At 31.7% G+C, this 57,671-nt stretch carries 50 protein-coding genes and 4 tRNA genes (1 of these 54 running past the window's edge); 26 read left to right on the top strand and 28 right to left on the bottom strand.

From position 1 onward, the window contains the following. The 3 genes from lptC to B3792_RS07685 form a co-directional block, all read left to right on the top strand. A protein-coding gene (lptC, locus tag B3792_RS07695; RefSeq protein WP_286495445.1) for an LPS export ABC transporter periplasmic protein LptC crosses the window boundary here: on the top strand, nt 1–364 show its 3' portion. Its footprint begins 221 nt before the window's first position; the window shows 364 of its 585 coding nt (coding positions 222–585); its start codon lies off the left edge, out of view; it ends in the stop codon at nt 362–364. Nucleotides 365–478: 114 nt separating this feature from the next. Further along, nucleotides 479–2,638 carry a SurA N-terminal domain-containing protein gene (locus B3792_RS07690; protein WP_291069295.1) on the top strand — a complete coding sequence of 720 codons (2,160 nt, stop codon included), beginning with the start codon at nt 479–481 and terminating at the stop codon, nt 2,636–2,638. Between the two features lie 90 nt (nt 2,639–2,728). After that, nucleotides 2,729–3,373 (top strand): DUF4145 domain-containing protein, encoded by a 645-nt coding sequence (locus B3792_RS07685; RefSeq protein ID WP_291069293.1) that lies wholly within the window; start codon nt 2,729–2,731, stop codon nt 3,371–3,373. A gap of 57 nt (nt 3,374–3,430) precedes the next feature. On the opposite strand, the gene purE is transcribed toward B3792_RS07685, so the two are convergent. Continuing rightward, nucleotides 3,431–3,934: a 5-(carboxyamino)imidazole ribonucleotide mutase gene (gene purE / locus B3792_RS07680; RefSeq protein WP_038333183.1), complete on the bottom strand. Its 504-nt coding sequence runs from the start codon at nt 3,932–3,934 to the stop codon at nt 3,431–3,433. Between the two features lie 5 nt (nt 3,935–3,939). Then, nucleotides 3,940–5,070, bottom strand: coding sequence for a 5-(carboxyamino)imidazole ribonucleotide synthase (locus B3792_RS07675; RefSeq protein WP_291046300.1), 1,131 nt, complete (start codon nt 5,068–5,070; stop codon nt 3,940–3,942). Between the two features lie 62 nt (nt 5,071–5,132). On the opposite strand from B3792_RS07675, the gene B3792_RS07670 reads away from it, so the two are divergent. Both B3792_RS07670 and B3792_RS07665 read left to right on the top strand, forming a co-directional pair. Next, nucleotides 5,133–6,074, top strand: a complete 942-nt coding sequence (locus B3792_RS07670; protein WP_291046302.1) for an endonuclease/exonuclease/phosphatase family protein — start codon at nt 5,133–5,135, stop codon at nt 6,072–6,074. A gap of 208 nt (nt 6,075–6,282) precedes the next feature. Then, complete coding sequence (locus tag B3792_RS07665) at nt 6,283–8,430, top strand: TonB-dependent receptor (protein WP_291069291.1); 2,148 nt, start codon at nt 6,283–6,285, stop codon at nt 8,428–8,430. Between the two features lie 34 nt (nt 8,431–8,464). Here B3792_RS07665 and B3792_RS07660 read toward each other — a convergent pair whose 3' ends face one another. After that, the gene (locus tag B3792_RS07660) at nt 8,465–9,310 is read right to left on the bottom strand and encodes an alpha/beta fold hydrolase (RefSeq protein WP_291046307.1); all 846 of its coding nucleotides are present in this window, start codon (nt 9,308–9,310) and stop codon (nt 8,465–8,467) included. A gap of 52 nt (nt 9,311–9,362) precedes the next feature. Between B3792_RS07660 and B3792_RS07655 the strand changes: the two genes are divergently transcribed. Together B3792_RS07655 and B3792_RS07650 are read left to right on the top strand one after the other, a co-directional pair. Further along, nucleotides 9,363–9,809, top strand: coding sequence for a lipocalin family protein (locus B3792_RS07655; RefSeq protein ID WP_291046310.1), 447 nt, complete (start codon nt 9,363–9,365; stop codon nt 9,807–9,809). Between the two features lie 88 nt (nt 9,810–9,897). After that, nucleotides 9,898–10,350 (top strand): lipocalin family protein, encoded by a 453-nt coding sequence (locus tag B3792_RS07650; RefSeq protein WP_291046313.1) that lies wholly within the window; start codon nt 9,898–9,900, stop codon nt 10,348–10,350. 35 nt (nt 10,351–10,385) lie between these two features. Here B3792_RS07650 and nth read toward each other — a convergent pair whose 3' ends face one another. Then, on the bottom strand, nt 10,386–11,006 hold the full coding sequence (gene nth / locus B3792_RS07645; RefSeq protein WP_038333161.1) for an endonuclease III: 621 nt from the start codon (nt 11,004–11,006) through the stop codon (nt 10,386–10,388). A 221-nt stretch (nt 11,007–11,227) separates the two neighbouring features. Between nth and bcp the strand changes: the two genes are divergently transcribed. Both bcp and recA read left to right on the top strand, forming a co-directional pair. Further along, nucleotides 11,228–11,683, top strand: coding sequence for a thioredoxin-dependent thiol peroxidase (gene bcp, locus B3792_RS07640; RefSeq protein WP_291052633.1), 456 nt, complete (start codon nt 11,228–11,230; stop codon nt 11,681–11,683). An 11-nt stretch (nt 11,684–11,694) separates the two neighbouring features. Continuing rightward, nucleotides 11,695–12,756: a recombinase RecA gene (gene recA, locus B3792_RS07635; protein WP_038333157.1), complete on the top strand. Its 1,062-nt coding sequence runs from the start codon at nt 11,695–11,697 to the stop codon at nt 12,754–12,756. A gap of 56 nt (nt 12,757–12,812) precedes the next feature. Here recA and B3792_RS07630 read toward each other — a convergent pair whose 3' ends face one another. The 7 genes from B3792_RS07630 to mutY form a co-directional block, all read right to left on the bottom strand. Further along, entirely contained in the window at nt 12,813–13,238 is a 426-nt protein-coding gene (locus tag B3792_RS07630) for a lipocalin family protein (protein ID WP_286496160.1), read from the bottom strand. A gap of 233 nt (nt 13,239–13,471) precedes the next feature. Then, nucleotides 13,472–13,545: transfer RNA gene (locus tag B3792_RS07625), tRNA-Asn, on the bottom strand. A 58-nt stretch (nt 13,546–13,603) separates the two neighbouring features. Continuing rightward, a tRNA-Asn gene (locus B3792_RS07620) sits at nt 13,604–13,677 on the bottom strand. Nucleotides 13,678–13,742: 65 nt separating this feature from the next. Next, nucleotides 13,743–15,053 carry an RIP metalloprotease RseP gene (rseP, locus tag B3792_RS07615; RefSeq protein WP_221854425.1) on the bottom strand — a complete coding sequence of 437 codons (1,311 nt, stop codon included), beginning with the start codon at nt 15,051–15,053 and terminating at the stop codon, nt 13,743–13,745. A 75-nt stretch (nt 15,054–15,128) separates the two neighbouring features. Further along, the gene (locus B3792_RS07610) at nt 15,129–15,737 is read right to left on the bottom strand and encodes a gliding motility lipoprotein GldD (RefSeq protein WP_260391997.1); all 609 of its coding nucleotides are present in this window, start codon (nt 15,735–15,737) and stop codon (nt 15,129–15,131) included. A gap of 15 nt (nt 15,738–15,752) precedes the next feature. Next, on the bottom strand, nt 15,753–16,205 hold the full coding sequence (locus tag B3792_RS07605) for a single-stranded DNA-binding protein (RefSeq protein ID WP_038334855.1): 453 nt from the start codon (nt 16,203–16,205) through the stop codon (nt 15,753–15,755). 38 nt (nt 16,206–16,243) lie between these two features. Beyond that, nucleotides 16,244–17,284, bottom strand: a complete 1,041-nt coding sequence (mutY, locus tag B3792_RS07600) for an A/G-specific adenine glycosylase (protein WP_291069289.1) — start codon at nt 17,282–17,284, stop codon at nt 16,244–16,246. Nucleotides 17,285–17,367: 83 nt separating this feature from the next. Between mutY and B3792_RS07595 the strand changes: the two genes are divergently transcribed. The 5 genes from B3792_RS07595 to B3792_RS07575 all read left to right on the top strand — a co-directional run bounded on the left by B3792_RS07595 (nt 17,368) and on the right by B3792_RS07575 (nt 20,983). Next, a complete protein-coding gene (locus tag B3792_RS07595) occupies nt 17,368–17,664 on the top strand; it encodes an HU family DNA-binding protein (RefSeq protein ID WP_019975652.1) in 297 nt (98 codons plus the stop codon). 213 nt (nt 17,665–17,877) lie between these two features. Continuing rightward, complete coding sequence (locus B3792_RS07590; RefSeq protein ID WP_221854427.1) at nt 17,878–19,449, top strand: Rne/Rng family ribonuclease; 1,572 nt, start codon at nt 17,878–17,880, stop codon at nt 19,447–19,449. A gap of 57 nt (nt 19,450–19,506) precedes the next feature. Further along, complete coding sequence (locus B3792_RS07585; RefSeq protein ID WP_286496157.1) at nt 19,507–20,181, top strand: TIGR02117 family protein; 675 nt, start codon at nt 19,507–19,509, stop codon at nt 20,179–20,181. Nucleotides 20,182–20,317: 136 nt separating this feature from the next. Further along, nucleotides 20,318–20,391 (top strand) — tRNA-Asn (locus B3792_RS07580). 121 nt (nt 20,392–20,512) lie between these two features. Next, nucleotides 20,513–20,983, top strand: coding sequence for an ecotin family protein (locus B3792_RS07575; protein ID WP_280045405.1), 471 nt, complete (start codon nt 20,513–20,515; stop codon nt 20,981–20,983). A gap of 52 nt (nt 20,984–21,035) precedes the next feature. On the opposite strand, the gene B3792_RS07570 is transcribed toward B3792_RS07575, so the two are convergent. The 3 genes from B3792_RS07570 to era all read right to left on the bottom strand — a co-directional run bounded on the left by B3792_RS07570 (nt 21,036) and on the right by era (nt 24,148). Further along, nucleotides 21,036–22,280: a DUF445 domain-containing protein gene (locus B3792_RS07570; protein WP_286496155.1), complete on the bottom strand. Its 1,245-nt coding sequence runs from the start codon at nt 22,278–22,280 to the stop codon at nt 21,036–21,038. Between the two features lie 83 nt (nt 22,281–22,363). After that, nucleotides 22,364–23,152 (bottom strand): universal stress protein, encoded by a 789-nt coding sequence (locus B3792_RS07565; protein ID WP_125350660.1) that lies wholly within the window; start codon nt 23,150–23,152, stop codon nt 22,364–22,366. 108 nt (nt 23,153–23,260) lie between these two features. Beyond that, complete coding sequence (gene era, locus B3792_RS07560) at nt 23,261–24,148, bottom strand: GTPase Era (protein WP_038334822.1); 888 nt, start codon at nt 24,146–24,148, stop codon at nt 23,261–23,263. 222 nt (nt 24,149–24,370) lie between these two features. Between era and B3792_RS07555 the strand changes: the two genes are divergently transcribed. Beyond that, a complete protein-coding gene (locus B3792_RS07555; protein WP_038334819.1) occupies nt 24,371–24,640 on the top strand; it encodes a hypothetical protein in 270 nt (89 codons plus the stop codon). A gap of 58 nt (nt 24,641–24,698) precedes the next feature. On the opposite strand, the gene B3792_RS07550 is transcribed toward B3792_RS07555, so the two are convergent. Further along, nucleotides 24,699–25,742: a hypothetical protein gene (locus tag B3792_RS07550; RefSeq protein WP_219034248.1), complete on the bottom strand. Its 1,044-nt coding sequence runs from the start codon at nt 25,740–25,742 to the stop codon at nt 24,699–24,701. Nucleotides 25,743–25,915: 173 nt separating this feature from the next. Here B3792_RS07550 and scpA point away from each other — a divergent pair, with 173 nt between their 5' ends. The 3 genes from scpA to B3792_RS07535 all read left to right on the top strand — a co-directional run bounded on the left by scpA (nt 25,916) and on the right by B3792_RS07535 (nt 31,432). Beyond that, on the top strand, nt 25,916–28,048 hold the full coding sequence (scpA, locus tag B3792_RS07545; RefSeq protein WP_125350662.1) for a methylmalonyl-CoA mutase: 2,133 nt from the start codon (nt 25,916–25,918) through the stop codon (nt 28,046–28,048). A 76-nt stretch (nt 28,049–28,124) separates the two neighbouring features. Beyond that, nucleotides 28,125–28,634: a hypothetical protein gene (locus B3792_RS07540; protein WP_038334805.1), complete on the top strand. Its 510-nt coding sequence runs from the start codon at nt 28,125–28,127 to the stop codon at nt 28,632–28,634. Nucleotides 28,635–28,672: 38 nt separating this feature from the next. Then, a complete protein-coding gene (locus B3792_RS07535) occupies nt 28,673–31,432 on the top strand; it encodes an outer membrane beta-barrel protein (protein ID WP_291069286.1) in 2,760 nt (919 codons plus the stop codon). A 243-nt stretch (nt 31,433–31,675) separates the two neighbouring features. Here B3792_RS07535 and B3792_RS07530 read toward each other — a convergent pair whose 3' ends face one another. After that, nucleotides 31,676–33,118 (bottom strand): TonB-dependent receptor, encoded by a 1,443-nt coding sequence (locus tag B3792_RS07530; protein ID WP_219034246.1) that lies wholly within the window; start codon nt 33,116–33,118, stop codon nt 31,676–31,678. A gap of 42 nt (nt 33,119–33,160) precedes the next feature. On the opposite strand from B3792_RS07530, the gene B3792_RS07525 reads away from it, so the two are divergent. The 3 genes from B3792_RS07525 to B3792_RS07515 all read left to right on the top strand — a co-directional run bounded on the left by B3792_RS07525 (nt 33,161) and on the right by B3792_RS07515 (nt 34,550). Continuing rightward, nucleotides 33,161–33,943: an MBL fold metallo-hydrolase gene (locus B3792_RS07525; protein ID WP_291046347.1), complete on the top strand. Its 783-nt coding sequence runs from the start codon at nt 33,161–33,163 to the stop codon at nt 33,941–33,943. A 60-nt stretch (nt 33,944–34,003) separates the two neighbouring features. Beyond that, nucleotides 34,004–34,084 (top strand) — tRNA-Leu (locus tag B3792_RS07520). A gap of 151 nt (nt 34,085–34,235) precedes the next feature. After that, complete coding sequence (locus B3792_RS07515) at nt 34,236–34,550, top strand: helix-turn-helix domain-containing protein (RefSeq protein ID WP_284583065.1); 315 nt, start codon at nt 34,236–34,238, stop codon at nt 34,548–34,550. A gap of 172 nt (nt 34,551–34,722) precedes the next feature. On the opposite strand, the gene B3792_RS07510 is transcribed toward B3792_RS07515, so the two are convergent. Next, nucleotides 34,723–36,069: an ATP-binding protein gene (locus B3792_RS07510; RefSeq protein WP_291069283.1), complete on the bottom strand. Its 1,347-nt coding sequence runs from the start codon at nt 36,067–36,069 to the stop codon at nt 34,723–34,725. 291 nt (nt 36,070–36,360) lie between these two features. Between B3792_RS07510 and B3792_RS07505 the strand changes: the two genes are divergently transcribed. Together B3792_RS07505 and B3792_RS07500 are read left to right on the top strand one after the other, a co-directional pair. After that, the gene (locus tag B3792_RS07505; RefSeq protein ID WP_291069281.1) at nt 36,361–36,756 is read left to right on the top strand and encodes a hypothetical protein; all 396 of its coding nucleotides are present in this window, start codon (nt 36,361–36,363) and stop codon (nt 36,754–36,756) included. After that, nucleotides 36,753–37,169 carry a hypothetical protein gene (locus B3792_RS07500; RefSeq protein ID WP_291069279.1) on the top strand — a complete coding sequence of 139 codons (417 nt, stop codon included), beginning with the start codon at nt 36,753–36,755 and terminating at the stop codon, nt 37,167–37,169. The genes B3792_RS07505 and B3792_RS07500 overlap by 4 nt, the downstream gene beginning before the upstream one ends. Nucleotides 37,170–37,209: 40 nt before the next feature. Here the strand turns inward: B3792_RS07500 and B3792_RS07495 are convergent, their stop codons facing one another. The 9 genes from B3792_RS07495 to zupT all read right to left on the bottom strand — a co-directional run bounded on the left by B3792_RS07495 (nt 37,210) and on the right by zupT (nt 50,502). Beyond that, complete coding sequence (locus B3792_RS07495) at nt 37,210–38,721, bottom strand: HsdM family class I SAM-dependent methyltransferase (RefSeq protein ID WP_291069277.1); 1,512 nt, start codon at nt 38,719–38,721, stop codon at nt 37,210–37,212. Nucleotides 38,722–38,724: 3 nt separating this feature from the next. Continuing rightward, nucleotides 38,725–40,389, bottom strand: a complete 1,665-nt coding sequence (locus tag B3792_RS07490) for a DUF262 domain-containing protein (RefSeq protein WP_291069275.1) — start codon at nt 40,387–40,389, stop codon at nt 38,725–38,727. Nucleotides 40,390–40,396: 7 nt separating this feature from the next. Further along, the gene (locus tag B3792_RS07485) at nt 40,397–41,887 is read right to left on the bottom strand and encodes a restriction endonuclease subunit S (RefSeq protein WP_291069273.1); all 1,491 of its coding nucleotides are present in this window, start codon (nt 41,885–41,887) and stop codon (nt 40,397–40,399) included. Nucleotides 41,888–41,998: 111 nt separating this feature from the next. Continuing rightward, nucleotides 41,999–43,459, bottom strand: coding sequence for an RNA-binding domain-containing protein (locus B3792_RS07480; RefSeq protein WP_291069271.1), 1,461 nt, complete (start codon nt 43,457–43,459; stop codon nt 41,999–42,001). A 118-nt stretch (nt 43,460–43,577) separates the two neighbouring features. After that, nucleotides 43,578–46,391 carry a type I restriction-modification enzyme R subunit C-terminal domain-containing protein gene (locus B3792_RS07475; protein ID WP_291069269.1) on the bottom strand — a complete coding sequence of 938 codons (2,814 nt, stop codon included), beginning with the start codon at nt 46,389–46,391 and terminating at the stop codon, nt 43,578–43,580. A 242-nt stretch (nt 46,392–46,633) separates the two neighbouring features. Next, nucleotides 46,634–47,320 (bottom strand): hypothetical protein, encoded by a 687-nt coding sequence (locus tag B3792_RS07470; protein ID WP_291069267.1) that lies wholly within the window; start codon nt 47,318–47,320, stop codon nt 46,634–46,636. Between the two features lie 348 nt (nt 47,321–47,668). Further along, complete coding sequence (locus B3792_RS07465) at nt 47,669–48,988, bottom strand: phage integrase SAM-like domain-containing protein (RefSeq protein ID WP_291069264.1); 1,320 nt, start codon at nt 48,986–48,988, stop codon at nt 47,669–47,671. Nucleotides 48,989–49,242: 254 nt separating this feature from the next. Further along, nucleotides 49,243–49,566, bottom strand: coding sequence for a hypothetical protein (locus B3792_RS07460; protein ID WP_280037704.1), 324 nt, complete (start codon nt 49,564–49,566; stop codon nt 49,243–49,245). Nucleotides 49,567–49,719: 153 nt separating this feature from the next. Next, nucleotides 49,720–50,502 (bottom strand): zinc transporter ZupT, encoded by a 783-nt coding sequence (gene zupT / locus B3792_RS07455; protein WP_115002203.1) that lies wholly within the window; start codon nt 50,500–50,502, stop codon nt 49,720–49,722. Between the two features lie 159 nt (nt 50,503–50,661). On the opposite strand from zupT, the gene B3792_RS07450 reads away from it, so the two are divergent. After that, nucleotides 50,662–51,957: a mechanosensitive ion channel family protein gene (locus tag B3792_RS07450; RefSeq protein ID WP_280046532.1), complete on the top strand. Its 1,296-nt coding sequence runs from the start codon at nt 50,662–50,664 to the stop codon at nt 51,955–51,957. 15 nt (nt 51,958–51,972) lie between these two features. Here the strand turns inward: B3792_RS07450 and B3792_RS07445 are convergent, their stop codons facing one another. After that, nucleotides 51,973–54,255, bottom strand: a complete 2,283-nt coding sequence (locus tag B3792_RS07445) for a DUF2339 domain-containing protein (RefSeq protein ID WP_280046533.1) — start codon at nt 54,253–54,255, stop codon at nt 51,973–51,975. 117 nt (nt 54,256–54,372) lie between these two features. On the opposite strand from B3792_RS07445, the gene porQ reads away from it, so the two are divergent. Next, nucleotides 54,373–55,398 (top strand): type IX secretion system protein PorQ, encoded by a 1,026-nt coding sequence (gene porQ / locus B3792_RS07440; protein WP_291046386.1) that lies wholly within the window; start codon nt 54,373–54,375, stop codon nt 55,396–55,398. 51 nt (nt 55,399–55,449) lie between these two features. Continuing rightward, the gene (gene cmk, locus B3792_RS07435) at nt 55,450–56,136 is read left to right on the top strand and encodes a (d)CMP kinase (RefSeq protein ID WP_038333142.1); all 687 of its coding nucleotides are present in this window, start codon (nt 55,450–55,452) and stop codon (nt 56,134–56,136) included. Here cmk and B3792_RS07430 read toward each other — a convergent pair. After that, nucleotides 56,126–57,055 carry a glutaminase gene (locus B3792_RS07430; RefSeq protein ID WP_125350733.1) on the bottom strand — a complete coding sequence of 310 codons (930 nt, stop codon included), beginning with the start codon at nt 57,053–57,055 and terminating at the stop codon, nt 56,126–56,128. The genes cmk and B3792_RS07430 overlap by 11 nt on opposite strands. Between the last annotated feature and the right edge of the window lie 616 nt (nt 57,056–57,671).

The following is a 57,671-nucleotide window of genomic DNA, read 5'->3' as shown; positions in this document are numbered from 1 at the left end:
AACGGTAGATTCTCCTTACACGATTTTTAGAAAAGGTTTAAACCTTGATTTTTATCAAAAAGGAAGCGTAAAACCAGGTTATTTTCAAGCAGATTGGGGAAGATTAAGTGATGTAACAGGAATCTACGAAGGTAGAGGAAATGTAATTATCGTAAATGAGAAAGGTGATTCGTTGAAAAGCGAGCAATTATTTTGGAATAAGAAAAATAAAACAGTTTATACATCGAAAGAAGTTTACTTAATTAGCAAGGAAGGCGATTCGTTAACAGCGAAAAACGGTTTGCAAGCTACTGACGATTTAGAAACCTATACTTTATTCAATAATCAAGGATTTAAGTATGTTGATGATAATCAAAAATTCTAAAGAGCGTTAAAAAAATTAACAAAAAAGCGCATACTTGTCGCTTCTTCTATTTTATTATTCAATGTATTGTCGTATTTTCGCCACCTATTATAGAAATAACATTAAAATAAAACAATGGCAGTTTTAGGAGAAATTCGTAAAAAAACTTGGCTGATCTTCGTGGTAATCGGAGTTGCAATGTTAGCTTTCGTTGCAGGAGATTTATTCGGAGAGAATTCAAAAATAAAACAATTATTTACTGGAGATCCGTCTGTAGTTGGTACAGTGAACGGAGAACCTATTGGTATTGCAGAATATCAGAGTGCGTACGATCAAACACAAAAGATGTACGAAAATCAAGGTCAAACTGCAACTCCAAATCAAATTGCTCAACAAACTTGGAACAGCTTAGTTAGTCAGAAAGTGTTGAAACAACATGCTGAAAAATTAGGTTTAAAAGTTTCTGATGATGAATTTTGGAGCTATACAGCTCAAAACTTCGGAATGGCATCTGGTGCAGAAGCACAACAACAGATTGCTCAATTAGAAGCGAATGCGGCATCAAGCCCAGAAGCGCAACAACAATATAGAGGTTGGTTGCAAACTGCTGAACAAATAAAATTACAGATTTTATCTCAAAAATATTTTGGTTATGTAATGGCTGGTACAGCGGTTACAAGTAAAGAAGCGGATATTCAACAAGGATACAATATTTCGAATGCAAATATTCAGTATGCATTTGTAGATTACGCAACTTTGGCTAAAAAATTAAATGTAAAAGTAACAGACGAAGAAATTTCTGCTTACGAAGCGAAATATCCAAAATTGTTCAAAGCAGAAGGTTTAGTAAAATTAAGCTACACTTATTTCCCTGCTGGAGCTTCGACTGCTGATGACGCTGTTGCTTTAGCAAACATCAAAAAGTATTTGTCAACTCAAATTGTTCATGACGAAGTAAACAATGTTACAGATACAATTGCAGCATTTGGTTCTGCAAAAAGTGATTCGGTTTATGTGACTCAAAATTCTGAGAAACCATTTATTCCAAATTATTTTACAAAAGCAGAATTGGAACAAGCTCAATTAGGACCAGAAGCAACAAACTTCTTGAAAACTGCTACAGTTGGACAAATTGGTGGACCTTTCAAAATTGGAAATACATACCAATTATACAAACTTTCGAAATCGAAAGAAGTAAAAGATTCTGTAAAATCTAGTCACATCTTAGTTTCTTATACAGGAAGCGCTGCTGGAAACGGAGTAAAACGTACAAAAGACGAAGCAAAAAAATTAGCTGAACAAATTTTAGCTGAGGTAAAAGCTAATCCAGCTTCTTTTGGAGAAGTTGCTTCAACAAAATCGGATGATAAATCATCTGCTGTACAAAAAGGAAGCATTGGTTGGGTTGGAAAAAACAATCAATTAGATCAAACTTACAACGGATTTATTTTTACAAAACCAGTTGGTACAGTTGATTTGGTAGAATCTCAATTTGGGTTTCATATCATCAAAGTTGATGACGCGAAAAACAAAACAGCTTATCAAGTTGCAAATATTGTAAAAACAATTGAGCCTTCTAAAGCGACAACAGAAAAAGCATTTACAAATGCAAGAACGTATGTTCAGAATGTTGAAGGAAAATCATTGAATGATTTCAAAAATACTGCGAAAAAAGGTGGTTATTTAAATAATACAACAGAAGGAATTGAGCGTTATGCTGCGATTGGTCAAGATATTCCAAACGATCAGGACGGAGATATCTTAAAATGGGCTTTTGACAAGAAAACAGATAAAGGAGCAACAAACTTGTTTACATCTTCTACAGGAGATTACATTGTTGTTCATTTAGTTGAAAAATTTGACAAAGGTTTAGCACATCCAAGTGTTGTTCGTCAATATGTAGAGCCAGTTTTGATGCACGAAAAAGTTGCTAAATTGGTTGATGAGCAAGTTGCAAACGGTGGATTGAATGCTTTTGCATCTAAATTCGGAGCGAAAAAAGGAAATGCTACGGTTAACTTCTCTAATTCTAATTTAACTGGAATTGGTTTAGAACCTAAAGTTGTAGGAGCTGCGTTTGGTGTAAAACCAAATCAATCTTCTAAGGCGATTGCAGGAAATGCTGGAGTTTTCTACATTATTCCTTCAAATCAACAAATTCAAAAGAATCAAAAAGGTTCAATGATTTTGGATAATTTAAACCGTCAATTACAAGGACGTTTCCAACAAACATTGTTACAATCATTGATTCAAGCTGCTGATGTGGTAGATAACCGCGATAGAGCTTTACGTTAAGATTTAAAATTTCTTATAATAAAAAACTCCCAAGCTTAATAAGTTTGGGAGTTTTTAGTTTTATAGATATCTTTATTAATATTAAAATAAATGAAGTTTAAATTAGAAGGAAATATTCAAAATACGGAAGGAACAAGAATTTCAATTAGATGCCCACATTGTGGTCATAATGGAACATTTGAGTCTATAGGTACCGATGTATATGTAAAGGATACTTTTTCAAATCCAAAAACATTTGGACTTCGACGTTGTCCAAATAGAACTTGTTTAGGGCATTTATTCTTTGTATATAATAATTCAATGAATGATATAATATTAACTTATCCATCAGATACAATACCCTTTGATAAAGAAAATATTCCAGAAAAAGTAATAAATGCTTTTCAAGAGGCAGTTATTTCTCATTCAAATAATTGCTTTGTAGCATCTGCTATAATGATTAGAAAAACTTTAGAAGAGATTTGTCTTGATAGAAAAGTAGATGGAAAAAATTTATATTTAAAATTACAAGATTTAGGAACTAAAATTTTAATTCCAAAAGAATTAATTGAGGGTATGCAAGAGTTAAGACTTCTTGGAAATGATGCCGCCCATATTGAATCAAATACATTTAATGAGGTAGGTAAATTTGAAGTGGAAATATCAATAGAATTTACTAAAGAAATTTTGAAAGCAGTATATCAATATGAATTTCTTCTTGGTAAATTGAGAAGTTTAAAAAAGATAGGTGAATAAAGCAAAAAAGCATCAATTTTTAATTGATGCTTTTTCTATTAGAATATTTCTTAAATCTTACTTATCAAACCCATTCGGATATTCGCCTTTTACAAGCTCTATTTTCGCTTCTACGGCTTTTTGTAAATCTTCTTGATATTGGATTAACCTTTCTTGCAAAGTTGGATTAGTAGCTCCTAAAATACGCGCAGCCAAAATTCCTGCATTCTTCGCTGCATTTACTGCAACTGTAGCAACTGGAATACCATTTGGCATTTGCAAAATAGATAAAATAGAATCCCAACCATCAATCGAATTAGACGATTTAATTGGAACACCAACTACAGGAAGAGGCGTAATTGATGCAACCATTCCTGGCAAATGTGCAGCGCCTCCTGCACCAGCAATAATGACATTTATTCCACGTTCGTGCGCTGTTTTTGCATAATCAAACATACGTTGTGGCGTACGATGCGCAGAAACAATTGTTAATTCGAAAGGTATATTTAATTCTGTTAATAGATCAGCAGCTTGTTTCATGATAGGCAAATCGCTATCACTTCCCATTATAATTCCTACCATAGTTGTTACTTTTTTGCTACGACTTTCACCGTTGCGTTAACTTGTTTTATGTTTTGTTTTAATTGTTTTAAATCATCGTTAACCAATGTAACGTGTCCCATTTTTCGACCTGGTTTTGTGATTGTTTTCGCGTACCAATGTAAAAATGTTCCTGGTATTGTTAATAACTCTTCAATGTTTTCTATTTCAGCTGATCCAGTTTCTCCTTCAGCACCAATTAAGTTAACCATAGCAGAAGTTGTAAACAATTTTGTAGAACCAAGTGGTAATTGCATTAAGGTTCTTAACATTTGGTCAAATTGTGATGAATATGCTGCTTCGATTGTCGAATGTCCCGAATTGTGAACACGAGAAGCTGTTTCGTTAACCCAAATAGATTGGTCTTTGTTAACAAACATTTCTACTGCGAAAACTCCTGAAGATTTCAATGCTTTTACAACATCGCGAGCAATTTGTTCCGCACGTTCAGTGATTTCTTTCGGAAGTGTAGAAGGCATTAATAAATAATCTAATAAATTATATTCTTCGTTGATAACAAATTCTACGGTTGGATAAGTCACGATATTTCCTGAATGATCGGCAACTGTAACCACTGCAATTTCGCGATCTAAATCGGCAGGTGTTTCGAAAATAGAAGGTGCTTGAAGCATTTTGTCTAAATCAGCTTCAGATTTTAAGAATTGTACACCTTTTCCATCATAACCATCTTTTCTTGATTTTTGGAAAATTGGATAATTGATGTCTTGTTTTGATTTCAACTCTTCCCAATTATCTAATCTAAAATAAGGCGCAGTCGGAATATTGTTGTTGACATAAAATTCTTTCTGAACTCCTTTGTCTTGAATAATCGCTAAAGCCTCAGGGTCTGGAACAACTCGCTTTCCAATAGATTTTAGATAACGCAAAGCATCAACATTAACATGCTCAATTTCAATCCCGATTGCATCTAGATCTTTTCCAAAAGCGACAACTGTTTCATAATCTTTGAAATCGCCTTGTATAAAATGATGTGCATGTGGTGCACAAGGTGCATCAGCAGCCGGATCTAAAATACTAATCTCGCAAGGGTATTGTAATGCATTTTGCAAAAACATATATCCCAATTGTCCTCCTCCTAAAATTCCGATTTTTATCATATTGCGAAGTTAATGAATAATATAATTTCTATTTTTACGAGATCAAAAAAAGTATTGACGAGATGTTAACAAAGTGGAGTAAAATTTTATTTTTAGTATTTCTGGGAATTTATTTATCGAGTAGAAGTTTTTACCAATACTTTGTATTTGATATGTTGGTGCAATATTCTGTTTATGCACTAATTATTGCTTTTTTCTTGTGTTTGATTTACAATTATTCGATTCGTAAACAAGAAAAGAAAAATATTTTGTGGTTGATTCCACTCGTTGCTATTCCGATTATTACGTACAAAAATTTAGGAAATTTCTATTTTGGAGAAAATGCGAGAGGTGAGCAATCTAATTTCAAGATTATTTCGATTAATATTTTTTCTCAGAATGATGAATTTCAGCATCTACAAAAATATTTAGGTACAGAAACTGCTGATGTTATCGTTTTGCAAGAACTAACTCCATCTTGGCAAAAAAATGTAGAATTTATAAGAAAAGAGTATCCATATTATAAAGAAGAAGTTAGAAGTAACAATTTCGGAATTGCCATTTATTCTAAAATACCATTTAAAAAAGTGTCTACAAAAAATTACATTGATGAGATGCATCCCTCTATTTTAGCGGAAATTTCTGTAGACGGTAAGTCTGTTAGTATTTTAGCGACACATCCAGTTCCGCCATTACCAAATCAGGCTCGTTTTGAAAGACGAAATAAACAATACGAATTAATGAAGCAGGAAATAGATGCTTTACCGAATGAAAATATCATTTTAGTTGGCGATTTGAATTCAACAGTTTATTCTCCGAACTTCAAATTGGTGCAATCGGATAAAATGAAAGATGCTCGTTCTGGTTTTGGATTGAATAATTCTTGGAATGCTTTTATTCCAATTTTCCGCACAAATATCGACCAATGTTGGGTTTCGAAAAAAATAAAAGTGACCAATTTTTATCGTGGAGATGATATAAAATCAGATCATTTTCCGATTGTTGCAGAACTGAAAATAGATTAAGAATTTGGGTTAATTTTTAAATTTCAAAAAAAAGATTACCTTTGAAGTTCAATCGAAAGGGGTGCTTCTTTACAAGAGGCTGAGATTATACCCAAAGAACCTGGGCAGGTAATGCTGCTAAGGGAACTGGTACTTCACCAAATTACATTCGCGCGTAAATTATAAAAGTGTAAGATGGCTCCTTTCATAATATTTTTTAAAATTAATTATGAAAAGGTCGATTTTTTTATTGTCATTATTTGGTGCATCTATTCTTTATGCACAAGAAAAAGATTCTATTCAAAAAGAAGAAATTCAATTAGGAGAAGTTTCAATTGTCGAAAAACTTCCGATTACAGTTGAAAAGGTAACTGATAAAATGTTACAAAAGAAGAATTTGGGACAAGATGTTCCAAATTTGTTAAATTCTGCTACGTCTGTTTCTATAACTTCTGATACAGGAACAGGAATTGGTTATTCGTCTATCAAAATTCGTGGACTTAATGAACAATCAATCAACGTTACATTAAATGGAATTCCGCTTAATAATCCTGAATCTCAAGGTGTTTTTTGGGTGAATATGCCAGATTTGGCTTCATCTACAAGCTCTATGATAATTCAGAGAGGAGTTGGAACTTCATCAAACGGAATGGCTTCTTTTGGAGCAAGTGTTAATATCGAATCTCAAAATCCGTCTACCGTTCCTTTTGCAGAAGCAAATGTTTCTTTCGGAAATTATAAAACACAAAAATATACAGTTCAGGCTGGTACGGGAAAAATACTAAATAATAAATTGAGTATTGATGGACGTTTTTCTAAGATAAATTCGGATGGATATGTAGACAGATCTTGGTCAGATTTAATCTCTTATGATTTTACAGCTCTATATGAATTGAATGAAAAAACAAAGTTTAGATTTCAGAATATGTTTGGAAAAGAACAAACGTATCAGGCATGGAGTGGTGTAGATGCTGAAACTTTAAAAAATGATAGAACATATAATTTTGAAGGAGAAATTTTAGACGAAAATGGAAAGGTTGAAGGTTTTTATAAAAATCACACTGATAATTACCGTCAAAATCATTATTTTCTTTCGTGGTTACAAGATTTTGGGAATAATTGGAAATCAAATTTAACAGTTCATTACACAAAAGGTAAAGGTTATTACGAGAGCTATAAAAATAATCGCAGTTTGAAACGTTATAAATTGGATTATTTAACTTCAGAAAAAAGAAATTTAATTAATCGTGAATATCTTGATAATGATTTTTATGGTTTTAATCTTGAAGTTGAAAATCAAAAATTAAACGATTTTAAAGTATTTTTCGGATTATCTGCAAACGAATATGATGGCGATCATTATGGAAATGTCTTATGGGTAAAAGGCACAGGTTTTAAGGATAAAGATTTCAAATATTACAACAATCGTTCTGTGAAAAAGCAATTGGCTGCTTATGCGAAAGTATTGTATCAATTGAATAAATTTGAATTGTTTGGTGATTTGCAATATCGTTATGTTGATTATGATGCGAAATATTTACCAAATGGAAAAAATGATGAGGAAGATTTCAGACCATTTTCGGATACATTCAATTTTGTGAATCCAAAAGCTGGAATAAATTTTAAAATCAATTCTTCAAATGTATTGTATGCTTCGTACGGAATTTCTCAACGTGAACCTTTGCGTATTGATTATGCAGGTTTGAATGATAAAGATAAAAAACCAAAAGCCGAATTTTTACAAGATTACGAATTGGGTTACAGAAAAAGTGGTCGTCTTGCTTTGAGTGCGAATTTGTATTATATGGATTACCGTGATCAATTGGTGCCAACTGGAGAATTGAATGATGTAGGAAGTCGAAAAAGAATTAATTCAGGAAAAAGTTTTAGACGAGGAGTCGAATTTGATGCAAACTATAAGATTATTCCAAATCGTTTGAATGTTTTTGGAAATATTACGTTTAGCGAAAACAAACATAATAATTACAAAGAGGAAGTTTGGGATGTTGATGGAAGTTCTTCTGTAAAAGAATACGGAAAGACAAAAATTGCGCTTTCACCAGATGTGATTTCTGCTTTCGGTTTTGAAGCTGTTCCTTTCAAAAATGTATTGATTAATTTGACGAATAATTATGTTGGTGAACAATATTTATCAAATACAGAACCAGCAGATGGAAAATTAGATAGTTATTTAGTTTCGGATCTTTTGATTCGATATTCGCCAAAAGTAAAAGGAATTAAAAACCTTGAATTTTCGTTCTTGATTAATAATTTATTTGATGTAGAATACGAATCAAACGGTTATTATTATGGAGGAGGATATTATTTTCCACAAGCCGGAATTAATGTTTTGGGTGGAGTTGGAATTCGTTTATAAAAAGCTAAAAGCTCGAGAAATTCTCGAGCTTTTTTTATTGTTCAATATAATCAAGAGGAATATGCCAAATTTCGGTTTTATTTTTTTCTCGAAAGAAATCCAAATGTCCAATTTCATCCAACCCATATTCTTTTGGAACGATATTCAAACGTTTTTTCTTCGCATTTTTCAAAACTAATTTCCCAAATAAATCTACAGATTTTGGTGTTGCCATAAAATCATCATCCAAACTAATGATTAAAACAGGTTTTGTAATTTCATCATACAAATTTTGCGTTTCATCAGCGTAACCTAGAATTGAAGTTTCATTCAGAATTAGTTTTCGCCAATCTTTTGCGATCCCGATTGGAATTGGTTCGCCCATTCCAACTTTTTGAGAAGGAAAAAAACCGTAAAAAGCAGATAAAACAGGAATCGCAATGCGAAAAAAGAAATTCACTTTAGTTTTATCTTTTTGATGAAAATTTTTGATATAGCCATATTGAGAACCAATCGTTACAATTTTATCATAAACTTTGTAAGCGCGTGTCAAACCAATCATAATTCCACCGATACTATGACCAATTAAGAATTTTTCGTGATTGGGATAAAATTCTTCGATATATTGTGTTAAACTTAAAAAATCTTTGTCGGCCCAATCTGTAAAATGCGCTTTAAAATCTTTTAATTTTTTGGGTTTAGAATCGCCGATTCCGCGATAATCATACGTAAAAACCAAATATCCCTTATTAGCTAAATACGTTGCATATTTGGCATAAAAAGTTTGTTTAACACCAATTGCAGACGAAATGACAATGATTTTTTTGGTTGCATTGTTTTCGCCAAAAGAGGTTATGGCAATTGGATATTTGTCGGAAGTTTCTAGTATGAATTTTTTCATTCTTTTTATTTGATAAGGTAAAAAATATACCTTTACAAGGTAAATCAATCTTATGAAAAAAATTATTTTAATTCTATTAATCTTATTCTCTTCAAAAATGTTTTCTCAACAATTAAAACCTGATAATGTGATTGGTTTTTGGAAGTTACAAGAATCAGGCTTTTATGAAAATGGCAAAAAAGTGTCTAAAGAATTTGATGATTGTCGGTTAATGAGAAATTATACAATTTGGGATAATGGATATGCTATTTATAACTATGTAGAAGGAAGTAATGGCAATTGTTTTCCTAGTGAGCCTCGATTAACATTGTGGCGAATTGTTGATAATAGAATTCAATTTTACATTGATGATTATATTTTTGAGGATAGAATTGTGAAAATTAATCAAGATAAAACGATAACTTTTGAAACATATATTGATAAAAAAATTGTAGATTCTGATAAGGAATTCGAGAAAATAGCAAATACAATCAGTTATGATATTTTACGTAAACAATAAATAAAGAAAATAAGTTTTCAGGTTTATTTTTTATATTCACTTTACGTCATTCAAAATCTTTATTTTTACCACATAATTATTGAACCGAATGAAAAATATATTCAGCCTATTTTTAGCATCAATTTTATTGCTTTCAGCTTTTTCGTGCAAAGAAGACGATTCGTTGGCAATATCGCAAGATCAATTGTTGCGATCTGGAAAATGGCAATTGAAAGAAATTAGAAAAACGAAAGGGAATATAACGGAAACAGACAAGTTGTTGGCTTGTGAACGACAATCTACATTAGATTTTTCGGATGTTACGAATTATAATTCTAACATGTATAAGACCGAAAAAGGAAATTGTGTACAAGAACAAACGATAGGAACGTATGTGTATAATACGTCTAAAACAAAACGTTTGTTGACAATGGAAACAAAAGATACAACGTACAATTATTATGTGAAGCAGTTAGATCCAAAATATTTGATTTTGCAAGATACGTTGAGTAAAATAGATACGATAAAGCTTCGTTTGCAAGTTTTTGAAATTGTAAAATAATAAAGAAAAATACCTTCCATCTTGGAAGGTATTTTTTATTCGAACATTTTTCGTGTAATAAAATCTTTGTCTAAACTCCAAGCGCGTGCAGGAGAATATTCACGTCCATAATAAATGATTTGAATATGTAATTTGTTCCACAACTCTTTTGGAAAGATTTTCTTCGCATCTTTTTCTGTTTCCTCAACATTTTTACCTTTTGTCAATTTCCATAATTTCATCAAACGATGAATATGTGTGTCGACAGGAAAAGCAGGATGACCAAACCATTGAGACATCACTACCGAAGCGGTTTTGTGTCCAACGCCAGGTAATTCTTCTAATTCTTCAAAACCTTCTGGAACTTCGCCATCGTATTTCTCGATTAAAATTTCGGACAACCGTTTGATATTTTTGGCTTTTGTGTTTGATAAACCAATTTCGCGGATATAATATTTTATTTCATCTACTTCTAATAACGACATTGCTTTTGCGTTAGCAGCTTTCGCAAATAATTCGGGTGTTACTTGATTCACTTTTTTATCTGTTGTTTGGGCAGATAATAAAACGGCGATCAATAATGTAAAAGCATCTTGATGGTCTAATGGAATTGGTGGAACTGGATATAATTTTTCCAATTCATCAATCACAAATTGGATACGCTCTTTCTTTAACATCATAAGTTCTGAAACTTTTTGTGTAAAAATAATGAAACATCTTTAATTATGTTTTAAATAATCAGCCACAAGCGTTCTTACAAAAAAATAAAAGTAAATATTTAGCGACTTATTTTGGCGTTATATAACATTACATTTGTAGTATAAATAAAAGATTAATTAGTTAAATCAGTTACGATTCAAGATTTAATCATTATTTTTACGAGAAGTTCTAAAGACAAATCAAGATGTTAAAAATAGGAGATAAAGTTCCAGATTTTAAAGGAATTGATCAAGATGGAAACGAAGTTTCATACCAAGATTTTGCAGGAAAAAAATTAGTCGTTTTCTTTTATCCAAAAGCAAGTACGCCAGGTTGTACAGCCGAAGTATGTGATTTACGCGATAACGAAAATGCGTTGAAGACACAAGGTTATCATTTGGTTGGAGTAAGTGCAGATTCTGTGAAAAGACAAAAGAATTTTGCTGAGAAAAACAATTTACGTTTTCCTTTGCTTGCAGATGAAAATCATGAAATTCTGAATGCTTTCGGTGTTTGGGGACCAAAGAAATTTATGGGACGCGAATTTGATGGAATTCATCGTGCAACTTTCATTATTGATGAAAAAGGAATGATTACGGATGTAATTGAAAAAGTGAAAACAAAAGAACACGCAAAACAAATTTTAGAAAAATAAAAAATAATATAATGAGCGATTTAGACAATAAAAAGAAAGCGTTACAGCTAATCTTAGATAAGATGGACAAAGCTTACGGGAAAGGGACTGTAATGCGTATGGGAGATTCGGCTGTTGATGATAAAATAGAAGTAATTCCTTCTGGATCTTTGGGATTAGATTTAGCGTTAGGAGTAGGAGGTTATCCTCGTGGACGTGTTATTGAAATCTATGGACCAGAATCTTCTGGTAAAACAACATTGACATTACACGCTATTGCTGAAGCTCAAAAAGCTGGTGGTATCGCTGCTTTTATTGATGCTGAGCATGCATTTGACCGTTATTATGCAGCGAAATTGGGTGTTGATGTAGAAAACTTAATTATTTCTCAACCAGATAATGGTGAGCAAGCATTAGAAATTGCAGATAACTTAATTCGTTCGGGAGCGATAGATATTATCGTAATTGACTCTGTTGCGGCACTTACTCCAAAAGCGGAGATTGAAGGTGAAATGGGAGATTCTCGTATGGGATTACAAGCGCGTTTGATGTCTCAAGCTTTACGTAAATTGACAGGAACAATTAATAAAACGAAATGTACAGCGATTTTCATTAATCAATTACGTGAAAAGATTGGGGTAATGTTCGGAAATCCAGAAACAACAACTGGTGGTAACGCCTTAAAATTCTATGCATCTGTACGTTTGGATATCCGTCGTTCTACTCAAATCAAAAATGGAGATGAGGTAATCGGAAATCACTCGAAAGTAAAAGTGGTTAAAAATAAAGTTGCTCCTCCATTCCGTCAAGCAGAATTTGATATTATGTATGGTGAAGGAATTTCTAAAGTTGGAGAAATTTTGGATATGGGTGTTGAGAAAGGAATTGTAAACAAATCTGGTTCTTGGTATTCATACAACGATAGCAAATTAGGACAAGGTCGCGATGCTGTAAAAGAAGTATTGAAAGATAATCCTGAATTGGCAGAAGAAATTGAAGCTAAAATTGTCGCATTAATCAAAGGTGAGCCAGTAGATGGAAAACCATCAGTTGATAATCCAGCTGACGAAGCAGAATTATTTGCTGAAGATTAATTCGAAAGAATTTTTATATAATGATAAAAACCTCTCAATTTTGAGAGGTTTTTTTGTTATTTTGTATAATTAATAAAAAAGGCGTCCTCATCTCCAAATGAAATTCTTAAACTATTTTTTGTTAATATTTCGATATTTTCTATTTCAGTATCATTAGTGTTATTTTCTGTTAAGGTAATTCGTTTGTTTTTTAAACTCCATTTTCCTTCAGACGGGCTATGATAACAAGGGTCATTTCCTCCTCCTTCATAAAAATCATTATAATAAGTAAAATTTTTATTAAAAGTTATACTTGTTTTAGAATCACATTCATTGTATTCTTCAATTATTTCTTTTCCATTCAAATAATATCCAGAGTTTTTAATCTGCCATTTACCAATTAATAATTCTTCATGCGATTCTACATTAGAATCATCATCGTTATTACAAGATGCGAAAAATGTAGTCGCTGAAAGTGTAGCAAATAATAATAGTTTTTTCATAAGTTATTTTTTTGATTGGCAATAATATGAAAAATGATATTAATTAAACGTTTTTAAGTATTTATAATAAAAAAAACACTTCTGTAGAAGTGGTTTGTCATGTTGAATTTATTTCAACATTGTATACTGTTTATGATGAGAATCTGAAACGAGTTCAGAATATTCATATTTATTATTTAAATAGTAAAACTTTTAATAATAAAAAAAGACAATCAAATTGATTATCTTTTTTGCTCCTCCTCTTGGGCTCGAACCAAGGACCCTCTGATTAACAGTCAGATGCTCTAACCAACTGAGCTAAGGAGGAAAATCCGATATTTTAAAATTTTATTTTTAAGTCTTTGTTTGACATTTCACTAAAAAAGCTCCTCCTCTTGGGCTCGAACCAAGGACCCTCTGATTAACAGTCAGATGCTCTAACCAACTGAGCTAAGGAGGAATGTTGCTTAATTGTGGGTGCAAATATAGAAGTATTTTTTACACCCACAAAAAATATTTTAAATTTTATTTAAAAATCATATTCACAATATCGTTTCCGAAGATGAATACCATTAATCCTAAGATAATTACAACGCCAACCATTTGTGCTTTTTCTAAAACTTTTTCACTTGGTTTTTTACCTGTGATCATTTCATAGATGGCAAAAACAGCATGTCCACCGTCCAAACCTGGAATTGGTAATAAGTTAATAAATGCTAACCAAGCAGAAATCATTGCCGTAAATGACCAGAAAAATAACCAGTTCCATTCTTTTGGCATTTGTTTTACCATTCCAATTGGTCCAGCAACTTGCTTACGACCGTCTTTTACTTGGAACAATGTCCCAATTCCACGAACTTGCGTTGCAATCGCTTCAAATGGCTCTACAATTCCTTTTGCGATTCCTTCACCAATTGTATAATCTTCCTTAGAAATTAATGAATCTAAATATGCTGTTGATCTTAGGAATCCAATGCTTCCATCTTTATCTACATTTACCATCAACTCTACAGGCTCGCCTTTTCTTTCAACACTTAAAGAAACTGTTTTTCCTTTGTATTCTTTTAATTTATTTGTTAAATCTGAAAATAGAGGTGTTGTGAAACCATCAATAGCAATTACTTTATCATCTTTTAATAAACCTGCTTTTTGTGCTGCACTATTCTCAACAACAGAATCCACAACGGTTGGCATTTGAGGAATAAAGAAAGCGCCTTTAGCGTTTAAAATTTCAGTTCTGAAATCTTCTGTAATTGGTAAAGAAACTTCTTTTCCTTGACGTTTTACATCTAAAGTTTCACCACCCAACAAGGCTTCTTTTCCTATTTCATTTAATGCTTGATATTTAACACCATTTACACCAACTGGAATATCACCTTTTTGCAAGCCGAATTTAGTTTGCGTTGCATTCGCTTCGATTCCATATTGCATTTTGTTTACATCAACAAAGCTTTTTCCTTGAGAAATGAATAAAATAGTATAAATAATCATCGCTAAAATGATATTTACAATAATACCTCCTAACATGATGATTAATCGTTGCCAAGCTGGTTTTACACGGAATTCCCACGGTTTTGGCTCTTGTTTCATTTGTTCCAAATCCATGCTTTCGTCAATCATTCCCGAAAGTTTTACGTATCCTCCAAGAGGCAACCAACCGATACCGTAAACAGTATCACCAATTTTCTTTTTCCAAATGGCAAATTTCACATCGAAAAAACAAAAGAAACGTTCAACACGAACGCCAAACCATCGCGCTGTTACATAATGTCCTAGTTCGTGCAACATTACTAAAAGCATCAAACTAAGCATTAAGGTAGCTATCTGTATTAACATATTGTTTTAAATTTATTTATGTTCTAATTTTATTAAACGATTACAAAATTAATCGAATTTATTTATCAAAGCGGTTTATTTTTTCCATTCTAAGGTTTCTAACAATTTTTTTACATCTTTTTTGATGTAATCAACTGCTGGAGCTAAAGAATCGGGTTTTGGTTGAGTTTTGAAATAAACCGAACCTGCTAAAAAATTCTTTACACTATCCGTCGCATGAAACTGAATATTAATCGCTGATTCTCCTCCTAATTCATACATAGTACCAAAAACCTTTTTTTCTGGAAAAGAAAATTCTTGTGGCGAGATAAAACTGGCTTTAACCGTCTGTTCTTGCACAAAACTCTCACTTTCTTTTATTTGAACGATTAAATCTTGTGGAGACTGAACTGGAAAATATGTCAGGTAAATTGTCGCTTTCATTCGTGGATAAACAATATTGAAAGAGTTTGGTTTTTTGCCCACTACGACCTTTCCAAAGTTTGAATATTGGAAAGTATAAGGTACATTTTCTTTGAAAGACAGATAAGTTTGTTGCGGATATTCGAGGCGAACTTGTCCTAAAGGTTTGGCAACTTCCTCGCTTTTATTGCACGACACAAAAAAAATAGCACTACTACATAATGCTATTATAGTTTTAAAATTCATTGTATAACGTAAAACGTTAAATTTTGTAAAATTCATTTAATTTTTTAATTTCTAAAAAGGCAAATCGTCTTCTCCTTCATCTATAAAAGGTGGCTCGACAACTGTTGTGTTTTGTTGACTTTGCTGAACTTTGTTCTGATCATTTTGCATGGCTTGACGTTGTTCATTGTCAATTTTTGGTGTCAAAAACTCGATTGAATTTGCTACGATCTCTGTTGTATAACGCGTTTGTCCGTTATCGTCCCATTTGCGTGTTTTGATGCGTCCTTCAACAAAAACTTTATCTCCTTTTTTCAGATAACGATCACATAATTCTGCCAATTTATTGCGTGTCACAATATTGTGCCATTCTGTTTCTGTAATTCGTTCTCCTGTTCTCGAAATGTAAGATTCTGTCGTTGCAATAGGAAATCGTCCAATACAATTTTGTTCATCGAAATGATGCAATTTTACATCATCACCCAAATTTCCGATCAAAAGTACTTTATTCGTTGTTCCATTCATAGTTGTAATAGGTTTTTAGTGGCTTGTTACTTACAAAGTTAATCCAAATAATGTTTATTTATAAATTTTTCTATTGGTTTTGGCAGCGGATAATGTTCGAGATCATTTAAAGCAATCATTTCAAAATCATTTTCGGCTTTCAAATTTGTTATATCTATTAAAGATACATTTAATTTCCAATATTTTATAAATAAATTTTGATGCGACAAAATATGTTTCTCCTCTTCGATAAAAGTTAGATTATTTTCAAGATTTTGATCTAAAATCCAACCTTTATCCAACAAGTCAGTTTCGGTTTCTATTTTTGGAAAAGTGAATAAATTTTTCCAAACATCATTTCCAATTCGTTTAGACAAGGCAATTTTATCTTCATTTTCGATGAGAATAAAATGTAAAAAACGATTCGAAACTTTTGTCTTTTTCAATTTTATAGGCAATTCGTTGACTTTATTTAATCGAAGCGCTTCACAAGACTCATTAAGTGGACAAATTTCACACTTTGGCTGTTTTGGTGTACAAATTGTTGCACCCAAATCCATTACCGCCTGATTAAAATCACCTGGACGTTTTTTATCAATGATTTCTAAACCCAAATCCCAGAAAATCTTCTTTGTTTTTGGCGAACTTATATCATCTGTAATATTAAAATATCGCGCAAAAACTCGAAACATATTTCCGTCTACAGCAGGTACATTTTCATTATATACAATAGATGCAATTGCAGCTGCAGTGTAATCTCCTACGCCTTTTAGCTTTTTTAAATCTTTGAAATTATTCGGAAATTGTCCATTTAACTCATCAGCAATCGTCTTTGCCGTGAAGTGTAAATTTCTGGCACGGGAATAATAACCCAGTCCTTGCCAGAGTTTTAGGACTTTTTGTTCGTCGGCGTTTGCCAAATCGAAAATAGTCTCAAATTCTTGTATGAAATTATTGTAAAATTTCATACCTTGGTCAACCCTTGTTTGTTGGAGAATAATTTCCGACAACCAAATGTGAAATGGGTCTTTTGTATGACGCCAAGGTAAATCTCGTTTATTTTTGTCAAAATATGACAAAATCAGATAGTTGAAGTTCATAAAAACTGAAAAAATCTTTTTTTGTTGGGATACTATCGTTATATTTGCACCCGCTTTCAAATTTAAGAATAATAAGAGGAATTATGACAAAGGCAGAAATAGTAAATAACATTTCAGGTAAATTAGGACTTGAAAAGAGCGATACTCAAAGGGTGGTAGAATCGTTTATGGAGGAGGTGATTAAATCATTAGTAGAAGGAGAAAATGTATACTTAAGAGGATTTGGTTCTTTTACTATTAAAACTAGAGCTGAAAAAACAGGTAGAAACATTACAAAAGGTACTTCTATCATTATCCCAGCACACAACGTTCCTACATTTAAACCAGCTAAAACTTTCATCGAAGATGTAAAGACTAGCGAAGCAAACGTAATCAAATAACAATAAAATAATTGTATCATGCCAAGCGGAAAAAAACGTAAAAGACATAAGGTAGCGACGCACAAACGCAAAAAACGTCGTCGTCTTAACAGACACAAAAAGAAAAAATAATTAGTAGCTAAGCTATTAATAATTTAGTCTTTTTACAAGATAGCACTTTTCAATGGAAATTTTGGAAAGTGCTTTTATCATTTTTAAAAACATAATTTTTTGATGAGTAAAGAATTAGTAATTTCAGCCTTAGCTGATCAAGTACGCATCGCAGTTTTAGATGAAGGCCGATTGATGGAATTTCATCAAGATACTGCAAATGATGGGTTTGCAGTTGGCGATATTTACTTGGGAAAAATCAAAAAATTAGCTCCTAGTTTAAATGCAACCTTTGTTGACATTGGTTATTCGAAAGATGCATTTTTACATTATCATGACTTAGGTCCACAAATACGTTCTTCTAACTCTTACAATAAAATTGTAGCGAACGGAACGTACAAAACCGAAAAATTGAAAAACTTCCGTATGGAAGCACCAATTGATAAAGATGGTCAGATTACTGATATTTTTGCACCTGGTGATTCTGTGTTGGTTCAGATAACAAAAGAGCCAATCCATACGAAAGGACCAAGAATTACATCCGAAATTTCAATTGCAGGTCGTTATTTAGTTTTAGTTCCGTTTTCGGAGCGAGTTTCGATTTCTCAAAAAATCAAACAAAAACCAGAACGCGATCGTTTAATTAAAATTTTAGATGGATTAACACCAGAAGGCTTTGGTGTAATCATCAGAACTGTAGCAGAAGACAAAAATGCTGAAGAATTACAAGCAGATTTAGCTTATTTATTGAATAAATGGACGCAAATCTTCAAGAATCTTCAGAAAAAGAAAGCCCCAGCTAAAATACTTAGCGAGATGGACAGAGCTTCTTCTATTTTGAGAGATAATTTTAACAATGATTTTGTTAAAATCTCTGTTGATGATGACCAATTAGCAGATGAAATGCGTGAGTATTTGGAAGTTATTGCACCAGATAAAATTAATTTGGTAAAAGAATATGACGATCCATTTGTTCCGATTTTTGAAAAGTTTAATGTCGAAAGACAAATAAAACAAGCTTTTGGTAAAACGGTAACTATTCCACAATCTAAAGGCGCTTACCTTGTGATTGAACATACAGAAGCGTTACATGTAATTGATGTGAATTCGGGGAATATTTCGCGAAATTCTAAAAATCAAGAAGATTCAGCTTTTGCGGTTAACAAAATTGCTGCTTCTGAGATTGCACGTCAGTTGCGTTTACGTGATATGGGAGGAATTGTTGTGGTCGATTTTATTGACATGACAGATGCAGAACATAAAAAAGAATTGTTTGAGCATTTGCGAGCTGAAATGGCGAAAGATAAAGCAAAACATAAGATTTTGCCACCAAGTAAATTTGGATTGATTCAGATAACAAGACAACGTGTTCGCCCAGAAGTGAACTTTATAACAACTGAAGAAAATCCGAACCAAGAATCGAATGAAGTTGAAGCACCTATCGTTACAATTGATAAAATTGAACAAGTGCTCTTGAATATCCTTGATAGAAAAGATAAGGATTTACGAAAAATGTCGTTGCACGTGCATCCTTTCGTAGCTGCTTATTTACAACATGGATTGCCAAGCATTCAGATGAAATGGTTTTTTAAGCATAAAAAGTGGATTAAGATTGTACCAAGAGATGCGTACAAATACTTACAATTTAATTTCTTGGACAAAGATCATAATACACTTTACAACGAATCAAATTAAGAAAAACCTCGCAATTGCGAGGTTTTTTGTTTTATATTCGTTACACAACAAAATACTATGAAAAAAATATTCCGAATTCTTCTCAAAACTTTAGAAGCTTTAGTTTTACTAATTGTGGTGTATTTACTTGCAGTAGTTTTGCTGCCATTAATTCCAGTAAACAAACAAAAAGAGAAGTCTAATGATCAAATCACAGCGTATATTTTGACAAATGGCGTACATACGGATATTGTGGTTCCAGTAAAATCTGAAACGATTGATTGGTCTACTTTTGTGCCTTTTTCGCATACAAAATCGAAAAAAGAATACAAATATATTGCCTTTGGTTGGGGAGATAAAGGCTTTTATTTGGATACACCAGAATGGAAAGATCTTAAATTTTCTACAGCTTTCAACGCTGCATTTTGGTTAGGAGATTCGGCGATGCATACTACTTTTTATGATAATATGACGATAGATGACGATTGTAAAAGAGTTGATTTGAGTGTAGAAGAGTATCAAAAATTAATTGTTTACATCAAGCAATCATTTGATTTGGATCAAAATAACAAAGTCGAATTAATAAAAACAGATGCTGTTTATGGAGATAGTGATTCGTTTTACGAAGCAAAAAGAAGTTATAGCTTATTTTTTACGTGTAATACGTGGGCTGCAAGCGCGTTAAAAGCAGCAAATAAAGAAGGATCATTGTGGACGGCAACACAACAAGGAATTTTTCGTCATTATGAATAAATTTTTTTAAATTATTTCTAATTCATTTTCAAAGAGTTGCCTATTAATGCGACTTGTAGAACGAAAAAAAATACTTTTAAGATTTGGAAGTAATAAAATTTGCTCTATATTTGCAACACAATATCGATAACGATACTCCTCCTTAGCTCAGTTGGTTAGAGCATCTGACTGTTAATCAGAGGGTCCTTGGTTCGAGCCCAAGAGGAGGAGCAAAAAAGACAATCAATTTGATTGTCTTTTTTTATTTCACAAATATTTAACATTTCCTCACACAACCATTCACCTAACTTTTGCATCTTACTAATAGAAAAACAAATAAAATCAGATTAGTATGAAATTTAGAAAAGTATTTAGCGTTTTAGCATTATTAATGGTTATGGTAACATTCGCACAAAAAAATATGAAAATAGATTATTCAATGTATCCAAAAGCAAAAGATGGATATGAACAGAAAATTATCACTTTAAAACCACAAGCCAATGAAGAAAACTATTTAGTTGAAATATTTGCTGGGAAAAAAACAAAGGTTGATTCTTGTAATCAATTTTTCTTAAGTGGAAATTTTGATCAAAAAACTGTTGATGGTTGGGGTTATGATTATTTTAATTTCGAAACTGATGGAAATATAGCAGGAACTTTAATGGGATGTTTTGACAATAAATCTGTCGAAAAAATTGTACATGCTCAATCTTTGCAGACGCGTTACAATAGCAAATTACCAATCGTAGTTTACGTACCAAAAGGCTATACTTTAGAATATAGAATTTGGAAAGCAGATGAAAAACTTAACATAGTTAAGTAATATTTATAGTTGTTAATTGAAAAAGCTCGAGAAATTCTCGAGCTTTTATATTTTAATGAAATACCAATTGCGTAATCGTGTAAATAACCAAACCAACAAGTCCACCAACCAGCGTCCCGTTAATCCGAATAAATTGCAAATCTTTTCCAACTTCCAATTCTAGCTTTTCGCTCAATTCTTTTCCTTCCCATTTATCAACCGTATTACTAATCAAGCTTTCCATTTCTTTGACATTTCGTAAAATCATACGGTAAATAAAATGACGCACCCAACCATTAATTTTATCAATCATTTCTTGGTTATCGTTCAAATTTTCGGTTAACTTTTTAATGTTTTTCTTAATGTAAACTTGCATTGCAGAATTTTCATCATCAAAACTTTCGGTCAGATTTTGTTTAATCGCCAACCACAAATCCAAAGCATAATCATTCAATCGTTCTTTTGTGATAAAATCATCTCGAAGCGATTCTAACCTAAATTTCCAATCGGGAGATTCTTTTATATTCTGAATATTTTCTCGGATAATTCGTTCGATATTATGACGAACTGGATGTTCTTTATCTTCTTCAACCTCATCCAAAAAACTCACCACGCCTTCTACTACTCCTTTCGATATTTTTTTACCAGCAAAAAATGAAATCACAGGATGTTTTTCGTTTAATTTATCTTTAATAATCAAATCACTTTCTAAGATATATTCTTTCGCTTTTGGAATAATTGCTTCTAAAATTTCGTTGTGTTTTTCCTTTTCTAAAATATACTCTAAACTTGATGATACTAATTCAGGTAAATCAAACTGTTTTAAAATTTCATCACCTTTCAAGGTTATAAAATCAACGACATCTTTATCATCTAAGTCTTTGACAATTTTCTTGGAGAAATTAATCAACTCTTCTTGCAACATTTCTTGATTAGCAGGTTTATTCAACCAATCTGCTGCATATTTTACAACTTCTAATTTCTCGATATATGGACGAATTGTAGATGGCGTCAAAAAATTCTCAGTTACAAACTGTCCTAAATTATCTCCGATTGCATTTTTACTATTTTCGATCAGATTTGTATGCGGAATTTTAAGTCCAAGCGGATATTTGAACAAAGCTGTAACCGCAAACCAATCGGCAAGCGCACCAACCATCGCTGCTTCGGCAAATGCTTCCACATATCCGATCCATTTCACAGGTGAATGTTGACTTAGATAAACCATCAAAAAGTAAATAAAAGCCATCAAAATGAATAATCCTGTCGCAATAGCTTTATGTTTTTTGAGGTTTTGTATTTTCTGAAGTTCCGTCATAAAAGTGTTTTGAAAATTTGTTGCAAAAATTTAGCCAATCAAAAAAGCGGAGAATTCTCCGCTCAAATTTTTGTGTTTTTGATTTATTTACTTTCCTGAAAAACCAATAATGCAACATTTGCACTCGATAATAATCGTTGGCTATGATTGATTGTAAATAATCTTTCGAAAGACGATAATTCACGGTGAACAACACCTAAAACATCGATGTTGTTTTTTGTACAATAATTGATTAAACCATCTTCTACATCTTTACTCGGTTCAATTGTAATCATCGCTTCAGGATATTCTTCTTCCCATTCTTTTTTCACGCTTAACATTTGTGGAGTAATCGATTTATCATCAACATGTACAATGTTCAACAATTTATCGTAACGTTTTGTCACTTCTTCCATTTGCGATAAAGCTTTTGCTTCTTTTTGATTGAACAATGTAGCGTAAGCAAAATTTCTTTCTTCTTTAAATTTTACATTATTTGGAACAACCAACACAGGTGCAGGCGAATTGTTAATGACATTTACCGTGTTAGAACCAAAAAACTTTTTGCCTAAACTATTTTGTCCATTCGTTCCCATCACCACGTATTGTATATCTTCTTTGTTGATAATATCCAAAATCATCAACAACAAATCGCCAACAACCAAAGAACTCTCTATTTTAACGTGTTCAAGATTATTTTCTTTTGCAATATTCTTAAGTTTATTGATATAATTTTCGAAATTTTCTTCTGTAACTTCAAGATAATTTTTAAGATTTGATTGTACCGAGACTAACTTAATATTAGTTTTGAGAACTTTTGCAAGGTTTAACGCATACAAAAAAGCATTGTTCGCTGTTTCCGAAAAATCGGTTGGAAATAATATTTTAGCCATAATAATTAAATTCTAGAATAGATTGTTCTATAAATTTACAACTAAAATTTAGGTAAAGCCACAAAAAAAGTCTTGATTTCTCAAGACTTATCTATTTTTTAACCGTTTTTAATAACCAAAACGACGCAAATCATTCTCTTTGCTTCTCCAGTCTTTTCGCACTTTCACGAAAAGTTTCAAGAATACTTTTTTATCAAAGAATTTCTCTAACTCTTCTCTTGCTTCTTTTCCTACTTTCGATAAAGACTCTCCTTTATGTCCAATAATAATTCCTTTCTGAGAGTCACGCTCAACAAAAATTTCAGCTTCGATAGAAATTAAATTCAAATCTTCTTTGAAACGTTCTGTAACTACCTCAACAGAATATGGAATCTCTTTTTGATAGTTTAATAAAATCTTTTCGCGAATTACTTCATTTACAATAAAACGCTCCGAACGGTCTGTTAATTGATCTTCTGGATAATATTGCGGACCTTCTGGAATAATTGCTTTGATCTTATTAATCAACAAATCTACATTCACGTTTTCTTTTGCCGAAATAGGTAAAATCTCTGCTTTTGGTAATAATTCGTGCCAATATTCTACTGCTTCATTTAATCGATCTGGCGTAGCTGTATCAATTTTATTCAATAATAAAATAATTGGTGTAGATGTTTTTTGCAGACGTTCGAAAACTTGTTCATTTTTCAATCGTTTTTCTCCAATTTCTACAACATAAAGAATCACATCAGCATCCACCAACGATTCATTTACTGCATCCATCATTTTTGTTTGCAGTTCATAAGCAGGATCCAAAACACCAGGCGTATCCGAAAATACAATCTGATAATCTTCTCCCGTTAAAATACCTTTGATACGATGACGTGTAGTTTGCGCTTTGTGTGTTGCGATAACCAAACGCTCTTTCATCAACATATTCATCAAAGTAGATTTTCCAACATTTGGATTTCCTATGATATTTACAAAACCGGATTTAAATTTCTTTTCGTCTGACATTCTACAAATTTAGTGATTTTTATAATATTATTTCAGATTAATATGTTGAAGAAAAGATTAATATTCTAATGAAATTTTAATTTCATAAAATTGATTTTGGTCTGTATTTTGAATAATTCTAATTAAGTTCAAAAAAATATGACGAAAGTTATGGTTTATTGAAAAATATGATTAATTTCATACATGTGTTATGGAAGATTAAATTAACCAAAATTTAAAAAAATGATGAAAGCAGAACTTATCGAAAAAGAAGAAGTAAGAAACTATAAATTTTTAGACGCGCCAAAAGACGAAGTAACGGTAGAGGCAAACAAATTGAATGGCGCAGTAAGATTAGGAAACGAATTCAAATCGAAAGCATATATTACATTTCAAACAGATCAAGGTCCTAAAAAAATTGAGACAACTGTTTGGTCTGTTACGGATAAATTTCTACAAATTAAGAATGGAGTTTTGATTCCGTTAAAATCTTTAATTGATATTCAATACTAAAAATTGTTTATTGCTTAAATTAAAAAAGGGATACGACGATGTCGTATCCCTTTTTTAATTAATTATTTTTATTGGATTCTTTCAGCAATCTAATTAACTCTGCACGTATAGCAGCTTTATCATTACTTTTCGGAAAATCTCCGATAAAAAATGTTTGTTGCGGAACTTCATAAGGTTCTAATTCACTTTTTGGAATATCAACATGTTCTGCAAATCGACTTTCTATTACCAAAGAAATTACATCTTCTGTAGATCCTTTTTTCGGAAAAGCAATCACAATAAAGTTATAATCGATATATGGTTTTAATTTTTCTTCAATCAATTCTAAATTCACCACATCTTTCCTATTCAACTTACATTCATTTCCAGAAATCCATCTAAACTTTTTCTGATCATCCGAAACAACAGCCTGTCTATATAAATTTAGTGATTCTTTTTCGTAAGGCGAATTCAAGACTAAATTACCTTTTTCATCTTCCGAAAGTTCTATTTTATCTAAAACTGTATAATCTGTTTCATCTATTTTTTTTACTGCAATTGGAAATCCATTCGCGGTAAAAACTTGATAAAAACTGGTTTTCGTTTGATCATTCAATTTACTTTTCAAATCATTTGACAAATCATCACTTTCGATTGCAATTTTTTCGATTCTAGCCAAATCTTCAAAAGAATTTTCAATCTGTTTCTTTGTCAAATAAGCATAATTTAATGCGTATCCTATTTCGTCTTGACTTTCGTCTGTTAATGGAATCTTCACTTTATCCGAATCTTCATGACAATACAAATCAAAACCTCCTTCTATGGCTTGAACCAATGAAATTTCTCCTTCATTTTCTAAAACCGATGAACTTAAAAGTGTAGAATCTCCTTTTTTCAATCCTAAAAAATTGTTTAACGAATGAAACGTTTCATTCACAAATCGAGGATCAAAATTCGATACATAAACATTATCTTCTCTCGAATAATGAAAATTAACTTTTTCTTCTTTTGAATCGATCTTTTTCATCAAATCAAAAATATCATTTTGCCATTGAAAGGTATTTTTATCCTGAAATTCACTTAAAATCTCTGGAATGTTTTTATTGTTAAAATCTAACTTCATAATAATTACTTTTGTGTGTTTTTAATTTACTGATAATCAAACTAAATCAATAATTTTACCAAAAAACTCGATTAAAATGTTTTTTCAACTTTTTGTCAACAAAAGTTGAAAAAAGCAGTTTCAAAAATTGGTGATTTTATAAAATTTAATAGATAATTATTTATCTTAGCAAGATGAATCACAAAACAGATTTTTCGAATTTAAGATTTAAACGAAATCTAAATTCTAATCCATCACATATAGAGTCATTTGAATTAGATAGTTTACAAGTCAAAAGTGATTACAATTACGATGATGTAAAAAATCTGAAACAGATTAACTTTTTACCCGGAGTTGCCCCATATTTACGCGGTCCTTATACGACAATGTATGTTCGTCAACCTTGGACAATTCGCCAATATGCAGGTTTTTCTACTGCAGAAGAATCGAATGCTTTTTATAAAAGAAATTTAGCTGCTGGTCAGAAAGGGCTTTCTGTTGCCTTTGATTTGGCTACTCACCGCGGTTACGACTCAGATCATGAACGTGTTGTAGGAGATGTAGGTAAAGCTGGCGTTGCGATAGATTCTGTAGAAGATATGAAGATTTTGTTCAATGAAATTCCATTGGATAAAATTTCGGTTTCGATGACAATGAACGGAGCTGTTCTTCCTATTTTAGCTTTTTACATTGTAGCTGCAGAAGAACAAGGTGTTTCGCAAGATCAACTTTCTGGTACAATTCAGAATGATATTTTGAAAGAGTTTATGGTGCGTAATACATACATTTATCCGCCAACTCCTTCAATGAAAATTATTGCAGATATTTTCGAATATACTTCTCAAAAAATTCCTCGCTTCAATTCGATTTCTATTTCGGGTTATCACATGCAAGAAGCTGGAGCTACGCCTGTTTTGGAAATGGCTTATACTCTTGCAGATGGTTACGAATATGTAAAAACTGGTTTGGAAGCAGGATTGAAAGTTGATGATTTTGCTCCTCGTTTATCATTTTTCTGGGCGATTGGAATGAATTTCCCTCAAGAAATTGCAAAAATGAGAGCTGCTCGTATGTTATGGGCAAAATTGATGCAAGAATTTGAGCCTCAAAATAAAAAATCATTAATGTTGAGAACGCACTGTCAGACTTCTGGTTGGAGTTTAACAGAGCAAGAACCTTATAACAATATTGGTCGTACAGCGATAGAAGCGTTAGCTGCTGCTTTAGGAGGAACGCAGTCTTTGCATACCAATGCGTTGGACGAAGCAATTGCTTTGCCAACAGATTTCTCGGCTCGTATTGCGCGTAATACACAAATCATTTTACAAGAAGAAACTCAAATTTGTAGAACGGCTGATCCTTTTGGAGGAAGTTTTATGATTGAATCTTTGACAAATGAAATGGCAAATCAAGCGTGGGAATATATACAAGAAGTTCGCGAATTAGGTGGAATGACACAAGCAATTGAAGCTGGAATTCCAAAAATGCGTATTGAAGAAGCTGCTGCAAAAAAACAAGCCAAAATTGACTCTGGTGAAGTCGCAATTGTTGGTGTAAATGCTTATCGCTCGAAATTAGAACAACAAGAGTTCGAAATTTTAGAAGTTGACAACACTGCTGTTCGTCAAAAACAAATTGATCGATTAAATCAAATTAAAGCGGAGCGTAACAGCGAAGCTGTAAAAGATATTTTAGCACAATTAACAAAAGCTGCTGAAACAGGCGAAGGAAATTTATTAGAATTATCTATCGAAGCGGCTCGTCGTCGTGTTACTTTAGGTGAAATTTCTGATGCATTAGAAGCTGTTTTTGGTCGTCATAAAGCAATTACAAGAGGAATTCAAGGAGTTTATGCTATGGAAGCAGGTAAAATGAATAAATTTGAGGAAGCTCGTAATTTAGCTGACGAGTTTGCCGAAGAAGATGGACGCCGTCCTCGTATTATGGTAGCTAAAATGGGACAAGATGGTCACGATCGTGGTGCGAAAGTCGTTGCAACCTCTTTTGCGGATATGGGATTTGATGTGGATATTTCTCCATTGTTCCAGACGCCAGCAGAAGTTGCGAAACAAGCTGTAGAGAATGATGTTCATATTTTAGGAATTTCTTCTTTGGCTGCAGGACACAAAACGTTGGTTCCGGAAGTTGTAAAACAATTGAAAGAATTAGGTAGAGACGATGTTTATATCGTAGTCGGAGGTGTTATTCCGCGTCAAGATTATGATTATCTTTATCAAAATGGTGCAGATGCAATCTTTGGTCCAGGGACAAACTTGGCGGAATGTGCCTGCGAAATTTTAGAGAATTTATTGAAATCTTATAAATAAATCTATTTTAGTATGAGTATTCCTGTCTATTGACAGGAATATTTTTATATTTATACCACACAAACCTTAAAGCGAAATGAATAAAACTCTTCGAAATATTATCTTAATCATCTGTACAATTTTTATTATATGGTTTATTGGATACTTTCTGATTGGAGATTTTATCAGTTTAGAATTCGCGAATCATGATTTTGCGAAACTATTTCCAAAGCTTTTAACATTTGCTGCGGCAGTTAGTATTTATGTACTTTTTCTACTTTCTATCAAAAAGAAAGACGGATGGAGTTTTATGAATGTGATGAAATTTATCTTTGGAATTATCTTCGGATTTCTTCCACTTCTAACCTTCGAATATTATAGTATTGGAAGTTGTACAAATTGGAAAATTGATAAAAAAATTCAAAAAACGCTTTATAAATCCAATTCTTCTGATTCAGAAAAAATTGTTTTAATCGAAACATTTTGTCCTGAATCTAACCTAAAAACAACTCAGGTAAAGCGAATTGTAGAAATTACACCTCTTTTTATCACAACTTCTGAAATTGATCTAAATAAAATTTCGGATAAAAGTTGGAAAAAACTTTAATCAAAATTAAACTTTGCTCAAAATTTGATGTCTAACAGATGAAGAAACCAATTCATCTCATGACAAAATATATTCTATCATTTCTTTTTAGTTTGATTACAATTTTTTCTTTTGCACAAGAAAAAGTCACAATTACAGGAAAAGTAACGGATGTGCTTAATTTTCCTTTAACTGATTCTGAAGTTATTTTAGGCAACAAAGTCGATTCTGCACAAATTTCTACTACATCTACAAATGATGATGGTACGTTCAAAATTGAAGTTAATCTACAAGATAAACCTGTTTATTTAATCATTGATGATCCTTTAGAAGGCGTTTTCAAACAAAGTTTCGAATCCATCAAAAACAATATTGATCTTGGAATAATTATCATTAATCCGATGATTTATGATTTAGATGAGGTTGTGGTAACAAATGTGGAACCTATTGTTGTAAAACAAGATACAATCGAGTATAATGCTGATTCTTACAAAGTAAAACCGAATGCAAATTTGGAAGCTTTGTTGAGAGAATTACCAGGTTTTGAGATGGATGACAGCGGAAATATTACGGTAAATGGAAAAGATGTTAATGAGATTTTGATTGATGGTGAACCATTTTTTGGAACGGACGGAAAAGTTGCGTTAGAAAATTTACCTGTAGATATTATCAAAAAAATTCAGGTTTCGGATTATAAAACGAAAAATGAAAAATTCTCTGGGGAACGTTCGAAATCGAATAAGTCTTCGCTAAATATTACCTTGAAAGAAGATAAAAAAAAAGGTTATATGCTCAAAGCCACGGCGGGTTATGGAACGGATAATCATTACGAAGGCAATTTGATGGCGAACTATTTTAAAGATAAAAAGAAAATTAGTTTGATTGGTTCTTCGACAGATATTGCAGCTTCTGGAATGACAAGCGGTGAAGGTTCGCGTGGTCGTGGTGGAATGGGAAGAAGAGGTTCTGATGGTGTAATAACAAATACTTCAATTGGATTGAATTATAACGATCAATTAACTGATAATTTGAAAATTGGAGCTGATTATCGTTTGAATCATTCCTTTACGAAAAACGATCAATATCAACATGTAGAAAACTTTTCTCCAAAAAATATTTATACTTCTGATGCGAATTCTAAAACTAAAAGTGAAACGTATGGTCATAATTTTGGAACAAATTTAGAATGGACGAAAAACAATACAAAAATTTATTTTTATCCATCGTTTAGTAATTCTTCGTCTACAAATTCATCAATTTCGGATAGTAAAACATATTCAGATTTGGGTGATTTGAGAAATCAAATGAATCAAACTTCAAATGGAAAATCAAGCTCGAATACATTTAATACATTATTATCACTTAATCAGAAATTCAAAAATAAATCTTATTTAGACTTTAATTCAAGTATTTCGATTGGTAAAACAGATCGAAATTCGTTCATCAATTCGACAACTTTATATACAAATGATACTATTGCGGATATTTATAGAAACATCAATGAGAAAAATATTTCGAAAAATAATCAATACAATTTTGATGTAAAATATACGTATCCAATTACAGATTCTTTGAAAATCGCCGTTGGTTCTGCTTATAATTTAACCGATTCTGAAACCAATAATAGAACGTGGAATTATAATGATGTAACGGGAGAATATGACAATTTGAACAATGATTTGACGCGTTTTTATTCAACCAAATTGAATGAATTTAATCCGTATGCTCAATTATTATTGAACAAAAATAAAATTTCGGCAACAGTTCGTTTTGGAGCAAACATCTACAATCAACAAAATTTTGGAACGTTTAAAGCAGATGATTACAGCTCAACTCAGAACAAAACTTTACCAGATATTTCGGGAAATATTCGTTATCAAAACGGAAACAACTCACTTTCCTTAATGTATAATTATCAGACAAGTTTGGCTTCGACATCACAAGTTTTACCAATTTTAGACGAAACTGATCCGTTAGATGTTTTCAAAGGTAATCCAGATCTTGATCCCAATAAAGCACATCGAATCAATTTGATGTTTAGCAATTTCGATCGTAAAACTCGTCAAGGATTTAATGCTAACTTAGGTTATACGTACAACGAATCAAATATTGTGAATTACACAGAAATGGATTATTCGATTTATAAACGAACAACAACATATGAAAATGTAAAAGGAAATTATCGTCTGAATGGTAACTTTTTCTTTAATAAACAATATCAAAAAGGGATCAATAAATTTAGAGTAAATGTAGGAATGTCGGCGAGTTATGCTTTAACGCAAGGTTTTAGAGATGCGGTGAAATATGAGCAATACAATACAACTTTATCACCTACATTGAGATTAAACTGGGATTATGGTGATTATTTAACGATTTCACCTTCTTATCGTTTGAACTTCACAAATTCTAAATATGTCAATTACTCAATTGATAATCAAAATAATATTACGCACAATTTCGGAATTAAAACTATTTCTACTTTTCCTAAAAATTTGACTTGGACAAATGATTTCAGTTACAATTATAACTCGAGAATGGCAGCAGGTTTCAAGCGTGATTTCTTTTTGTGGAATACAAGTTTGATGTATCGTTTCTTCGATGATAAATTGGAGGCTGGTGTTAAAGTTTACGATTTATTGAATCAAAATAACAGTTATACGCGTACAATTACAGCGGAATCAACAATCGATCAACGCAATAATATTCTGACTCGTTTTGTGATGTTCTCGTTAACATTCAACTTAAATCAGTTTGGTGGAAAATCTACAAAAGGTGGAGACGGAGACCGACCAAGAGAAGGCGGAATGCGAAGAATGTAAATGCAGTAGTAAAATAACAAAAAAACGGCTCAATTTTGAACCGTTTTTTTTGTTAATTATCTTTATCAACTCCTGTTTTTTTCTTGTATTTTTTGATAATATTCTTCTTCTACTTTATCAAATTCTGATATCGAAATTACTTTTCCTTTCGTGGGTTTTGTTTTGTCATGTTGAATTTATTTCAAAATCGAATATTGTTTATGATGAGAATGTGAAACGAATTCAGATTGATATACGAATAATTTATTCTAAAATATATTTCAATTTATAGCCAAACATTCCACGATCTTTGATCATGTCAGCAACACCTTCTGGACATTCATTTTCCCAATCTTGCTCAGCATTTGCAATTTTTTCTAAAATTCGACGCGAATAAGAATCTAAATAACCTCTGTTGTAATTCAAAATATCTTGAATTCTTCCATTATACAAGAAATATTTGTACAATTCGTGTACGCTATCACTTACTTGTAGATTTTTCGACGTCAACAAAATATCTTTTTCTTTGTCTAAATATGGATACAAATAAACTTTTACATTTTTCTTGAATAATTTTCCGAAAGCTTCCATGATTCCGCCAGGTAAATCGGCATAATATTGCTCATTGAAAATTTCGACCAAATTATTAACACCCATCGCTAAACCAACTTTGGTTTGATTTCGAGTAAATTTCGAGAAATAATCAACTAATTTATAATATTCAGAAAAGTTAGAAATGATAACATTGTAACCTAAACTACCAATAATATCAGCGCGATCTAAAAAATCTCGTTCATTCAATTCGCCTTCAAAACCAGAAGCAATCAAGTTAGAAAGCGTAATCTCAAATAAAATTTCGGTATTATCTGTTCTAACATCATCTTCTTGTTTGAAAATTTCTAAACCACCTTTGAACATATCCATATTTACATTCATAAAAGGACGGAAAGAGCCACGAACAGCGAAGATATTTTTCTTGTATAATAAATCGGCAGGTAAAATATTTTTTCCTTGTGGATTGAAAACCGCAACATCAGTCATTCCATTTTTAACCAATTGAAGCGACATCAAACGATTATCAACATATTTGAATTGTGGTCCACGGAAATTAATCATGTCAATTTCTAATTGATCTTTATCCAACGTATCGTATAAAGATTTTATTAATTTTCGGGGATTATCGTAGTAATAATAAGCGCCATAAATCAAATTAACACCCAAAACACCTAAAGTTTCTTGTTGCAATTGAGCCGTATTTTCTTTGAATTTTACATGAAAAATAATCTCGTTTGCTTTTTCATCTTCTGCATTTAACTTGAAACGTAAACCTATCCAACCTTGACCTTCATTTTTCTTTGAATAATCAATTGTTGTTACCGTATTTGCGTAGGTGAAAAATGCTTTTTCTTTGTAGTGATCGTGGACTAGACGCTCTTTCATCAATTCCATCTCATGATCCAACATTTTTTTAAGGCGAGCTTGTGTCACATAACGACGATTTTCTTCTACACCATATATAGAATCGGACATTTCTTTGTCATAAGCACTCATCGCTTTTGCAACAGTACCCGAAGCAGCACCTGCGCGATAAAAAAAACGAACGGTTTCTTGACCTGCTCCAATTTCTGCAAAAGAACCGTATATTTTCGGATTCAAATTGATCTCTAAAGCTTTTTGTTTAGGAGTAAGAACTTGTTCTAATGCCATATTTTAATTTCAAATAGTTTGTGGTAAATTTACCAAATCATTATGGCTAAATCAAATATAAAAATACATTTTTTAGGAACAGGGACTTCACAAGGAATTCCGATTATTGGTAGCGATCATCCGGTATGTTTGTCAACAAATCAAAAAGATAAACGTTTGCGTTCTTCTTTGTTGTTAGAAAAGGATGGAAAGATTATTACGATAGATAGTGGACCAGATTTTAGACAACAAATGTTACGTTATAATGCGCATAGATTGGACGGAATCCTGTATACACACGAGCATAATGACCATGTTTTAGGATTGGATGATATTCGCCCGTTGGTTTTCAAATCTGGAGAAGATATGAATGTCTATGGTTTGAAACGAGTGTTGGATGAATTACATAATCGATTTCCATATATGTTTGCTGAACATAAATATCCTGGAGTGCCAACGGTGATAGAGAATGTTGTGGAAGATGAAAAATTTTTGGTTGTTGGATTTACGATTGAACCAATAAAAGTTTTGCATGGACCTTTGCCTATTTTGGGTTATTTGATTGATGATAAAATTGCTTATTTGACAGATGTAAAAACAATTCCGACAGAATCGCTTGAGAAATTACGTGGAGTAGAAGTTTTAATCATTAGTGCGCTACGAGTAGAACAAGAACATTTTTCGCATATATTATTAGATGAAGCCATACGATACTCGGATTTGATAGGTGCAAAGCAGACATATTTTACACATATTTCGCATCATTTGGGATTTCATGATGAAGTAGAGGAAAAATTACCAGAAGGTAAACATTTGGCTTACGATACGTTAGAAATAATTCTGTAAAAAGTTTAAAAAATAGTTGGAAAAATAAATAAACTAACATTATATTTGCAGTCCATAAAGGCTCGGATGGCGGAATTGGTAGACGCGCACGACTCAAACTCGTGTTCCTTTGGAGTGTGGGTTCGATTCCCACTCCGAGTACTATAAAAGGTTGTTAATTATTTGATTTTCAACCTTTTTTGTTATATGGTAAAATAATAAATTACCATATTTGTTACCATTGTCATGTGTTTTTCATATGTCATGAAATAATATGAAACTAATGTAAAGATATAATTTTAAAATTATATTTATGCAAGAGTTGGTTGTTATCGAGAAAGATGTTCTCGAAAAATTAATTTTTAGAGTTGTTGATAAAGCAATTCATAATTTAATGGTAGCTAATAATAATACAGGTAAATTAAGTGTTATTACTAGTGATGATAAAAGTGTATTTGATCCAGAGAAGCATTATACTACTAAGGAGGTCGCTAAATTGTTTGATAGAACAGTAAGGTGTATTTACAATTGGTGTAAAGATGGTACGTTTAAAAAACGTAAATTCAAAGGAGAATTATACTTTGTCAAAGAGGAGGTTCATTCATTGTTCAATCAAATTTGTGAATAATGAATATAGGTTTTTTAAAATTTTATTTTACGAACCAAGACAGTGATTTGTTTTACCGATGTAAAATCACTTACAGCAATTATATCTTTATTCTTCTTCCTAAACAACAATTCAGCATTTAATATATTTTATAAAAAGTTAAGCAGGTTTTTTGAACCTGCTTTTTTTATTTTTAATATACTGTACTTTTCATCTTAAGCGTATTGTCACCAATATTGTAAGCGTAAATTGAAGAAGGAAGGAATGTAAATTTATAATCTCCAATTTCCTTTACGCCACTCTGATCGATTGATGTTACCAGCGCGCTTGTAAATTGATTCGCTTCACAAAATTGAATTAGACTTGCCAACTCTTGTGGTTTATCAAAATATCTGTTACTCCATTTAATTTCCACGCCCCACAATGGTTTGAATTTTTTATCATCAAGTAAAACCAGATCAACTTCTCCTTCTTTGCGGTCTTTCCATCGTGCATAAGTAAGGTCAAGATTTTCACGGTGCATCCACTGAGATAGAATTGCGGTTTCCACCATATTTCCCATTTCAGAATCAGATTCTGTTATCGGTGAAAATAATGCTGTTCTAAGTGATGGATTTGTAAGGTAAACTTTGAAGCTTGTCACTCGTTTCATCTTCTTTGCATTGATGTCAACTTTATGTAAAACCTTTATTAAGAAAGCTGCTTCTAAGTATTCTAAATATTTTTTCAACGTGTCTTTGGTTATTCCACTGTCTTTAGACATTGCTTCGTATGAAAACTCGTTACCTGTATTGTATGCAACGTATGTAAAAAAACGATTTAACTCTTGAACATCTTTTATTCCATACAAACTTGGAAGATCTCGTAATAGAACCTTATCAACAATATCATTTTTTACATAACGTCCCATATCACTTTGGATTTTTTCAGACATAACGACTTCAGGATATCCACCAAAATTTAGATAATTGATAAATTCTCCGTTAAGAGTTTTAACATCATGTGTTAAGCAATAGGGAATACTTCGATCATTGTAGACGATAGAATCTTGATAAATAAGATGGTCTAAACCTTTTAAATGAATATATTCTTGAAATGTAAGCGGTGGCAACATAAAGTCTGTAAAACGACCTGCGCCACTTTCAGAACTATGCCATCTTAATGCCGCCGCCGCAGAGCCTGATACAATGAATTTGATATCTGGGTAACTGTCAACCAATACTTTTAAATGACGCTCCCAATCTTTTAGATATTGTATTTCATCAAAGAAAACATAACTATTATTTAGATCTTTTAATTTGAGCGCATCCTTACAAAGATTGAGTAAATCTTCAAGTCCTAAGTTGATGTAAATTGGATTGTCTATTCCGATAAAGAATATTTTCTTGGGATCAATTCCTTCCTTGATTAATTCATCAATTGTGTGGAACATCATTACTGTTTTACCAACACGTCTAGGCCCCATTAATACGACAGCTCTGCGAACATCAGTGTCTTTAACGAAAGGGTAAAATAAATCGAAATACAAACGCTTAGACATCTGCCTGTAGTTGGATGGGATCTCTTTTGTAACCCACCAAGGATTTTCGTAATGTAATCGTTCGACGATTTTTTCTGTAGGAATAACACTTAAAAAATTCATAAATCCGCTTATTTGTACAAAAATAGTAAAAATAAGCAGTCTGTAACATGCTTATTTGTGTTAAAATTGTATAAATAAGAGTTTTTTGTGAATTATAAATCTCTTATTTATTAAGAAGTAAACGACTTTTATTTAAAAATTTCTGATTTTAATATTATCTTTACCAATGTTGTGTAAATAAACATTAATATGAAAAAAATTTTGATAATATTCTATTCTTTCATTTTATTTGGCTGGTTTAGTTTAAAGTATAAAAATGATTTTGATTTTTTATCTGGAGATAATGTAATTGTAAAAATTAGTAGTTACTCTTATAGTATGATTGAAGACTTTTTAAATGAATTTCTGAGTAAGTATAATTTTAGCCTTCATCCTTTATTAATTGTGGGAATTATATTTTCATTAATTTTTCTAATTATTACTATAAAAAATAAGATTAATGATTCAACTAATGATTCGTCAGATTCGGCTATGGCTTTTCTAATGCATGAAACATATACTAGAAGTCCTGAGTATAAAGAACAGCAGCGTCAAAAAAAGCGTCAAAAAATCAAAAGACATTCTGAAAAAAAACAAATTGGTTGACTGGTGAGACATACACTCAACATTTTGAAGATGGTGAAAAAGTAGGGGTTTACAAGAAAGAAAAAAAATGGTTTTCTGGAGAAGAGTATATACAACATTATGATAATGATGGAAACGTTAATGGTAAATCGAAAGCTAAAAAAAATTGGTTAACTGGGGAAGAATTTACTCAACATTATGATGAACAAGGTGAAAAAACAGGGAAATCTAAAATAGGATCCTCGTTATTTTCTAGTAATGATAAATTAAATCACAAACTTGATGATTCATATAATGGAGAGTATACACATCATTGGGAAAGTGATGATATTGAAGATATTTCAGATGAGATTAATGATGATGACCGTGATAATGAAACAAGAAGGTTATTTGACGAATTAATTGAAATTAAAAAAAAGAAAAACAAAAAATAAATAAAAAAACCTCAACATGATGAATGTTGAGGTTTTTAATTTATTCTAACTCTTGATTTATTTCTTTGAAGTTAGCTAGTGCAGCTTCAATAGTTTCTACAATTTCTAAAGCCAGAATATCTGGATCTGGTAAATTATCTAAATCCGTTAAGGATTGATCTTTAATCCAGAAAATATCCAAAGATGTTTTATCACGAGTGACAATTTCATCATAGCTGTATTTACGCCATCTACCATCAGGGTTACCTTCTGACCATGTTTCTTTACGTTTGTTGATATTGGATGCATTATAAAGCTTTACAAACTCATTTAGATCGTTTTCTGTTAATGGTTTCTTCTTTAATGTATGATGAACATTGGTACGGTAATCATAAATCCAAATATCTTTCGTCCATGGATCTTTAGATGCAGGTTTGTTGTTAAAGAACAAAACATTTGCTTTAACACCATTAGCATAAAAGATACCAGTTGGTAAACGAAGAATCGTATGTAGTTCAGTTGATTTTAATAACTGCTTACGGATTTCTTCACCTGCACCACCTTCAAACAAAACGTTGTCTGGTAATACAACAGCTGCTTCACCATTGATCTTCATTAACGATTTAATATGTTGTAAGAAGTTTAACTGTTTGTTGGATGTAGTTTCCCAGAAATCTTGACGATTATAGTTCATGTCGTCGCGTTCAACTTCACCGTCTTCATTGGTTACAGTATAAGAACTTTTCTTCCCAAAAGGAGGATTAGCTAAAACATAATCATAAGTCTTAGAGTCAGTAGCGATTAAGGCATCAGAAGACTTTATAAGCGGTTCTCCATCGATTTCTCCAATACCATGAAGGTACAGATTCATTAAGCACATACGTCGTGTATTTGCCACGATTTCGTTCCCATGAAAAGTTTCGTCTTTTAGGAATTTTTTCTCGTCACGATCTAAAGAATGATTCTTCGTGATATATTCATAAGCTGAAAGGAAAAAACCACCAGAACCACAAGCGGGATCGATGATTGTTTTCATTGGTTTAGGTTGTACACACTTTACCATTGTATTAATTAATGGACGTGGAGTGAAGTATTGTCCCGCACCAGATTTTGTATCTTCAGCATTCTTTTCTAATAATCCTTCATAGATCTTACCTTTAATATCAGACCCTATCATCGCCCAATTTTCTTGGTCGATTAGATGAATGATTCGTAATAATTTTGCTGGATCCTGAACTTTGTTTTGGCTCTTGGCATAAATCTGTCCTAACATACCTTTCTCTGTAGAAAGTGTACGTAACAACTGAACATAAAACGCTTCTAATTCTGCACCATTTTTGTTCGTTAAACTTTCCCAGTTGCAAATATCACCACCATCAATTTCTTTTCCCTCTATATCTTTTATACGAGGTAGTTCAATATTCTTTGAGTATGGTGGCTTATTTAACTCATCTACCATCTTAAGGAATAGTAGATAAGTGATTTGTTCTAAGTAATCTCCGTAACCAACACCATCGTCGCGCATAACGTTGGCAAGGTTCCATATTTTAGATATAATTGCTGATTCTGTCATTTTTTAAATTGTAAAGATTGTACTAATTCTTTCTTTTAACCATTTAGCTCTTTTGTTGATACTATCTTCATCCCATTGAGAATTATTTTCTAAAACAGCTTTTGTTATTTCAAATGATGTTTTACCATCAATACCTTTACCGCTGTAAATTTCTTGCTTATCAACGAAATTACGATTACTTGCTCTGATGTTTTTTGTTCCAGAAAGTAATGTTAGATTACCTAATGAGTTTAATAATTTTTGAGCTTTAGAAGATTCGAAGTAATCTTTCCAGTTTAATTCTTCTTTATTCCATTCTTGGGGAAGTATGTGCTCTGTATGTAATTCTCTTGTTATTGGAATGTATTCACGATCATCTTGTTCATAATACTCAACGGCTAATAAAATAGCTTTATGCCAATTGATAAAATAAAGATTTTCATTATCTAAGAACTTTTCAAAGTTTTCGTATTTGTTAAGGTTCTCGATAACCATAGATTTAATTTCGCTAACATCCTTATCAGACTTGATAGCCTTTAAAATATTGAATGATGTTTGCTTGATACGGTTTAATGTACCACCCGCAATCCAACTTTGATAATAATATTTTCTAAGAATTGTTTTTAGCTCATCATATTGTTTGTAATTAGTATGAATTGCAGTTGCTAAAATTGTTTTCCAGTAAATACTATGGTTAACGTATCTAAGCAACGAAATGTCTTTGTCTTTAGTTTCATTATTGATTTCTGAAAGCACCAACGCATATTTTTCAATATCTAAAATTATTTGCTGTGGACTCTGACCTTTGAATTGTTCTTTCAGCTCATCTTGTAGAGCTTTACGAGGATTTTCAGCCTTCAAATAATATAAATAAAGGTTGAAAATACTTTGTACGGTCTCGCCCGAATGTTTAGCTGTAGTTTCAATTCTTTTCCATACTTCAATAAAACTATTTCTTCGAGTTTCGTCTAAGTTTTGTAACAAGTGAGCTTTTATGATATCTGCTGGTGTTAAATCTAATCCACGATCATTTAAAACAGAGAATAATTTGATCGCAAAACCTTCGTCAAAACAAACGATTCGAATCAAAGTAACATTATTAAAGAAATAGTCAATAAATGCATTGAAATCACTAATATGGTACTCATCAGAGGGATTTTGGGATTGTTCAATTAGCTCTTTGAAATAATAAGCATTCTGTAAAAAACGGTTGTTTACTATCTCTTTTTTTAGGGATCTAAAGTTAATTCCGTTAATCACTGATTCTTCAAAATTAGCTTGATTATTTAAATGTGTTGTTAAGATTAAACGATCTTTTTCTTCGATGTCATCTTTGATACAAGCATTAATTAATGCTTTATATTTTGGAGAGATATCTAAGCCAAGATCTCGTAATGTACAGAATAAAATTGTTAGAGTAGTTAATCTTTGCTGTCCATCAACAACTTCATATTCATTATCCTTTTTAACCACCACGACAGAGCCTAAAAAGTAATTAGAATCTAAGTTAGGATCATTTTGATTATTACGAAATGCTTCAACAATGTCATACCATAATTGTTCTACACGCTCCTTATCCCATGAATACGGACGTTGGTAGATTGGCATATTGTAGAATGCATCAGTATCTCTAAATATTTGTTGTATTGTTTTATTATCTGGTTTGAAAATATCTTTTGCTTCTCCCATATTTAAGTTATTCAGTAGTTTTCTTTTTAGTAGTTTTTATCTTCGCTGGCTTATTTGCTTCTTTCTCTGCTTTTATTTTGTCCAACAACACCGATGCTGGTTCGTAATCAGGTTCTTGTTTACAAGCTGTAATTTCTTCTTCGGTAAGTAAAGTTCCATCAAAGGCTTTTTTTAAAATAGATTGGCGTAAGGCTTCTGCTTGTGTTAAACTCTTTTTTATTTGCTGCTCCACCGCATCACAAACCGATAAACGAGATTCGATTTCTTTAACGATTTGGACTTGTTCTTGAATACTTGGGATAGGTATTGCTATTTCTTTCAATTCATTCATACCAACCATATTTGGCATTGCTGTACCTAATGATTTTTCAAAAATTAATCTTTGAAATATTTCACTACGAAACATAATAATAAAATACTTATGCAGTATAATTTTTTCGTTCAATGATATTTTTAGCAATGCCTGATTTATAACACCGAAATCTGCATTTTCAGGCAAGTGGCAAATCCTTCCTAGTGTAGCTCCTGAACAACTTATTATTAAGTCGTTTGGTCCAGCAGTAAATCCTTTTAATTCTTCATATTTTTCATTAGAAATAAAATATCTATGTCTAAAAGGTTCATCGTTAATGGCATGTCCTTGTTCATATACAGGAATACCTTCCTCAATAAAAAATTCTTTCTTCAATGCACTTCCAAAAGGCCCTCTCTTTAGAGAAGTTTTATTTGGTTGTACAATGGCTTTTATTGCGAAAAAATTCCATCTATTAGGTATATTAAAACCTGAAGAACCATTAACATAATCTGGAAAATAATTTCCTTTTGCAATATTTTTATTTTTTAATGCCTCATCTATAATTGTTTTCAATCCCTCTTTCAACTCCTCAGCAGTCGGTAAATCTGTCTGCTTCTCTCTCCATTCTTTCGTCAATTCCCCCTCAAACGCTTTTTTCAAAACGGCTTGGCGGTAGATTTTGAGTTGGTCTTGTGCTTTTTTAAGGTCGGCAATTCCCGAATCCAAACTCGAAAACAAGGCTTCTATCTTTTTGACGATGGCACGTTGTTCGGGAAGGGGTGGGAGTGGGAAATCCATTGGTTTTATATTAGTAAAGCTCAAAGCTTGCATAGTTGCCCCTTTTGAATCCAAATTTTTCCTGAAAAAATCAGATTTAAAAAAGTTGATTGCATATTTATTGAATATACCACTATAAGGAATAATCCGAAACAAATTATTTGCTATTGCTCCTCTCTTACCTGTACATACAAATCCTACTGTTCCATATCTAACCATAGATATGTCTTCCTCTATCACATTATGTACACCATTTATAAAATTAACATATCTAGGAGGTTCATTTTCTTGAGTAAAATCAATTATTCTAAGAAACCTAATTCCACCATCAAAATTATTTTCATATTGCTCTTCTTTTGGAACTTGAATTCCTTGAGCAAATTCAAATAAATCCCCCAATTTACATTCTACCCAATCTGCTCTCATTATGTGAACCTTGCTTAATTTTTTTTATTTCTTGCTTAATGATACGGATACCTTTATTTAAGCGATTTTTATGTATTAAATTAACCTTGCTTAATTTATGATTAATCTTACTTAACTATTTTTTTTGAATTGATATTTAGCATTTTTATCTCTCAATTTAGTACTGATACGTTCCACCATATTATCATCAATCATTTTATTAAGATAAGTACGAACTGTGTTCTCATTAATCTGTACATAAGAAACTAATTCATCTAATGTAGAGCTACTGTTTACAAACAGATATAAAAGTATTTTTCTTTGAGTTTCGTTAAAGTTTGCCCATTCTCTTTCGATATGTTCCATTAGACCATCTTGAATAGTTTTAGAATGTAAACTAACTTTGTTGCGTAATACTAAATATACATTTCCATTTTTTTCTGAATATTCAGGTACGGATAACATTGATTTTTCCATCGATTCATAGATACGTGCAACGCCTTCATTAAGTTGGCGTACGTATCCCATATCCTCCAATACTCTTGCTAATCTTGGGTTACGTGCAAATCGTTCAGTTTTAATATTATCAATATTAACTTGAGCAGGCAAAGGTCCACTGTTGCTAATTTCTAGACGGTTGTCAAAATGTTTTATATATACTGAGTTACCCTGTACATTGTATGATCTGTGACATAGAGCATTTACTATTGCTTCAAGCCATGCATCTTCAGGATATTCTGGAACTTTGATAAATCTTCCAGTTTCTATATCTAAAAAGTAATAATCTTTGAAAGATACGTTTAAGAATTTTTTTATAACATCAATTAATCGTGGAACATTAGTCTCAAATCGTTCGTCTTTTACAACATTATGACTAGTGCCTGTTAAAGCTTCTGTACCTTCGTACCTAATATAGCGAACAGATGCTGTGGGAATATATTTCTCAGGATCTTGAGCAAAAAGTAATATAGCTGCATTTTTAAAGTGATAAAATTCATCCTTTTTAATGGCTAGATGTCGTTTAACTAAGAGATCAAATAACTCACCCTGATAATTTAATTTTGCTTTATATTCCTCTAATAAATCTAGATCAAAATCATTAGTGTCAAAATCATGAACCAACTCTTCTTCGAAGCGACGAATAGACTTATCGTATTCAAGTTTCTTTATATGATCTCTATCTAGAATTCTATTGGAATCATGCACTCTAAGAAATACGTTATCATTATCTTTTCTAGAAAATACACGTTCCAAATCTTGTTCAACATGATATAAGAAAATTAAATTCCCATCAATTTCGATTTCTTCTAATTTTATATTACATGGAGGTTGTACAAAGTCAAAAATTAATTTTCGATAATCATCTAATTTATCATCTAAACTTTTTAAGTCTTGGATTTCACCATCATCAGTTACTCCGAAAGCTAGTGTTCCCCCATCAGCATTAAGCATACCAATAAGTTCTTCTGCTATTTTGGTAGGTTTTATGTCTTTCTCGCCTAATCCCTTTCTTTCAAAATATTGATTTTCTTTTTGGGTTTCTAGATACGATAAAGTTATTATTGTATTTACTTCTGAAATAGGATTGCTCATATTTTCTTGCTTAATGAGTTTATAATCTTGCTTATTTTTTTAAATACCCTATATATTAAGGGTTTATGTGTTGTTTTTAATCTTGCTTAAGAATTGATAAATCTTGCTTAAAAGTAATTTATGCTGCTAAAGCTTCATTTAATTCGTTAATAATATCTTGCATTTGGTCGCCAAATAGTTGGTACATTTTACCACGTCCACCTTGTGCATCAAAAGGTGTATAGTCCAAATCATCCATTTCAATGTGATAAGAAGAAACAATGTGTTCCTTTATTAAACGTAACCAATCCATTTGTTCTGTTGTAAAACGATTGTGTTGCCCTGCATTCTGTGCAAAGATCCATTTTTTAAAGTTTTCGTCTACGGTTTTATCATAAGGTTTTAAAACCTCATCAATACCACAAACTTTACGGACTAAGGATACTAAGGAAGTTAATTCGTCTTGTGGTGAATTAGTTTCTGTAGCACCAATCGTTTTGTATGCGTCCCAAATGTAAGCTGGTGCAAAAGTAGGTTTTTCTAAACGGATTTTCTCCATCAATTCCTTTAGCATTTTAAAGGTAATTTCTCTTCTTCGGTAGGGTTGGTTAAAATAGATGTTTAACGCGGTTATTTCGTCTTTATGGGTATTTAAATAGCTTTCAAAATCTTGTATTAAATCATTCGCTTTATCAACTGTCGTGGTGTCCCATTCAGAAATTGTAACTGTATCTAAATTGATATGATCGATAATTTGATCGTGTTGTTGACGAATCTTTTCGATGTATTCATTTACTTCTCCAGTAAAGGTATAAGAAGCAATCTTTGTTAGCTCTTGTTGCACTTTTTCACGAGCGTTTGTCCATTGTTGAGGTGTTTGTTCGGCTTTAGGAATTGCATCCATTATTTGGCTTGTTTTCTCCTCAATTTTATCTTCATCAAAAGCTTGGATTAATTCACCAGCAATTTGTTTGATTCCTTTACCATTGGTTAACTCTGTCAATCGTACTTGTTCAGCTGGAGTTAGTTGTTTCTCTAAACGTAACAAACGATTGGCAAGTGATAAATAAGTATCTTCTTCCTTAACTCCTATCTGTACAGCACCCAATAAATCTTTTAACGGAACCGATGGTTTACGCTCTAATGGTCTACTGTCTGTCTTTTTAGATTTAGTTGCACCAACTGCATCAACAATCACGAAATGAGTTTTAGCACGAGCATTTTTACTCACTAATTGTAATTTATCTGGATCGATAATACGTGTTCCACGTCCTTTCATCTGTTCGAAGTAATTGGTACTTTTTACATCTCGCATAAATAACAAAACTTCCAATGGACGGATATCCGTTCCAGTAGCAATCATATCGACTGTAACTGCGATACGAGGGTTATAATCATTTCTGAATCGATTTAAGACTGATTTAGGATCTTCATCAATTTTGTAAGTTATTTTCTTACAAAAATCATTTCCTTCACCAAACTCTTCACGAATGGTTCTGATGATATCATCTGCGTGGGAATCTGTCTTAGCAAAGATCAAAGTTTTAGGAACTTCGTATTCACTATCCTTCCAACGATCTGGATAAATAGTGGCTTCTAAGGCTTTTTTAAATTCTTTGATGATTGTTCGGATCTGGGATGGATTAACAACATCACGATCAAGATTATTGCTCTTATAATTGATATCTTCATCTATTTGTTCCCAACGTTTTTTACGAGTTAATTTCTCACGTTTCGTAACATCCCATCCAGATTTTATCTGTGAACCTTCTTTAGAGATTTCAGTTTCTATTGTGTATATCTCGTGCGGAACGTTAACACCATCAATAACTGATGCTTCGTAAGTATATTCACTTACAACATTCTCATCAAAGAATCCAAACGTACGTTTATCTGGAGTTGCAGTTAGGCCAATTAAAAATCCATCAAAGTAATCCAATACTTGTTTCCAAAGGTTGTAGATGGATCTGTGGCATTCATCGATGATAATAAAATCAAATTGTTCAATTGGTACTTTAGCATTGTACTCCACAGGAATTCCATCCTTCTTAGCTAATTTATTTTGTAGCCAAGATGAGGTTTCATTCGGGTTATCACTCTCCGCACTTTCGCTTAATTCTTCCCCTTGAAGTATGGAATACATACGTTGGATTGTACTAATACAAACTTGTGCTTCGTTAGCAATATAGGATGATGATAAACGATGAACGTTGTATAATTCAGTAAACTTTCTATTATCATCCTGCGGTTGAAAAGCTCTAAATTCCTGTTCAGCTTGTTCTCCAAGGTTTTTGGTGTCGACCAGAAATAAAATTCTTTTCGCTTTTGCAAATTTTAGTAATCGATAAACAAATGTAGCCGCAGTATAGGTTTTTCCAGCGCCTGTAGCCATTTGGATCAAGGCCTTAGGTTTGTTTTGCTTAAAGGATTTTTCCAGATTACGGATTGCGACTATCTGGGCTGGTCGAAGTCCATTTTCCTCCAACGCTGGAATAGCTTGTAAACGACCTCGTAACGATTGATCATTATTTATCCAGTCTAATAATGTTTCTGGTTGGTGAAAGTGAAACACTTCTCGACTACGAGGTTTAGGATCTCGGTAATCTGTAAAGGTTGTGATAGCACCAGTGCTTTCATAAACAAATGGGATAGCTTCAGAACCTTTAAAATATTTTAATTGAGCATCAGCATAACCTTTGGATTGTTCTTCGTGTAATGTAAGTCGATGTCCTTCTGTTTCTTTCTTAGCTTCAATAACACCAACTGGTTTTTGATTAACAAAAAGAACATAATCAGCAGGACCAACAGATGTCTGGTATTCTCTTATAGCAACACCTGTAGCTTCATTAAAATTAATCTTATCTTTAGATTGTACGGCCCAACCAGCTTGACGTAACATTTCATCTATATGATCACGAGCAATCTGTTCTGGGTTTTGGTTAAGTTCAGTCATTGTGTTAAATTCTATCGTAAATATACCAAAAAAGTTAAGTACTTGGAAATTACCATACCGCAAAAGTGTTCAACTTAAAAATTTCAATACGTGATATATAGATCTTAACACTATAGTGAAACCCAGTTAATAAGAGTGTTTTAAGTAAGCTCATAATTATATTTAAGAATTCAAAATAATTACCTATCAATTATTTATGTTAAGTAAATTAATAAAATTAATAAATCTGGAAAAGAATTGATTTATGTAGCATTTAAGCTTTTTTTTACAGTTAGAAAATTAGGAACTACACCACCTAATTTATCTACACCTTTACCTATATATTGTCGGTTAGCGAAATCAGAAATCATTTCCTCGACGTAAATAATTGATTTCTGGCATCCAAATGAATCGGTGTAAACTTCATTTGATATATAAAAATTATTAAATAATATATCTTCGATCTTATTTCTAATATCTCTAATTGTCAGATTACCGCGATCAAGACCAAGATGTAAATGAAAATGATTGACAGATTTTTCTTCTTGTTCAACTACAAAATAAAGATCCATATTTAGTTCATTAAATATTGTTCTGGCGATGAAATCATTGTATTTGTAATCATAAATACTAAATTTAGCGATGTCGTCAGATTTGATGTTTATTGATATATTAGTGTTGTAGGGATTTTGTATTTCTCTTTTTACTTCGGAATTATTTTTTTCAGAAATAGGTTTTGATACAGTTTTTTTCGGAGCTCTTTTCCTTTGAAATTTTTCAAGAAAATTTAAATCTATCAAATACTCGTTTATATTTTTAGAATTTTTATTGAATTTTACAGAAGGATCACTAACGGAAAATAATTCTTTTGCTCTTCTTTTTACTTGTCTTAAACCTAGATCTATTAATCCATTTTGTATTAAATACTTTATATTTTTATAATGTTTCATATTAAAATAAGCTCTGCTAAACGGGCATAATGCGCCCAAAGCTCTATTAATATGTACCAAGCAAAATCTAAAAAGTCAAGTTTTGATTAAAATAAAAAGAAAAATAATTCATAATAAATTGATTTTCAATGAAATATTTTTTAAAAATTATTATCTAAAATCATATTATGATGAGCTAGTAATTCTTATGTCCTATTAAAAATAAAAGGATATTCAAATTGAAATTTTGAAAGAATATTTCTCAAGAACAAAAAAAATAAAAAAATAATTGATACACTCGGTAGTCAATTTTCCGGCAGAAGTAGGGGGGGGATATTTAAGGGGATACGCAGGTACCCCCTACCTGTGTTAATATATTTCAGCTAAACGTTCTTTAACATTATTTGCTCTGGTATGATTAGAAGTTTTTATATATCTCTCCAACATTGTAGTATTAGTATGCCCGCTTATAGCAAGTAAATCTACTAATGTTACCCCAGCATGTTGTGAAGCATTTGTTAAGAATGATCTTCTACATGTATGAGAAGTTACAAGTTCCCATTTTGGGTAATCATCAACAATTTTTCGTTTCTTCTTATTTTTCCCTTTCCCAATTATAATAGATTTAGAACCTCTAACTATTTCATCAATTCCAGCTTCTTTACATATCAATTTGATGTATTCATTATACTTAACATCAGAAATCTTTCGCGGTAATTTCCCTCTATTTTTAACTAATATTTTTCGAATAGGGTTGAAAATAGGAATAACGATTTCTTTTTTTGTTTTTACAGTTGTAAGTTCAATAAATTCTTTTTGAAAATGGTCAGAGTTTAGCTGGAATAGATCTGAAATTCTTAACGCAGAAAATAACTGAATAATAAACCAATCTTTTGCGTTATCCATGTATGAGCCACAAGGGAAATTAGTCTTAAGAATTTTGTCTATATCATTTTCGTTAAGGTATATCGAAATGCTATCTTCTGGTGAGTAAGTAAAAGTTCCGTGAATAAAATCTTGACTGACTTCTATTTTTTTTTGCATTGCAAATCTGAGAATAGCTTTCAGTTTATTGATATTTGTGTCAATAGTACCAGAACCAAGCTTTTGTTGTGATTCCTGAAAATAGACGAATTTATCAAAAATGTTAAGATCTATATCTCTTAGTTTTATATCAACTGTTTTATTATAAATGTTAAATTGTTTCCAACATTTAATCATAGTTGTATATCCCTTAATTGTGTTTTGCGAAAGATTTTTGCCGTTCTTAGCTTGTCCTTCAATTTTTTTATTGGTGGAGATATAATGGTTATAATAGTCTATAAAGTATGGTTCATCATCAATTTTGTCTTTATTTTGATTAGGATTCTCAAAACCAAAAAAATCGTAATATTTTTCACGCAACCATTTTGAAGTAAGCTTGTTGTTCTTTATTTCTGGAGAGTATATTTCCTCCTGAATAAATTGAGAGAATAGAATTACTGAATTGTTTACTTCTAATGATTTTTTGTAATCTTTTTCAGTTCTTTTATATCTAAAAGATTGACTAAAATTATCCCACTTGTTAAGGTCTAATACAATATGATTTAATGTTATTTTGATGTCAACATTATTGGCATGTCGAATTCTATATACCAACTTACTTCCAGATTTAGCTTCCTGAACTTTAAATTTTCCAATTACTATCATAATTAAATTTTTATGTTAAATTTTGAAGAGTAAGAAATCAAAAAAATTACCATATTTATTACCATGATAATCTTTTCAACAGCTTTCATATTGTTTCATATTAATTCATGACAAATCAAGAATTCCTTTATGACAAAGGATTATAAAGGAGTACGTTTGTCAGTGAAATTTTAATTAGGACCTCTAATTTTCTTAAAGAATGTTCCCACTCCGAGTACTAAGCAAAAGCTCGAAACATTAGTTTCGAGCTTTTTTTATTTACATTCTCCTTCTTGTATAATTTTTACTTCAAATTTTCGGGCTCTATCATCTATAAAAGTAGCTTCATTTTTATAAAACTCAGGAAGTTTGTAATGTGTATTATCCAGCCAACCACCATTTGGCCAATCAATTTTATGTAAATAATTATTTTTCGCAGTTATAGTTAATCGATATGTCTTGGTTGATTTGTTCGTTATAACCTTGACATTCGCACAATATTTTCCATCTTCAATGTGATCATTTATGTTGTGAAAATCTGAAGATGACGAACAACTATAAATGATAGTAAAGCAAAAAAGTAAAACTATATTTTTCATAATCTTTCTATTTAATCTTCGCTTAACAATCTAATGATATTCTGTTAAGCTTTGAGTTTTATTTACTGTATACATTTGCAGTAACAAAATCCTCATGTGTTAATTTATATCATTTCTCAAAATTACTTCTCTTTTCGGGAAGTTTTTTTGTTTTTACATAAAAAGTACAAGACTAACCGCCATTACAAACATACCGATTACAATTCCGTAAGTTGATAATTTTTTTCCAGCGTATTCGTTTGCCGTCGGAATTAATTCATTGATCGAAATATAAACCATCATCCCTGCGACGCTCGCGAAAATTGCCCCGAAAATTGATTCATCAAAAAATTGTAACAATACAAAATAGCCAATTAATGCGCCAATAGGTTCTGTTAATCCTGATAAAAAAGAGTATAGAAATGCTTTTTTTCTATTTTTTGTAGCGTAATAAATAGGGATTGCAACAGCAATTCCTTCTGGAATATTATGAATGGCGATGGCAGATGCAATAGAAATTCCGTAAGTTGGATTTTCTAATGCTGACAAAAAAGTTGCTAATCCTTCAGGGAAATTATGAATTGATAAAGCTAAAGCAGAAAACAAACCTAAACGCAATAATTTCTGATCGTTTGTCTCTGTTTTATTTTCATCGCAATGATGATGAGGCAATATTTTATCGATTAAAATGATGATTAAAATTCCTGCAAAAAATCCCAATAATGTATAAGTGTAACCTAATTTTTCTCCAAAAACACTTAATAATGATAATTTAGCTTTTGTTAAAATTTCTACAAAAGAGACATAAAGCATTACACCAGCAGAAATTCCCAACATTACGCCTAAGAATTTTGGATTGAATTTTTTGTACAATAAACATAAAAGACTTCCTATTCCAGTGCTGATTCCGGCAAGAAAGGTTAAACTAAAAGCAAATATTAGCGGATTTGAAAACATTAATTTTAATAAATAAGTTAGATTAATCTAACAAATATAATCTTTTCATTGTTTTGAATCAAGATAAATTAAGAAACTAACAAATTTCAATGTAATTTATCAGTTGTTGTAAATTATGAAAAGGATAAACTTATTTTTGTTGTATTAGTTTTTATTCAGATGGAACTTTTAGATGAAAATATTCAAAGCGATGTGTATCGCTCAATGCTCGAAATGATTGCCAAATTGGGATTATCGAGTTATTCTACTACAATAATGACAACAATTGTTCTGTCAATTTTGTTAGTTATTATATTATATGCGATCGATTTTTTATTACGAAAAGTGTTATTACTCGTTTTAACCAACTTTATTGCAAAAAGTAAAACCAAGATTGATGATTTATTGATCAAGAATAGAGTTTTGCAATTTGCAACACATATTGTTCCTGTAATTGTCGCCAAAGAAGCGATTCCGCTTATCTTCAAAGGATTTCCGAATTGGATCAAAATTGCGATGCAAATTACAGATGTTGCATTGGTAATTGCTGTTGGGTTGTTGTTTAATGCAATTTTTAAATCGTTCAGGGATTTTCTTCGAGGTAATAAATCTTTTTCGGATAAACCAATTGATAGTTATCTGCAAGTGATGAATATTTTAGTTTTCTTTGTTTGCGGAATCCTAATTTTTTCGATTGCGACAGGAAAATCGCCTATTACATTTTTGGTTTCTTTGGGAGCGGCTTCGGCGGTTTTGATGTTGGTTTTTAAAGATTCGATATTAGGTTTTGTGGCAAGTATTCAGGTTTCGATGAATGATATGGTGCGCGTGGGTGATTGGATTGAGATGACGAAATATGGCGCAGATGGAACAGTTACCGAAATTAATTTAGGAACGGTAAAAGTTCAGAATTTTGATAAAACAATTACAACAATTCCGACGTATGCCTTAGTTTCAGATTCGTTTCGTAATTATCGCGGTATGCAAAATGCAGGTGGAAGACGCATTAAACGTTCAATAAATATTAAAATGAATTCGATTCGATTTTTGACAGAAGATGAAATTGAAGAATTGAAAAAAATCCGAATGTTACATGATTTTATTGTAGATAGAACGAATGAAATCAATCAATATAATGTATCGAATAAAGTTGATCCAACGATTTTGGCGAATGGAAGACGAATGACGAATATTGGTCTTTTTCGACAATATATCAAGACATATACCTATAATAGTCCAAAAATTAGAACAGATTTGATGTTCGAGGTTCGACAACTTCAACCAACCGAACACGGTTTACCAATTGAACTATTTATGTTTACGAATACAACAGTTTGGAACGAATATGAAGTGATTATGGCTGATATTTTCGATCATATTATTGCGGTTGTTCCATATTTTCATTTAGAGATTTTCGAGTCACCTTCTTCGGATGATATGCGTGTAATTGCTGAAGCATTGAAAAGAAATAATTAACAAAGAAGCTGAACATTATTGTTCAGCTTCTTTGTTTTCGCTCGGTTTTTCCATCAAATTAACCATCAAATTTTTTAGTTTTTGATACATAAAAGAAGTTAATAAGATTAAAATTCCTAAAACAATAAAAGATATTATTCTGAAAATATTGCTCATTTCCCAAACATCAACGAAATATAATTTTAGAATAATCAATCCAAATAATATAATTCCAACAATAGGAAAACCTTTCAGTTGTTTTCTTAATCCGAAATAAATCAATACAAATCCTAAAACTGCCCAAATAATTGGCAATAATATCATTCGGAAAATATCGGCTTGATGCGAAAAATTAGATGAACTTTCGTCGAGTGTTATTAACATAAAACCATTGTATTTCTCGAAACTAATCACATAAACCAAGACAAACATGCTGATGATTTGTTTTGCTTTGGAGCTTTGGAAATCGCTACTTTTTACAACTAAATAAATAATGTAAGCGGTCGGAATGAGATAACTCAAATAAAGAAAATAACTACCGATGTTGTAATTTGTTTTGCTTGGTAACAACGGAATTTCGGCAAACATTGGTAAAAATAGAATGCAGAAAGCTGCAGAAATTTGTAAAATAAGTTGCAAAGCATTTCCTAAGTTTAGTTTTTCGCGCAGCGCTAAAACAAAAGCAATAAAGAATAATGTATAAATCAATACATAACTTACAATCATCATAAAGTTGAAATAAGGTTCGATTTGGTAAATTAATTCGAACAAAATTCCTGTGTACATCAATAAAAGAGATGTTGAGATGAAAATAAATTTGGAATGATTGAGCTTAAAACCTAAAAATTGTTCTTCGGTTTCGAAATCTTTCATCAAATATATATTCGCAATAGAACAAATCAACGCAATAAAACTTGTGATGAAAACGTGATTGAAAATTACGGCTAAATGTTTTTCAGTATCGATATAATCAAACCAATTGACGCATAAAGCAATCAATAAAAAAGGAAACATGGCAATGAAAAAGACTTTGAAAATGTTTTCTTTACTTTTTTTCCAAAGAAATAGTAACAAGGTTGATTCAATCGCGAAACAAATCGAAACGACATTTGCTTTAAATTGTAATGCAATTGCAGTTGTGATAAGCGCAATGCTCAAACCGATTAAGGTATTTTGTAATAAATTATTTTTAGATGTTTTGTAGATGTAAAATGCACCGAAAGCGTTTATCAATCCAAATAAGAAAGCCATCAAACCATTATTATTTCCAACAATAAAATAATAAACCGAAGAAATTAAAACGGTTGATAAAATGGTATTGAAAATTAGTAAAAGGCAATTCCAAACCGAAAATTCTCCTTTTTTGAAATAATTTAGCAAACTTGTTACTGTAAAAATAACGTAAAGCAAGCCAAAGAAAAGATATTGCGTTGAGGTTTTGGAATTGTCAATCCACGCAATACTATATATAAAGGTAAAAGCAAACGCGATAAATGAAATGATTTGCCAGTTTTTTCGCCAAGCCATGTACAGCATACTTAGATTCAAAATCGTCAAATAACCAAACAGAAATACAAAATTGCTTTCACCTGTACTAATCATCAACGGAGCGGTGAAACCACCAATAATCGAGAAAATGGCTAAAACTTGTCGATTATATAACATTGCCATCACGATAGAAAAAATCGTCACAATTGTTAATAATCCAAAAGTGGTATTCTGAGAAAGTAAATGATATTCTCGGAAGGCGATGGTTAAGGTGAAATATAAAACGGTTAATCCGCCACCGATTAAAATGGAAGAAAATATTTCAAAATTTTTCCGAATAAAATGAGCAATTCCAATAATTCCTAAACCAACTCCAATTCCAATCATCACGCGGAAAGTTTCGTTGATCCAATTTTGATCAATTGCATATTTTACGAAATAAGCAATTCCTAGAACTAAGGTTACAATCCCAAAAATCGTCAAGAAATTGTCTTTGATAAATGAAATTGCGCTGTTGAGGTTTTTATCAAAACTACTTTCAGTTACTTTTTCAGTTGTTTGTCTTGGTGGAATTTCGTCAAAAATACGTTTTGGCGTTTCGACTTTATGATAGGAAGCAACTTCTGGTTGAGGTTCAATCTTTTTCTCTTCAACTATTTTAGGTTGCTCAACAATTGGTTTTGATTCAGTTTTAATTTCTTTCGCATCCAATTGCTCTTGCAAATGTTTCAGCTTAGTTTCTTGATAATCAAGTTGTTTTTTCAGTTGCGAAACTTTATTAAACAAAATCACAATCAATACGAATATAATAATGGCAATTAAAAATTCCATAAAGTGTTTTTTAGGTAAATTGAAGTTAAGCTTTTTTTCAGAAAGCCTAAAATTTTGTTTTATACATACCAAAATCATTCTGTTTTCGTTATTCTACAAAATCTTTATTTTTGCTAAATGTTTAAAAAGCTAAGTACATTATTGTTTATCGCGCTATCGACTTCGATTTTTGCGCAAGATGGAACGCGTGTTTACGAGTTTTTGAACATTACAACTTCTCCACGTCAAGCGGCTTTGGGAGGAAATGCAGCAACTTCGTGGGATGCTGACCCCAATTCTGCTTTATGGAATCCGGCCTTGATGAACCGAGAAATGCATGGTCAATTTGGAATCAATTACGTCAATTATATTGCGGATGTAGATTTCGGAACATTTTCGACGGTTTATGAAATCGATCAAGAAAATTTTGTTTCTGTTCATGGTCAATATGTTGATTACGGAAAATTAATTGGAACTGACGAAAATGGAAATGTGACAGGGAATTTCAAAGCAAATGATGCCGCAATTACAGTTGGTTATGCACGTGTTTTGGGCGATTATTGGACAGTAGGAGCAAATTTAAAATACATTAATTCTACAATAGAATCATATAAATCCTCGGCAATTGCTGGAGATATAGGTCTTTCGTACCACGATTTCGATAAAAATATCAATGTTTCGTTGGTTGTGCGCAATATCGGTCAACAAATTCAAACGTATAATGGCAAAAAAGAAGACATGCCAACGCAAGTTAATTTGGGAATTTCTCATCGATTAGAACATGTTCCGTTAGAATTTACGTTTTCTTTGCACGATTTACAGAAGTTTGATATTTCCCAACCTTATAATAAAAACGGACAAGAAGTTTCTGCTGGAAGAAAAATGATTGATCACCTTTCGGTTGGAGCAGAATTATTTCCAGAATCAGATTTTAATATGCGTTTAGGTTATAATTTCAAACGTGGAAATGAATTAGCAGCCGAAGGAATTCGCTCTTTATCTGGTTTAACGTATGGTTTTGGAATCCGTATAAATGCTTTTCGATTCGAGTTTAGTCATGCGAATTACCACAAATCTGGAGGTTCTAATCACTTTGGTTTGATTCTTAATTTAGACCGAATTATTCAAGGTCGAGATTATTGGAGAAGTAATCCTTGGTTATAAAAACTTTTCAAACAACTATAAAATCTTATCTTTGTCTTCAATTCTATATAGATGAAAGAAAATTTAATTATTGCAATCGACGGATATTCTTCTACAGGAAAAAGTTCGATGTCAAAAATTATTGCAAAAAATCTTGGTTATACACATATTGATAGCGGTGCAATGTATCGCGCTGTGACTTTGTATGCGTTTCAACATCAGTATATTGTCGATAATAAAATTGATTTCCAAACATTAATAACCAATTTATCTGACATTAAGATAGAATTTAAACAAGATCCAACGACTCAAAAGAATCTTACCTTTTTGAATGGTGAAAATGTAGAAGCAGATATTCGTACGATGGAAGTTTCTAAAATGGTTAGTCCAATTTCTGAGATTCCTGCTGTTCGCGATTATTGTGTAGCGCTTCAACAGCAAATGGGAGAAAAAGGAGGTATTGTGATGGATGGTCGCGATATTGGGACAACAGTTTTTCCAAATGCAGATATCAAAATTTTTGTTACAGCTTCACCAGAAGTTCGTGCGCAACGTCGCTTTTTAGAATATCAACAACAAGGGAAAAATATTTTTCTGGATGAGGTGTTGAAAAATGTGAACGAAAGAGATTATATAGATTCTCATCGCGCATATTCTCCACTTCGTAAAGCAGATGACGCAATAGAAGTTGATAATTCGAACATGAATTTAGAAGAAACGGTGAATAAAGTGATGGAGATTATCAATTCTAAAAAATAGAATCCTCTGTTGCGGTTGTAAATTCTTCCAAAAATTTCATTCCTCGATAGGAGTTTCCTTTTAAGTTTAGTTTAGGACTCCAAACCGAAACAATGTAATATTTAGGCATAATTGCAACAATTCCTCCGCCAACACCACTTTTGCCAGGTAATCCAACTCGAAAAGCAAATTCGCCAGATTCATCATAGAAACCGCAAGTTTGCATAATAGCGTTGATTCTTTTTGTTTGACTAATGTTGAAAACTTGATAATCATCAAACAAGTTTTTTCCTTTATTGGCCAAAAAAGAAAAAGTTTTACTCAATTCCATACACGACATTTCAATCGAGCAGATATAAACATACAAATCTAGAACTTCGTCAGGAGAATTATGAATGTTGCCCAATGATTTGATAAAATTTGTCAAAGCTGCATTACGATAAGCGGTAGAAAATTCACTTTTTGCAATTTTATCAGAATATTGAATAGAATAATTACCAGAAACCTTTTTAATAAAATCCAAAAAATATGCTTTCGGATCATCACAAATATCAATTAAGATGTCGCAAACCACTAAAGCACCTGAATTAATAAATGGATTTCTAGGAATTCCTTTGTCAGTTTCTAATTGCAACAATGAATTAAAAGGCGTTCCCGAAGGTTCTACATCAACTCTTTCCCATATTTTCTCGCCAATTTCTCTATAAACTAAAGCCAAAAGCAACACTTTTGAAATACTTTGAATCGAGAATTTTTCTTCACAATCACCAAATCCAAATTGAAGTTGATCCGTAAACAATAAAGAAACTCCAAATTTCTTGCCGTCTATTTTAGATAATTCTGGTATATAGTTAGCTGTTTCACCTAAATTCTCTTCTTCAATTACTTTTAGGTAAATCTTATTTATTATCTCAAAATATTCTTTTTCTTTCGAAATCATCGCGCATATTATATATATAGTACGAATGTAAATCTTTTTTACACGTTAAACAAAATTAGAAGTTTATTTATTTTTTTAATTAAATGTATCCCGTTTCATGGAATTCCTCCTGAGTAGTTCCTTCAAAAGTATCCATTTTGCTTTTCTTTTTTGGAAGAAAAGTAAAACGTCAAATCATTTTCTGCGGTAAAAACGAAGTTTTAGAATCTAAAATCTAATATCTCACTTCTCACATCTAAAAAAAACAAAAAATATTTCCCATCGTACCAGCAACTTAAGGGAAGAATGTAAAATAAATGTAAAGTATGTTTGGAAGTTCGGAAAAATGGGTTGTATATTTGCAATCCCAATACGAAAGACGAGTAGTATTGAAATTGACATAAGGACTTGTATAGCGACAAAAATTATTTAAAAATAAATTTGCGAGAATCTAAATAAGTATTATCTTTGCCATCCGATTCCGAAAGGAGTTTGAGAGTGAAAGTAAGAATTGACTTATTGAAATAAAAACTTTAAAATTTATCAAAATAAATTTTGTTAGTTAAGAAAGTAAGTATTACCTTTGCAACCGCAAATATCGAGAGGTTTTGCTAAGATGAGAAGTTCATTTGAAATT

This window comes from Empedobacter sp. UBA5924, from assembly GCF_002431085.1.
Lineage (GTDB): Bacteria > Bacteroidota > Bacteroidia > Flavobacteriales > Weeksellaceae > Empedobacter > Empedobacter falsenii_B.
Note: the sequence above shows the minus strand (reverse complement) of the source record. Positions and strands in the feature narration are given on the sequence as shown.

What these genes read in the sequence shown, in the direction of transcription:
- B3792_RS07690 (WP_291069295.1), top strand. Translation starts at nt 479, where the DNA reads ATGGCAGTTTTAGGAGAAATTCGTAAAAAAACTTGGCTGATCTTCGTG.
- B3792_RS07685 (WP_291069293.1), top strand. Translation starts at nt 2,729, where the DNA reads ATGAAGTTTAAATTAGAAGGAAATATTCAAAATACGGAAGGAACAAGA.
- purE (WP_038333183.1), bottom strand. Translation starts at nt 3,934, where the DNA reads ATGGTAGGAATTATAATGGGAAGTGATAGCGATTTGCCTATCATGAAA.
- B3792_RS07675 (WP_291046300.1), bottom strand. Translation starts at nt 5,070, where the DNA reads ATGATAAAAATCGGAATTTTAGGAGGAGGACAATTGGGATATATGTTT.
- B3792_RS07670 (WP_291046302.1), top strand. Translation starts at nt 5,133, where the DNA reads ATGTTAACAAAGTGGAGTAAAATTTTATTTTTAGTATTTCTGGGAATT.
- B3792_RS07665 (WP_291069291.1), top strand. Translation starts at nt 6,283, where the DNA reads ATGAAAAGGTCGATTTTTTTATTGTCATTATTTGGTGCATCTATTCTT.
- B3792_RS07660 (WP_291046307.1), bottom strand. Translation starts at nt 9,310, where the DNA reads ATGAAAAAATTCATACTAGAAACTTCCGACAAATATCCAATTGCCATA.
- B3792_RS07655 (WP_291046310.1), top strand. Translation starts at nt 9,363, where the DNA reads ATGAAAAAAATTATTTTAATTCTATTAATCTTATTCTCTTCAAAAATG.
- B3792_RS07650 (WP_291046313.1), top strand. Translation starts at nt 9,898, where the DNA reads ATGAAAAATATATTCAGCCTATTTTTAGCATCAATTTTATTGCTTTCA.
- nth (WP_038333161.1), bottom strand. Translation starts at nt 11,006, where the DNA reads ATGTTAAAGAAAGAGCGTATCCAATTTGTGATTGATGAATTGGAAAAA.
- recA (WP_038333157.1), top strand. Translation starts at nt 11,695, where the DNA reads ATGAGCGATTTAGACAATAAAAAGAAAGCGTTACAGCTAATCTTAGAT.
- B3792_RS07630 (WP_286496160.1), bottom strand. Translation starts at nt 13,238, where the DNA reads ATGAAAAAACTATTATTATTTGCTACACTTTCAGCGACTACATTTTTC.
- rseP (WP_221854425.1), bottom strand. Translation starts at nt 15,053, where the DNA reads ATGTTAATACAGATAGCTACCTTAATGCTTAGTTTGATGCTTTTAGTA.
- B3792_RS07610 (WP_260391997.1), bottom strand. Translation starts at nt 15,737, where the DNA reads ATGAATTTTACAAAATTTAACGTTTTACGTTATACAATGAATTTTAAA.
- B3792_RS07605 (WP_038334855.1), bottom strand. Translation starts at nt 16,205, where the DNA reads ATGAATGGAACAACGAATAAAGTACTTTTGATCGGAAATTTGGGTGAT.
- mutY (WP_291069289.1), bottom strand. Translation starts at nt 17,284, where the DNA reads ATGAACTTCAACTATCTGATTTTGTCATATTTTGACAAAAATAAACGA.
- B3792_RS07595 (WP_019975652.1), top strand. Translation starts at nt 17,368, where the DNA reads ATGACAAAGGCAGAAATAGTAAATAACATTTCAGGTAAATTAGGACTT.
- B3792_RS07590 (WP_221854427.1), top strand. Translation starts at nt 17,878, where the DNA reads ATGAGTAAAGAATTAGTAATTTCAGCCTTAGCTGATCAAGTACGCATC.
- B3792_RS07585 (WP_286496157.1), top strand. Translation starts at nt 19,507, where the DNA reads ATGAAAAAAATATTCCGAATTCTTCTCAAAACTTTAGAAGCTTTAGTT.
- B3792_RS07575 (WP_280045405.1), top strand. Translation starts at nt 20,513, where the DNA reads ATGAAATTTAGAAAAGTATTTAGCGTTTTAGCATTATTAATGGTTATG.
- B3792_RS07570 (WP_286496155.1), bottom strand. Translation starts at nt 22,280, where the DNA reads ATGACGGAACTTCAGAAAATACAAAACCTCAAAAAACATAAAGCTATT.
- B3792_RS07565 (WP_125350660.1), bottom strand. Translation starts at nt 23,152, where the DNA reads ATGGCTAAAATATTATTTCCAACCGATTTTTCGGAAACAGCGAACAAT.
- era (WP_038334822.1), bottom strand. Translation starts at nt 24,148, where the DNA reads ATGTCAGACGAAAAGAAATTTAAATCCGGTTTTGTAAATATCATAGGA.
- B3792_RS07555 (WP_038334819.1), top strand. Translation starts at nt 24,371, where the DNA reads ATGATGAAAGCAGAACTTATCGAAAAAGAAGAAGTAAGAAACTATAAA.
- B3792_RS07550 (WP_219034248.1), bottom strand. Translation starts at nt 25,742, where the DNA reads ATGAAGTTAGATTTTAACAATAAAAACATTCCAGAGATTTTAAGTGAA.
- scpA (WP_125350662.1), top strand. Translation starts at nt 25,916, where the DNA reads ATGAATCACAAAACAGATTTTTCGAATTTAAGATTTAAACGAAATCTA.
- B3792_RS07540 (WP_038334805.1), top strand. Translation starts at nt 28,125, where the DNA reads ATGAATAAAACTCTTCGAAATATTATCTTAATCATCTGTACAATTTTT.
- B3792_RS07535 (WP_291069286.1), top strand. Translation starts at nt 28,673, where the DNA reads ATGAAGAAACCAATTCATCTCATGACAAAATATATTCTATCATTTCTT.
- B3792_RS07530 (WP_219034246.1), bottom strand. Translation starts at nt 33,118, where the DNA reads ATGGCATTAGAACAAGTTCTTACTCCTAAACAAAAAGCTTTAGAGATC.
- B3792_RS07525 (WP_291046347.1), top strand. Translation starts at nt 33,161, where the DNA reads ATGGCTAAATCAAATATAAAAATACATTTTTTAGGAACAGGGACTTCA.
- B3792_RS07515 (WP_284583065.1), top strand. Translation starts at nt 34,236, where the DNA reads ATGCAAGAGTTGGTTGTTATCGAGAAAGATGTTCTCGAAAAATTAATT.
- B3792_RS07510 (WP_291069283.1), bottom strand. Translation starts at nt 36,069, where the DNA reads ATGTCTAAGCGTTTGTATTTCGATTTATTTTACCCTTTCGTTAAAGAC.
- B3792_RS07505 (WP_291069281.1), top strand. Translation starts at nt 36,361, where the DNA reads ATGAAAAAAATTTTGATAATATTCTATTCTTTCATTTTATTTGGCTGG.
- B3792_RS07495 (WP_291069277.1), bottom strand. Translation starts at nt 38,721, where the DNA reads ATGACAGAATCAGCAATTATATCTAAAATATGGAACCTTGCCAACGTT.
- B3792_RS07490 (WP_291069275.1), bottom strand. Translation starts at nt 40,389, where the DNA reads ATGGGAGAAGCAAAAGATATTTTCAAACCAGATAATAAAACAATACAA.
- B3792_RS07485 (WP_291069273.1), bottom strand. Translation starts at nt 41,887, where the DNA reads ATGAGAGCAGATTGGGTAGAATGTAAATTGGGGGATTTATTTGAATTT.
- B3792_RS07480 (WP_291069271.1), bottom strand. Translation starts at nt 43,459, where the DNA reads ATGAGCAATCCTATTTCAGAAGTAAATACAATAATAACTTTATCGTAT.
- B3792_RS07475 (WP_291069269.1), bottom strand. Translation starts at nt 46,391, where the DNA reads ATGACTGAACTTAACCAAAACCCAGAACAGATTGCTCGTGATCATATA.
- B3792_RS07470 (WP_291069267.1), bottom strand. Translation starts at nt 47,320, where the DNA reads ATGAAACATTATAAAAATATAAAGTATTTAATACAAAATGGATTAATA.
- B3792_RS07465 (WP_291069264.1), bottom strand. Translation starts at nt 48,988, where the DNA reads ATGATAGTAATTGGAAAATTTAAAGTTCAGGAAGCTAAATCTGGAAGT.
- B3792_RS07460 (WP_280037704.1), bottom strand. Translation starts at nt 49,566, where the DNA reads ATGAAAAATATAGTTTTACTTTTTTGCTTTACTATCATTTATAGTTGT.
- zupT (WP_115002203.1), bottom strand. Translation starts at nt 50,502, where the DNA reads ATGTTTTCAAATCCGCTAATATTTGCTTTTAGTTTAACCTTTCTTGCC.
- B3792_RS07450 (WP_280046532.1), top strand. Translation starts at nt 50,662, where the DNA reads ATGGAACTTTTAGATGAAAATATTCAAAGCGATGTGTATCGCTCAATG.
- B3792_RS07445 (WP_280046533.1), bottom strand. Translation starts at nt 54,255, where the DNA reads ATGGAATTTTTAATTGCCATTATTATATTCGTATTGATTGTGATTTTG.
- porQ (WP_291046386.1), top strand. Translation starts at nt 54,373, where the DNA reads ATGTTTAAAAAGCTAAGTACATTATTGTTTATCGCGCTATCGACTTCG.
- cmk (WP_038333142.1), top strand. Translation starts at nt 55,450, where the DNA reads ATGAAAGAAAATTTAATTATTGCAATCGACGGATATTCTTCTACAGGA.
- B3792_RS07430 (WP_125350733.1), bottom strand. Translation starts at nt 57,055, where the DNA reads ATGATTTCGAAAGAAAAAGAATATTTTGAGATAATAAATAAGATTTAC.